Origin of the sequence: Streptomyces sp. SolWspMP-5a-2 (assembly GCF_900091845.1) — a bacterium.
In the GTDB taxonomy this organism is placed as follows: domain Bacteria; phylum Actinomycetota; class Actinomycetes; order Streptomycetales; family Streptomycetaceae; genus Streptomyces; species Streptomyces doudnae.
In genome coordinates, this window is the sequence record NZ_FMCI01000044.1 from 1 (window position 1) to 54999 (window position 54999).

Consider the following 54999-nt stretch of genomic DNA (forward strand, 5'->3'; position numbering starts at 1 on the left):
TCCGGCGCGGCGTCCCCGAGACGGAGTAGTCCGGCGCGAGATCGCCGCCCCGCCGGGTGATCGTGGGACCACCACCTTCTGAGGTGAGCCACCTTCTGACCGGCGGGCACAAGCCTTCCGGAAGGCGAAAGCAGGCACGGTTCATGGCGACTTTGTGCAGACCCTCGGTGTCCGTCCCAGAGCACGTGATCACGATGGAACAGACGCTGGAGCTGGCACGCTCCCGGCACGCCGACCATCCCCAGCTGCCGCTGGCGCTCCGGCTGATCGAGAACACCGGAGTGCGCACCCGGCACATCGTGCAGCCGATCGAGGAGACCCTGCGGCACCCGGGGTTCGAGGAGCGCAACAAGCTCTACCAGGCCGAGGCGAAGGCCAGGGTGCCGGCCGTCATCCAGCGGGCGCTCGACGACGCCGAGCTGCTCACCGGCGACATCGACGTGATCATCTACGTCTCGTGCACGGGCTTCATGATGCCCTCGCTCACGGCCTGGCTGATCAACGAGATGGACTTCGACAGCACCACCAGGCAACTGCCCATCGCCCAGCTCGGCTGCGCGGCCGGCGGCGCGGCGATCAACCGGGCGCACGACTTCTGCACGGCCTACCCGGAGGCGAACGCGCTGATCGTGGCCTGCGAGTTCTGCTCGCTCTGCTACCAGCCCACCGACCTCAGCATCGGCTCGCTGCTCTCCAACGGCCTCTTCGGCGACGGCGTCGCGGCGGCCGTGGTGCGCGGGCGCGGCGGCGAGGGCATCGACCTGGAGCGCAACGGCTCCTACCTGATCCCCAAGACCGAGGAGTGGATCGCGTACGACGTGCGGGCCACCGGCTTCCACTTCCTGCTGGACAAGCGGGTGCCCGCGACCATGGAACCGCTCGCCCCCGCCCTCCAGGACCTCGCGTCGCTGCACGGCTGGGACGCCGCCGACCTGGACTTCTACATAGTCCACGCGGGCGGGCCCCGCATCCTCGACGACCTCAGCAAGTTCCTCCAGGTCGACCCGCACGCCTTCCGCTTCAGCCGGGCCACGCTCACCGAGTACGGCAACATCGCCAGCGCCGTCGTCCTGGACGCGCTGCGCAGGCTGTTCGACGAGGGCGGCGCCCAGCACCGGGCGCGCGGGCTGCTCGCCGGGTTCGGCCCCGGAATCACCGCGGAGATGGCCCTGGGCCGCTGGCGCACGGACGAGACGGCGTGACATGAGCGAAGAGACGATCACCGACACCACCCTGCCCCCGGTCAGGCAGTGGCCCGCCCTCGACCTGACCGGCGTCGACTTCGACCCGGTCCTCACCGAGCTGATGAGCGAAGGGCCCGTCACCCGCGTCCAGTTGCCCAACGGCGAGGGCTGGGCCTGGCTGGTCACCCGCCACGACGACGTCCGGACGGTCGCCAACGACCCGCGCTTCAGCCGCGAGGCCGTCATGGACCGGCCGGTCACCCGGCTCGCCCCGCACTTCATCCCGCAGCGGGGCGCGGTCGGCTTCCTCGACCCGCCCGACCACACCCGGCTGCGCCGCACGGTCGCCGCCGCGTTCACGGCACGCGGCGTGGAGCGGATCAGGGAGCGGTCCCGCGCCCTGCTGGACGAGCTGGTCGACGAACTCCTCCAGGACGGCCCGCCCGCCGACCTGACCGCGGCCGTCCTCAGCCCGTTCCCGATCGCGGTGATCTGCGAGCTGATGGGGGTCCCGGCCGCCGACCGGCACGCGATGCACGTGTGGACCCAGCTGATCCTGTCCTCCTCGCACGGCGCCGACGTCAGCGAGCGGGCCAAGCACGAGATGGGCGCGTTCTTCGCCGACCTGATCGGTCTGCGCGAGGGCGCCACGGGCGAGGACGTGACGTCGCTGCTGGGCGCGGCCGTCGGGCGGGAGGAGGTGACGCTGGAGGAGGCCGTGGGACTCGCCGTGCTGCTCCAGATCGGCGGCGAGGCGGTCACCAACAACAGCGGCCAGATGTTCTACCTGCTGCTCACCCGGCCCGACCTGGTCGAACGGCTGCGCGCCGAACCGGGGATCAGGCCCCGGGCGATCGACGAGCTGCTGCGGTTCGTCCCGCACCGCAACGCGGTCGGGCTCTCCCGCATCGCCCTGGAGGACGTGGAGATCAGGGGCGTCACGATCCGCGAGGGCGACCCGATCTACGTGTCCTACCTGGCCGCCAACCGGGACCCGGAGGTCTTCGCCGACCCGGAGACGATCGACTTCGCGCGCGATCCCAACCCGCACGTGGCGTTCGGCTTCGGCCCGCACTACTGCCCCGGCGGCATGCTCGCCCGGCTGGAGTCGGAGCTGCTGGTCGACGTGCTCCTGGACCGCGTCCCGGGGCTGCGGCTGGCCGTGCCCGCGCACGAAGTGCCGTTCCGCAAGGGCGCGTTGATCCGCGGACCCGAGGCCCTGCCGGTGACGTGGTGAGCCGCCGGTGACCGCGACCGAGGGGCTGCTGGTGCCGCCGGGCCACGGCAGGGTGGTCCAGACCCCGGCCCAGCGGGTGACGTTCAAGGTGACCGGCGCGCACTCCAGGACGGCGTCCGCCTTCGAGGTGGAGGTCCCGCCGGGGTTCGACGTGGGCGCCCATGTGCACGCCCGCAGCGAGGAGTTGTTCTACGTGCTGGAAGGCGAGCTGGACGTGCTCGCCTTCGAGCCGCTGGTGCGCACCCCGGACAACTGGCAGCGCTGGGAGTCGGGTTCGGGCAGCCGAGTGGTGCGGGCGACGCCGGGCACGGTCATCGTCGTCCCGCCGGGCTGTCCGCACGCGTTCGCCAATCCGACGGACACCCCGGCGAAGATGTTCTTCCAGGCGTCGCCGCCGCCGGACCACGAGCGCTACTTCGAGGAGCTGCTGGAGATCCTGCGCTCCGGGGGCCCGCCGGACCACGAGGCGATCGAGGCGCTGCGGGCGCGCTACGACATCGAGCAGCTGACGCCGCTGCGGCACGCGCCCTGAAGGGGGCGCGGGCGTCCCGCGCGGGCCTGGCCCGGCGGGACGCCTCCGCGGCTACCTGATGTTCATCCCGGCCAGCGTCCGCGCGATGACCAGGCGCTGGATCTCGCTGGTGCCCTCGAAGATGGTGTAGATCGCCGCGTCCCGGTGCATCCGCTCGACCGGGTACTCGCGGGTGTAGCCGTTGCCGCCGAGGATCTGGATCGCCTGCCCGGTGACCTTCTTCGCGGTCTCGCTGGCGAACAGCTTGGACATCGATCCCTCGGCCGCCGTGAACGGCTTGCCGTTGACCGCCATCCAGGAGGCCCGCCACACCAGCAGCCGGGCCGCGTCGACGGAGGTGCGCATGTCGGCGAGCTGGAAGGCGACGCCCTGGTTGTCGATGATCGGGCGGCCGAACTGCTCGCGGGTCTTCGCGTAGTCGAGGGCGACCTCGTAGGCGGCGCGGGCGGTGCCGACGGCCATCGCGCCGACGGCCGGGCGGGACGCCTCGAAGGTGGCCATCGCCGCGTTCTTCACGCGCTCGCCGCCGGTCTTGGCGCGCTCCCTGGCGCGGGCGAGCCGCTCGTCGAGCTTCTCCTTGCCGCCGAGCAGGCAGGAGCCGGGGACGCGCACGTCCTCCAGGACGACCTCGGCGGTGTGCGAGGCCCGGATGCCGTGCTTCTTGAACTTCTGCCCCTGCGACAGGCCGGGGGTGCCGGGCGGCACGATGAAGGAGGCGTGGCCCTTGGAGCCGAGTCCGGGGTCGACGACGGCCACGACGACGTGGACGTTGGCGATGCCGCCGTTGGTGGCCCAGGTCTTGGTGCCGTTGAGCACCCACTCGTCCTTGGCCTCGTCGTAGACGGCGCGGGTGCGCAGCGAGGCGACGTCGGATCCGGCGTCGGGCTCGGAGGAGCAGAACGCGGCGACCTTCACGTCGTTCTGGTCGCCGTACATCTGCGGGATCCAGGTGCCGATCTGCTCCTCGGTGCCGTTGGCGAGGACGCCGACGGCGGCGAGGCCGGTGCCGACGATCGACAGGGCGATGCCCGCGTCGCCCCAGAACAGCTCCTCCATGGCCATGGGTATGCCGAGGCCGGTGGGGTCGAAGTACTGCTGGGCGTAGAAGTCGAGGGAGTAGATGCCGACCTTGGCGGCCTCCTGGATGACCGGCCAGGGGGTCTCCTCACGCTCGTCCCATTCGGCGGCCGCGGGGCGGATGACGTCGGCGGCGAAGCCGTGCAGCCAGTCCCTGACCTCCTTCTGTTCGTCGTTGAGCTCCATGGTGAACTCGGCCATGTCCCCTCCAGCGGCGGCGCACGTACATGTTACTAGCGGTAACCCGAGTCTGTTACCCACGGGTAGGAAAAGTCAACTCCCGATGACGCCTCGGCAGCCCGTTCGATGCGGACGGGGCGTTGAGTGCTAGTTTGCGCAAGCGTCACCGAACAAGCACGGGTGGGGAGAGATCATGGACACCACACAGCGGACCGACCAGCAGAGGTCCGCCGACCGCCGTCGGCGCGAGCTGCTGGAGGCCGCCGACAGAGTGGTGCTCCGGGACGGACCGCAGGCCTCCATGAACGCCATCGCGGCGGAGGCCGGCATCACCAAGCCGATCCTGTACCGCCACTTCGGCGACAAGAGCGGACTCTACGCCGCCCTCGCCCAGCGGCACACCGACGCCCTCCTCGCCTCGCTGCGGGCCGCCCTCGACGCCCCAGCCGACCGGCGCGAGCGGGTCGAGGCCACCCTGGACACCTACCTCGCCGCCATCGAGGCCAGGCCCCAGGTCTACCGGTTCCTCATGCACCCGGCCGAGGGCACCCAGAGCTCCGACCAGGGCTTCGACGTCGGCCAGCACAGCGTCCCGCTGCTGCGCCGGATGGGCGAGGAGCTGGCCCAGGTCATCGAGGAGCGGCTCGACCTCGGGCCCGGCAGCCAGCAGCTGGCCCGGGTGTGGGGGCACGGCATCGTCGGGATGATGCACGCGGCGGGCGACTGGTGGCTCGGCGAACGGCCCTGCTCCCGCGCCGAGTTGGTGCGCAGCCTGGCGGACCTGCTGTGGGGGCGGCTGGCCGCCGCCGGGGACCGGGTCGGCGGCCCGGGTTTCTGACCGGGGGCCTCCGGACGGGCCGGACACCGGGCGGCCGAGGGCCGCCCGCCCGCCGCGGGGCACGACGGGACCGGCCCTCAGCCGCCCGCCCTCCCCCGGTTCCACGGCGCCCGCGCCACCTGGCGGGCGTGCCGCATCCGGCGCCAGCCGGTGAGCCCGTCCGCGTACACGCCACCGGCCAGGTGGTCGCACTCGTGCTGGAGACACCGCGCGAAGAACCCCGTGCCGTGGACCACGACCGGCTCCCCCGCCGCGGTGAACCCCTCGACCACCGCGTGGTCGTGGCGCTCGGTGCCCGCCTCGAGACCCGGCAGCGACAGACACCCCTCGGGGCCGCGCACCACCACTCCGTCGGCCGTCACCAGGCGGGGATTCACCACATGACCGAGATGGCGCACGTCCTCGTCGTCCGGGCAGTCGAAGACGAAGACCCGCACGGACTCGCCGATCTGGTTCGCGGCCAGGCCCACCCCGCGGGCCGCGTACATCGTGGCGAACAAGTCCTCCACGAGCCTTCCGAGTTCGGGACCGAAGTCGGTGACCTCCGCGCAGGGGGTGCGCAGGAGGGGGTCTCCGAGCAGGGTGAGGGGCCGGACGCGCCCGTGGGCGCCCGGGATGGGACCGTGTCGCATACCGGCAAGGGTACGGTCCTCTCGACCCACACCTGCCGCGCAGCCTGGGCCGGGATTCTGGAGTATGAACAGATCTCGATAGGCTGATGTCCACACCACGTTGCCGTCAGGCAGAGGCGCGGCGCGTACGCAAGGAGGATCGAGGACTGATGTCAGGCAACTCGGACCCGCTCACGCCGCGGGCCAAGCTGGCCGTGACCGCGGGCAAGGCGGTCGCGGCGGCGTCACGCGCCGCGGGGCGCGGCAGCGGTTCGGTGATCGGTGGCAAGGTGGCCCTCCGGCTCGACCCCGATCTCCTGGCACGGCTCGCGCAGAGCCTGGACGTCGTGCTCGTCTCGGCGACCAACGGCAAGACCACCACCACCCGGCTGATCGCCGAGGCGCTGCGCGCGGCGGGCCCGGTCGTCTCCAACGCGCTCGGCGCGAACATGCCGGCCGGGATCACCTCGGCGCTCGCCGGGAACTCGGACGCCCGCTACGGCGTCATCGAGGTCGACGAGAAGTACCTCGCCGGTGTCGCCCGGGACACCGACCCCAAGTGCATCGCGCTGCTCAACCTCTCCCGCGACCAGCTCGACCGCGCCGCCGAGACCCGGATGCTCGCCGAGAACTGGCGTGAGGGGCTGGCCGGTTCGAAGGCCGTCGTCGTGGCGAACGCCGACGACCCGCTGGTGGTGTGGGCGGCGTCCTCCTCCCCCAACGTGATCTGGGTCGCGGCCGGGCAGATGTGGAAGGACGACGCCTGGTCGTGCCCGTCCTGCGGCGGTGTCATGCAGCGACCGGGCGACGACTGGTTCTGCGGCGAGTGCGGCTTCCGCAGGCCCACCCCGAGCTGGTCGCTCTCCGGCGACCACGTCCTGGACCCGCACGGCTCGGCCTGGCCGATCCACCTCCAGCTGCCCGGCCGCGCCAACAAGGCGAACGCCACCTCCTCGGCCGCCGTCGCCGCGGTGTTCGGGGTGCCGCCGCAGGTCGCCCTGGAGCGGATGTACCAGGTGCAGGCGGTGGCCGGACGCTACGACGTCGTCCAGTTCAAGGACCGCGACCTGCGGCTGCTGCTCGCGAAGAACCCGGCCGGCTGGCTGGAGACGTTCAGCCTGATCGACCCGCCGCCCACCCCGGTGATCCTCTCGGTGAACGCGCGCGGCGCCGACGGCACCGACACCTCCTGGCTCTGGGACGTCGACTACACGCGGCTGACCGGTCACCCGATCTGCGTCATCGGCGACCGCAAGCTGGACCTCGCGGTCCGGCTCGAAGTGGCCAACCAGCACTTCCAGGTCTGCGACGACGTCGACCAGGCGGTCCAGATGTGCCCGCCGGGCCGGATCGAGGTCATCGCCAACTACACCGCGTTCCAGGACCTGCGCCGCCGCGTCGGCAACTGACCACGAAGGACGTCCACCCCATGAGCGACAACAGCCTGCGGATCGTCTGGATCTACCCGGACCTGCTCAGCACCTACGGCGACCAGGGCAACGCGCTGGTCGTGGAGCGCCGGGCCAGGCAGCGCGGTCTCGACGTGGCCCGCGTCGACGTGCGCAGCGACCAGCCGATCCCCACTTCGGGCGACATCTACCTGATCGGCGGGGGCGAGGACCGGCCGCAGCGCCTCGCGGCCGAGCGGCTGCGCCGGGACGGCGGTCTGCACCGGGCCGTGGAGAACGGCGCGATCGTCTTCTCGGTCTGCGCCGGGTACCAGATCCTCGGCCACGAGTTCATCAACGACCTCGGCCAGCGCGAGCCGGGCCTCGGCCTGCTCGACGTGGTCTCGGTGCGCGGCGAGGGCGCGCGGTGCGTCGGCGACGTCCTCGGGGACATCGACCCGCGCCTCGGGCTGCCCCCGCTGACCGGCTTCGAGAACCACCAGGGCGTCACCCACCTCGGCCCCACCGCCCGCCCGCTCGCCCAGGTCCGCCTGGGCAAGGGCAACGGCACCGGGGACGGCACCGAGGGCGCGTACAACGACACCGTCTTCGGCACGTACATGCACGGTCCGGTGCTGGCGCGCAACCCGCTCATCGCGGACCTGCTGCTGAAGCTGGCGCTGGACGTCAACGCGCTGCCGCCGACCGACGACCGCTGGTACGAGGCGCTGCGCAACGAGCGCATCGCCTCCGCCCAGCAGCCCGCCTAGCACGGGGCCCGGGGGCCCGCCTGACGACGTGTCCGCTCACATGTGCGGGCTCGTCCAGCAGGCGGACGCCTGGTGGGGCGGACCCCCCTCACGCCGGTAGGGTGGCCGCGATCCAGCCGGACGACCGCGACGGAACGTCCGGTACCCCGGTCCCACGTCGGGAAGGTATTTCGGGCAATGCGCATTGGTGTCCTCACGTCCGGCGGCGACTGCCCCGGCCTGAACGCCGTCATCCGCTCCGTCGTGCACCGCGCCGTCGTGGACCACGGCGACGAGGTCATCGGGTTCAGGGACGGCTGGCGCGGTCTCCTGGAGTGCGACTACCTCAAGCTCGACCTCGACGCCGTGAGCGGCATCCTCGCCCGCGGCGGCACCATCCTCGGCTCCTCCCGGGTCCAGCCCTCGCACCTGCGGGACGGCGTGGAGCGGGCCAGGGGGCACGTCGAGGAGCTGGGTCTCGACGCGATCATCCCGATCGGCGGCGAGGGCACCCTGAAGGCGGCCCGGCTGATGTCGGACGGCGGGCTGCCGATCGTGGGCGTGCCGAAGACCATCGACAACGACATCGCTGTCACGGACGTGACCTTCGGCTTCGACACCGCGGTCGGGGTCGCGACCGAGGCGCTGGACCGGCTGAAGACCACCGCCGAGTCCCACCAGCGGGTGCTGGTCGTCGAGGTGATGGGGCGGCACACCGGCTGGATAGCGCTGCACTCCGGGATGGCGGCGGGCGCGCACGCGATCGTCGTCCCCGAGCGCCCCTTCGACATCGAGGAGCTGGCCCGCAAGGTCGGCGAGCGGTTCGAGGCGGGCAAGCGGTTCGCGATCGTCGTCGCGGCCGAGGGCGCGAAGCCGCGGGCCGGGAGCATGGACTTCGACGAGGGCGTCAAGGACGTCTACGGGCACGAGCGGTTCGCCGGGATCGCCCGGCAGCTCTCGCTGGAGCTGGAGGCGCGGCTCGGCAAGGAGGCGCGTCCGGTGATCCTCGGGCACGTGCAGCGCGGCGGTACGCCGACGGCGTACGACAGGGTGCTCGCCACCCGGTTCGGCTGGCACGCGGTGGAGGCGGTGCACCGCGGGGAGTTCGGCGCGATGACGGCGCTGCGCGGCACGGAGATCGAGATGGTGCCGCTGGCCGAGGCGGTCGAGACGCTGAAGACGGTGCCCGCGGCGCGGTACGAGGAAGCGGAGTGCGTGCTGTAGGCACGCCGGACGCCTGCGGCCGACCCCGGTCGCAGGCGTGGTCGTGGGGCGCCATACCCTAGTGCGGACAGAACGCACAAGCCCCATGAAACAGGAGCCCTCGGATGGATCACAGCGGGCACGGCATGACGATGGATCTGCCGCCGTTCACGCTGGGGCGGGGTCTGGAGTGGTCGGCCGACCCGTTCTTCCTCGTCGCCTGTCTGCTGGGGCTCGGCCTGTACGGGTGGGGCGTGGCGCGGCTGCGGCGGCGCGGGGACGCGTGGCCGGTCGGCCGGACCGTCTCGTACGTCGTCGGCGTGCTGACCGTCGTCCTGATGATGTGCACCCGGCTCAACGACTACGGCATGGTCATGTTCAGCGTGCACATGGTGCAGCACATGGTCATCAGCATGCTGTCGCCGATCCTGATCCTGCTGGGCGCCCCCGCCACCCTCGCGCTGCGGGCGCTGCCGACCGCGGGCCGGGGCCGCAAGGGGCCGCGCGAGGTGCTGCTGATGCTGCTGCACAGCCGCTACCTGCGGATCGTCACGCACCCGGCGTTCACCATCCCGCTCTTCATCGCGAGCCTCTACGGGCTCTACTTCACGCCGTTGTTCGACTTCCTGATGGGGTCGCGGACCGGGCACATCGCGATGATGGTGCACTTCCTCGCCGTCGGCGTGGTGTTCTTCTGGCCGATCATCGGTGTGGACCCCGGCCCGCACCGGCCCGGGTACCTGATGCGGATGCTGGAGCTGTTCGCGGGGATGCCGTTCCACGCGTTCTTCGGCATCGCGCTGATGATGGCGTCGACGCCGATGGTCAGCACGTTCCTGCACCCGCCCGCCTCGCTCGGGGTCGACCCGCTGGGCGACCAGACCGCGGCGGGCGGCATCGCCTGGGCCTTCAGCGAGATCCCGTCCGTGCTGGTGCTGATCGCCCTGCTGTTCCAGTGGTACCGCTCCGACCAGCGGCAGGCCAGGCGCTCCGACCGGGCCGCCGACCGCGACGGTGACCAGGAGCTTCAGGCCTACAACGCCTATCTCGCGTCGCTCAACACGCAGGGCCGCTGACGGACCGCGCCGGATCGGGGCACCATGGAGGAGGACGATTCCTTCAGGAGGGTGTCGCGATGGCCCGTTCCACGGACAGTTCCACCAAGGCCATGGGCGTCTTCACCGTCGGCGGTCTGGTCGCGGTGACGGCGTACACGGTGGCCCTCGGCAGCAACGGCTGGCTCTGGTTCGGCTGGGTCGTGCTGGGCCTGCTCACGCTCGGCATGGTCGCGCTGCGCGAGGGCTGACGCTCACTCCTTGGTCACCCGTCCCGCGGTGTGGACGCCCGGCTGGTACTTCGGCAGCCGGGCGGTGATCTTCATGCCCGCCCCGACGGCGGTCTCGATGACGAGCCCGTAGTCGTCGCCGTAGACCTGGCGCAGCCGCTCGTCCACGTTGGACAGGCCGATGCCGCCGGACGGGCCGACCTCGCCGGAGAGGATGCGGCGCAGCAGCGCCGGGTCCATGCCGACGCCGTCGTCCTCGATGACGACCAGGGCCTCCGCGCCGGCGTCCTGGGCGGTGATGCTGATGCGGCTCTTGCTCCCGGCGGAGGCGCCCCTGCCTTCGAGACCGTGCTTGACGGCGTTCTCGACCAGCGGCTGGAGGCAGAGGAAGGGCAGGGCGACCGGCAGCACCTCGGGGGCGATCTGGAGGGTGACGGAGAGCCGGTCGCCGAAGCGGGCCCGCACCAGCGCGAGGTAGTGGTCGATGGCGTGCAGTTCGTCGGCGAGGGTGGTGAAGTCGCCGTGCCTGCGGAACGAGTAGCGGGTGAAGTCGGCGAACTCCAGCAGCAGTTCGCGGGCGCGCTCGGGGTCGGTGCGGACGAACGAGGCGATCACCGCGAGCGAGTTGAAGACGAAGTGCGGGGAGATCTGGGCCCGCAGCGCCCTGATCTCGGCCTCGATCAGGCGGGTGCGGGACTGGTCGAGGTCGGCGAGTTCGAGCTGTACGGAGACCCAGCGGGCGACCTCGCCCGCCGCCCGCACCAGGACCGCGGACTCGCGCGGGGCGCAGGCCACCAGGGCGCCGTGCACCCGGTCGTCGACGGTCAGCGGGGCGAGCACCGCCCAGCGGGCCGGGCAGTCCGGGGTGTCGCAGCTCAGCGCGAAGGCGTCGCCGCGGCCGGTCTCCCGGGCCGCGGCGAGCCGCTCCAGGATCTCGGCCCGGTGGTGGGCGCCGACGCCGTCCCAGACCAGGACCGTGGAGCGGTCGGTGAGGCAGAGGGCGTCGGTGCCGAGGAGGGAGCGCAGCCGTCTGGCCGAGCGGCCCGCGGTCTCCTCGGTGAGTCCGGCGCGCAGCGGCGGCGCGGCCAGGGAGGCGGTGTGCAGGGTCTGGAAGGTGGCGTGCTCGACGGGGGTGCCGAGGCCGCCGAGGCTCTGCGGGCGGGCGGTGCGGCGGCCGAGCCAGAACCCGGCGGCGAGCAGCGGCAGCACGGCGACGCAGAGCCCGGCGAGGAAGCCGCTCATGCCTTGGTCTCCGCCCACAGCTCCTCCGGCAGGTGGAAGCGGGCCAGGATGGCCGAGGTGCCGGCCGGGACGCGGCCCGGGGTGGCCAGGGAGACCAGGATCATGGTGAGGAAGCCCAGCGGGACCGACCAGAGGGCGGGCCAGGCGAGCAGGGCGTGGAGCCGTCCGGTGCCGGGCAGGCCCGCCATGGTCGCGGTGACCGCGACGAACGCGGAGCCGCCGCCGACCAGCATCCCGGCCGCGGCGCCCGGCGGGGTCAGCCGCCGCCACCAGATGCCGAGGACCAGCAGCGGGCAGAACGAGGAGGCGGAGACGGCGAAGGCGAGGCCCACCGCGTCGGCCACCGGGAGGCCGCCCACCAGCGCGCTCGCGGCCAGCGGCACGGCCATGGCGAGCACGGTGCCGAGCCGGAAGTGGCGTACCCCGCGGGTGGGCAGGACGTCCTGGGTGAGGACCCCGGCGACGGCCATGGTGAGGCCGGAGGCGGTGGACAGGAACGCGGCGAAGGCGCCGCCCGCGACCAGCGCCCCGAGGAGGTCGCCGCCGACGCCGCCGATCATCCGGCCGGGCAGCAGCAGGACGGCCGCGTCCGCGGAGCCGCTGAGGGTCAGTTCGGGGGCGTAGACCCGGCCGAGCGCCCCGTAGACGGGCGGCAGCAGGTAGAAGAGGCCGACGAGGCCGAGGACGGCCACGGTGGTGCGGCGGGCGGCCACGCCGTGCGGGCTGGTGTAGAAGCGCACGACGACGTGGGGCAGGCCCATGGTGCCGAGGAAGGTGGCGAGGATGAGGCCGTAGGTGGCGTACAGGGGGCGTTCCTCGCGGCTCGCGGTGAGGGAGGTGGACATGCCGCCTTCGCTGCCCCGGTCGGCGTGCGGGACGGGGTCGCCCGCGGCGAAGGTGAGCCGGGTGCCGCCGCCGATCCGGTGGGTGCCGGCCGGGAGGGAGAGGTTCTCGTCCCGGTGGGCGCGGCCGTCGACGGTGCCGGTGACGGTGACCGTGAGCGGGCGGTCGAGCCGCAGGTCGAGGGCGTTGCCGACGGTGACCGCCCGCTGTTCGCGGAAGGCGGCCGGTTCCGCGAAGACCCGGTGCGGGGCGCCGTCGCTCTGCCAGGCGAGGACCAGGAAGAGGGCGGGGACGAGGAGCGCGGTGAGCTTCAGCCAGTACTGGAAGGCCTGCACGAAGGTGATGCTGCGCATGCCGCCGGCCGCGACGGTGGCCACCACGACGCAGGCGACGATGACCCCGCCGAGCCAGTCGGGCGCGTCCGTGAGGACGCTCAGCGTCAGTCCGGCGCCCTGGAGCTGGGGCAGCAGGTAGAGCCAGCCGACGCCGACGACGAAGGCTCCCGCCAGCCGCCGGACCGCGGGGGAGGCGAGCCGCGCCTCGGCGAAGTCGGGGAGGGTGTAGGCGCCGGAGCGGCGCAGCGGGGCGGCGACGAACAGCAGCAGCACCAGGTATCCGGCGGTGTAGCCGACGGGGTACCAGAGCATGTCGGGGCCCTGGACGAGGACCAGTCCCGCGATGCCGAGGAAGGAGGCGGCGGAGAGGTACTCGCCGCTGATGGCGGCGGCGTTGAGGCGGGGGCCGACGGTGCGGGAGGCGACGTAGAAGTCGGAGGTGGTGCGGGAGATGCGCAGCCCGAAGGCGCCGACCAGGACGGTGGCGACGACCACCAGGGCGACGGCGGGCACCGCGAAGCCGGAGTTCATCGGTCCTCGACGAGGCGTACGAAGTCCCGTTCGTTGCGTTCCGCGCGCCGCACGTACCACAGGGCGAGCAGGACCAGGGGGGCGTAGAGGCAGAAGCCGAGGACGCCCCATTCGAGGCGGTGCGCGTCGGGCATGGCGGCGAACAGCAGGGGCAGCGGGCCGACCAGCAGCACGAGGACGGCGAACCCCACGAGTCCTGCCCGGAGTTGACTGCGCATCAGGGAGCGGACGTAGGTGTGGCCGAGAGCGGTCTGCTCGTCGATCTCGGTGCGCGGCCGGTAGTAGGCGGAGGCCCTGCGGGTCTGGCGGGGCACCCCGGTGACGACGACCCGGCGTTCGGCGGGGTCCGGCACTAGGGCCTCCTCATCAGCAGGTCCCGCAGTTCGCGCGTGTGGCGCCGGCTGACCTGGAGTTCCTCGCCGCCGACCAGCACGCTCACCGTGCCCGCGTCCAGGCGGAGTTCGCCGATGTGGCGCAGGGCGACGAGATGGCGCCGGTGGATGCGCACGAAGCCGCGCGAGCGCCAGCGGTCCTCCAGGGTGGAGAGCGGGATGCGGACCAGGTGGCTGCCCTTCTCGGTGTGCAGGCGCGCGTAGTCGCCGCGCGCCTCCACGTGGGTGATGTCGTCGACGGCCACGAACCGTGTCACGCCGCCGAGTTCGACCGGAAGGTGGTCGGGGTCGGGTTCGTGCACGGGGATGCGCGGGGTGGCGCCCGCGCGTTCGGCCGCGCGTCTGACCGCCTCCGCGAGCCGTTCCTTGCGGACCGGTTTGAGGACGTAGTCGACGGCCTTGAGGTCGAACGCCTGGACGGCGAAGTCCTCGTGGGCGGTGACGAAGACGATCAGCGGCGGCTGGGCGAACCCGGTCAGCAGGCGTGCCAGGTCGAGGCCGTCGAGGCCGGGCATCTGGATGTCGAGGAAGACGACGTCGATGGCCTCGGACCCGCCGGGGCCCGACTCCAGGGCGCGGTTGATGCGGCGCAGCGCCTCGGTGGCGTCGCCCGCGCCCTCGGCGCTGCCGATCCGCGGGTCCGCGCGCAGCAGGTAGAGCAGCTCCTCCAGCGAGGGGCGTTCGTCGTCGACGGCGAGGGCGCGCAGCATGAACCCGGAGTCTAGGTGGAATCCGGACGTCTGGACACGTGCCCGGCGTGGCCGTCCGCGGCCGGTCCCGTGGCGCATACAGTGCCCCCATGAACAGCAGGCCCGCCCCGTTCGACGACCTCGACCGGAAGATCGTCACCGCGCTGATGGCGAACGCGCGGACCAGTTTCGCCGAGATCGGCCTGGCGATCGGGTTGTCGTCGACGGCGGTGAAGCGCCGGGTGGACCGGCTGCGGGAGACCGGGGTGATCACCGGGTTCACGGCGACGGTGACCCCGGAGGCGCTCGGCTGGCGCACCGAGGCGTACGTGGAGGTGTACTGCGAGGGCGCGGCACCGCCCCGGCGGCTGGCGGAGGTGGTGCGCAACCATCCGGAGATCACCGCGGCGATGACGGTGACGGGCGGCGCGGACGCGCTGCTGCACGTGCGGGCGCGGGACGTGGACCACTTCGAGGCGGTGCTGGAGCGGATCCGCACCGAGCCGTTCATCCGCAAGACGATCAGTGTGATGGTGCTGTCCCACCTGCTGCCGGAGAGCCCCGAGGCCGGGGCCAGCCAGCCCGCACCAGACGTGCGCTGAAGCGGGCAAAGACGCAGCGTTACTGCGGGGACACGCAACTCTTGTCGCTTGTCCGGCGTCTCGGTCATTTCTTACCGTGGTGTCAACCCCACGTCGACACCGGTCGACCTTCGTAGGACAGCGGAGGGACCCTTCTGTGACCGACACCCGTGTGCCGCGCCGGCGGCGCTTCCTGGTCTGCGAGCCCAGACACTTCGCCGTGCAGTACGCGATCAACCCCTGGATGCATCCCGACACCCCGGTCGACGTCGACCTCGCGCGGGAGCAGTGGCAGTCGCTGATCCACGCCTACCGCACGCACGGCCACGACGTGGACAGCCTGGAGCCCGCCCCCGGCCTGCCCGACATGGTCTTCGCGGCGAACTCCGCGGTCGTCCTCGACGGCAGGGTCTTCGGCTCCCTCTTCCACGCGCCCGAGCGGCGCCCCGAGTCGACCCACTACGACCTGTGGTTCAAGACGGCGGGCTTCGACGTCCACCGCCCGGAGTACGTGTGCGAGGGCGAGGGCGACCTGGTGTGGACCGGCCGGTACATGCTGGCCGGCACCGGTTTCCGCACCACCCGCGAGGCGCACCGCGAGGTGCAGGAGTTCTTCGGTCACCCGGTGATCAGCCTGACGCTGGTGGATCCGCACTTCTACCACCTCGACACCGCGCTGTTCGTGCTGGACGACGGGCCCGCCAACAACATCGCGTACTTCCCCGAGGCGTTCTCGGCGGGCAGCCGCGAGGTGCTGGCGCGGCTGTACCCGGACGCGGTGCTCGCCACCCGCGAGGACGCGGCGGCGTTCGGTCTGAACTCCGTCTCCGACGGCCGGAACGTCTTCATCGCGCCGCAGGCCGAGGCGCTCGCCACCCGGCTGTCCGAGCACGGCTACGTCCCCGTCCCCGTCGACCTGTCCGAGTTCCGCAAGGCAGGCGGGGGCATCAAGTGCTGCACCCAGGAGATCCGCTCATGACCGCTCCCGTCCGCACCCGCTCCTCCGAGGACCTGATCCGCGCGGAGGGGCCGGTGCTCGCGCACAACTACCACCCGCTGCCCGTGGTGGTCGCCCGCGCGGAGGGCGCCTGGGTGGAGGACGTCGAGGGCCGCCGCTACCTGGACATGCTGGCGGGGTACTCGGCGCTGAACTTCGGCCACCGCAACCCGGCGCTGATCGCGGCGGCGCACGAGCAGCTCGACCGGCTGACGCTCACCTCGCGCGCCTTCCACAACGACCGGCTCGCCGGGTTCGCGGAGCGCCTCGCGGCGCTGACCGGCCTGGACATGGTGCTGCCCATGAACACCGGCGCGGAGGCCGTGGAGAGCGGCATCAAGGTGGCCCGCAAGTGGGCGTACGAGGTGAAGGGCGTCCCGGCGGACCGGGCGACGATCGTGGTCGCGGCCGAGAACTTCCACGGCCGGACGACGACGATCGTCGGGTTCTCCACCGACGAGACGGCGCGGGCCGGGTTCGGGCCGTTCGCGCCGGGGTTCCGGATCGTGCCGTACAACGACCTCGCGGCGCTGGAGGCGGCCGTCGACGAGACGACGGCGGCGGTGCTGATCGAGCCGATCCAGGGCGAGGCCGGGGTGATCATCCCGGACGACGGCTACCTCACCGGGGTGCGGGAGCTGACCCGGCGTATGAACTGCCTCTTCGTCGCGGACGAGATCCAGTCGGGCCTCGGCCGCACCGGGCGCACCCTCGCCGTGGAGCACGAGCGGGTCGTGCCGGACGTGGTGCTGCTCGGCAAGGCGCTGGGCGGCGGGATCGTGCCGGTCTCCGCGGTGGTGGCCGACCGGGAGGTGCTCGGGGTGCTGCGGCCCGGCGAGCACGGCTCCACGTTCGGCGGCAACCCGCTGGCCGCGGCGGTCGGCACGGCGGTGGTGGAGCTGCTGGAGACGGGCGCGTTCCAGCGCCGGGCCGCGGAGCTCGGCACGGTCCTGCGGGACGGCCTCACGGGGCTGGTCGGCAAGGGCGTCGTCGGCTTCCGCGCCCGCGGCCTCTGGGCGGGCGTCGACATCGACCCGGCCCTGGGCACCGGCCGCGAGATCAGCGCCCGCCTGATGAACGAGGGCGTTCTCGTCAAGGACACCCACGGCTCGACGATCCGGCTGGCTCCCCCGCTGACCATCACGGAGGAGGAGCTGCTCGACGCCCTGAGCACCCTGGAGCGGGTGCTGGTCGGGGCCGCCTGAGCGGCAGCGGGCAGGGTTCCCGCGCCGGTCCCGGCCCGGTGAGGCGGCGTCGTCCGTCCCGTCCGGGCCGGGACCGGCGCGCTGCCGCGGCACCCGGTCGCCGTCCCTCCGTCACTCCCCCGCTCCGGGCCACGCGCACCGGCGGGCGGGGCGAGTGAAGATGGAGAAGAGGTGGAAGACCACGCTCCGCGACAGAGAGGTCGGCCGTGGGTGCTCAGGAGGAGCGGAGCGGGGACCGGCAGCGGTTCGACGTCGCCGATGCCGCGCCCCTGCTGCTCGACGCGCGGGGCGTCGTCACGAGCTGGACGCGGGGCGCCGAGCGCCTCCTGGGCCGTCCCGCCTCCGAGGTCGTCGGCACCGGGGTGGCCGGTCTGCTGGTGCCCACCGACGCGGCCCGGGTGCCCGAGCTGGCCCAGCGGTGCCTGCACGACGACGGCTGGGCCGGGCTGCTGACCGCCCGGCGCGGGGACGGGGGCCAGGTGCCGGTGATGGCCCGGGTGACGCCCGCCGTGGAGCCGGGCGGCGCCGACCGCTGGCTGGTCCTCCTGTCCGACCTGCGGGGCGCTCCGGGCTGGGACATGAGCCGCACCGTCCTGGAGACGATGCTCACCCGGTCGCCGGTCGGGATAGCCGTCGTCGACACCGAGCTGCGGTTCGTCTGGTCGAACCCGGCCCTGACCCGGTTCGGCGGCGGGCCGCCGGGGCAGCGCCTGGGCCGCAGGCTCGCGGAGGTCCAGCCGGGCGTCGACGTGGACGCCATCGAGGCGCAGATGCGGCGGGTGCTGGCGACCGGCGAGCCGGTGATCGGCTACGAGCACGTCGGCCGGCTGCGCTCGGCCCCGCACCGGGAGACCGCGCACGTGCTGTCGTTCACCCGGCTGGAGGACGAGCGCGGCTGTCCGACGGGCGTCTACTACACGGTCGTCGACGTCACCGAGCGGCACCGGGCCAGGCAGCGGCTGGCGCTCCTGGACCGGGCGGGCGAGCGCATCGGCCGCACCCTGGACATCGAGGGGACCGCCCAGGAGCTGTCCGACGTGGCCGTCCCCGACTTCGCCGACCTGGTCACCGTCGACCTGCTGGAGTGGGTGCTGCGCGGGGCGGAACCCGTGCCGGTGCCGCCCGGGGAACCTGCCGCGCCGGTGCTGCGCCGGGCCGGTCAGCGCTCGGTCGACCCGGACGGCGCACCCGGCGGCGCGGCCCCGGGCTCCGGCGACGACGGCGACGGCGTCAGCGGCGATGGGTGCGACGACGGGTGCGGGGACGTCGTCGAGGCCGCGTCCGTGGAGGTCGGGACCGAGGTCGGGTACCTGGACGGGTCGCCTCCGCTGCACACGCTGGCCTCGGGGCGGGCCTGGCGGCGGGAGCGGCTCGACCCCGCGGCCTCCGAGTGGGCGAGCCGGGCGCCGGGCGGGCGGGCCGCGACCTTCCGCGAACTCGGCCTGCACAGCGCGATGGTGGTGCCGATCAGGGCGCGGGGCGTGACCCTCGGGGTGACGACGTTCTTCCGGCGCGGGCGCCAGGACCCCTTCGACGCGGGCGATCTGCACCTGGCCGGGGACCTGGTGTCGCGGGCCGCCGTCTGCGTGGACAACGCCCGCCGCTACACCCGGGAGCGGAACGCGGCGCTGGCGCTCCAGCGCAGTCTGCTGCCGCGGCGGCTGCCCGAGCAGGACGCGGTGGAGGTGACGGCCTGCTACCGCCCCGCCGACGAACTGACCGGCCTGGGCGGCGACTGGTACGACCTGATCCCGCTCTCCGGGGCCCGGGTGGCGCTGGTGGTGGGCGAGGTGCCGGGCCACGGCATCGACGCGTCCGCCGCGATGGGCAGGCTGCGCACGGCGGTGCGCACCCTCGCCGCGCTCGACCTGCCGCCGGACGAGGTGCTCGCCCACCTCGACGACCTGGTCGGTACGGCCGCGCAGCAGGAGGGCGTGCGTCCCGACCCGGCCGGTGACTCCTACGGCGACAGCATGCGCGCGGTCGGCTCGGGCTGCGTCTACGTGGTGTACGACCCCGTCGACGGCCGGTGCGCCATGGCCGCCGCCGGACACCCCGCGCCCGCCGTGGTGCGGCCCGACGGGGGCGTCGGCTTCGTCGAACTGCCGCAGGGGCCGCCGCTGGGGGCCGGTGGGCCGCCCTTCGAGTCGGTGGAGCTGACGCTCGCCGCCGGGAGCACCCTCGTCCTGCACACCGACGGGCTGCTCGCCGACGGCGAAGGCGAGGACGGCGGCGCCGGGCGGGAGCGGCTGCGGGCGGCGCTGGAGCGGACCACCGGGTCCTTCGACAGCCGGTGCGGGGCGGTGATCGACGCGCTGATCCCGGCCCATCCGCACGACGACGTGGCCCTGTTGATGGCCCGCACCCGGCTGCTGGGCGCGGACCAGGTGGCCGACTGGGAGCTGGCGTCCGACCCGGCGATCGTCGCGGTGGCCCGCAAGGCGGCGGCCAGGCAACTGACCGCGTGGGACCTGGAGGAGCTGGCGTTCACCACCGAGCTGGTCGTCAGCGAGCTGGTCACCAACGCGATGCGGCACGCGGCCGGGCCGATCCGGCTGCGGCTGATCCGGGACCGCGCGCTGATCTGCGAGGTCAGCGACGGCGGTGCGACCGCGCCCCATCTGCGGCATCCGCGGACCACCGACGAGGGCGGCCGGGGGCTGCTGCTGGTCTCGCAGTTCACCCAGCGCTGGGGCACCCGGTTCTCGCCCGAGGGCAAGGTCATCTGGGCGGAGCAGTCACTGTCCGGGCCGCCGGACTGACTCCGGCCGGGTCCCGGTTACCGGACGAGCGGGGCGGTACCCGGCGAAACGCCGTGCCGGAACGGGCCCGGCCCGCATGAGACCCGGTCGAGCCGGTTACACGTACCGGGAGCCGCCCGTAAACTGATCTCCTCCAACATCACCCCTGACCTGTGTGAACGCGGCCCTCGGGCCGAATCGGTACCGTTGGGAGCGACCCCGTGTTCTACTACGTCCTCAAGTACGTGCTGTTGGGGCCCCTGTTGAGAGTGCTCTTCAAGCCTCGCATCGAGGGCCTCGACCACGTCCCGGCCACCGGCGCCGCCATCATCGCCGGCAACCACCTCTCCTTCTCGGACCACTTCCTGATGCCCGCCATCCTCAAGCGGCGCATCACGTTCCTGGCGAAGAAGGAGTACTTCACCGGCCCCGGCATCAAGGGCCGCCTCACCGCGGCGTTCTTCCGCAGCGCGGGCCAGATCCCGGTCGACCGCACGGGCAAGGAGGCGGGGCAGGCCGCCATCCGCGAGGGCCTCGGGGTGCTCTCCAAGGACGAACTGCTCGGCATCTATCCGGAGGGCACCCGCTCGCACGACGGGCGGCTCTACAAGGGCAAGGTGGGGGTCGCGGTGATGGCCCTCAAGTCCGGCGCCCCGGTGATCCCGTGCGCGATGATCGGCACCTTCGAGGCGCAGCCGCCGGGGAAGGTCATCCCCAACGTCCACCCGGTGGCGATCCGGTTCGGCGAGCCCCTGGAGTTCTCCCGCTACGCCGGGATGGAGGACGAGAAGGCGATCCTGCGCGCCGTCACCGACGAGATCATGTACGCCATCCTGTCGCTGTCCGAGCAGGAGTACGTCGACGAGTACGCGGCGGTGGCGAAGGCGCAGCAGGCGCAGGAGCCGGAACGGCGTTTCCCGCGGCTGCCGTTGGGCTGAGCGGGCGCGAACGGCGAAGGGGGCGACCGGAGTTCCGGTCGCCCCCTCCTCATGTGCCGTCGCCGGGTTACGGCTTGGGCGTGGCGTGCGGGGCGCAGGTGACGTCGGCCGCGTCGAGCCCGCCGGTGAGCAGGTAGGTGTCCACCCGCTGGTTGATGCAGGTGTTGACCAGTCCGGTCACGCCGTGGGAGCCCGCGTCCTTCTCGGTGATCAGGCGGGAGCCCTTGAAGCGCTGGTGCAGGCTGACGGCGCCCGCGTACGGGGTGGCGGCGTCGTTGGTGGACTGCACGATGAGGACCGGCGGCAGGTCCTTGTGGCTGGTGACCTCGACCGGGGTGCGCTGCTTGACCGGCCAGGTCGCGCAGGGCAGGTTCATCCAGGCGTTGGCCCAGGTCATGAACGGGTAGTTCTTGTGCAGCGCGGTGTTGTCGCGGTCCCACTTCTGCCAGCTGGTGGGCCACTTGGCGTCGGTGCACTCGACGGCCGTGTAGACGGCGTTGCCGTTCTCCGCGGAGATGTTGCCCGCGGTGTCCGACATGTCGGGGGCGGCGGCGTCGATCAGCGCCTGGGTGTCACCGGCGACGTACTTGCTGAAGACGGTGGCGATCGGCACCCAGGACGAGTCGTAGTACGGCGCGCTCTGGAAGAAGCTGATCAGTTCGGCCGGTCCGACGACCCCGCCGAGCGGGGCCTTCTTGGCCTTGGCGCGCAGGTCGAGCCACTTGGCCTGGACGGCGGCGCGGGTGGTGCCGAGGTGGAAGGCGGCGTCGTTGGCGGCGACCCAGTCCTGCCACTCCTTCCAGCGGCCCTCGAAGGCGACGTCCTGGTCCAGGTTGGCCTGGTACCAGACCTTCTCGCGCGACGGGTTGACGACGCTGTCGACGACCATGCGGCGCAGGTGGCCCGGGAACATCGTGCCGTAGACGGCGCCGATGTAGGTGCCGTAGGAGACGCCCAGGTAGTTGAGCTTCTTCTCGCCGAGGGCGGCGCGGATCACGTCGAGGTCGCGCACGGTGTTCGGCGTGGTCATCTGGGCCAGCGTCTGCCTGCCGGTGCGCTCGGCGCAGCCCTTGGCGTAGGCGGCGGCCAGCTTCCGCTGGACGCGCTTGTCGGCCTCGGAGTCCGGCACCGGGTCGAGCTTGGGCGCCTTGACGAACTCCTGCGGGTCCTGGCAGGAGATGGGCGCGGAGTGGCCGACGCCGCGCGGGTCGAAGCCGACGAAGTCGTACGCCTTGGCGACGTTCGCCCAGACCGGGTTCTTGTTGGTGACCCGGGTCGGGAAGCGCAGGCCCGAACCGCCGGGGCCGCCGGGGTTGTAGACGATCGCGCCCTGGCGCTCGGCCTTGGTGCCGGTGTTGCCGATGTGGTCGACGGCGAGCTTGATCTGCTTGCCGTAGGGCTTGGCGTAGTCGAGCGGGACGCTGACCCAGCCGCACTGGATGGGGGCCGCCAGGCCCCAGTCGGCGGGGCAGTCCTGCCAGTCGACACCGGCCTTGGCGGCCCGGTCCGCCGCGATGGCAGCGCCGCGCGCCTCACGGTCCTGGCCGTGCCGGGTCCCGGCGCTGGCCGACGGTGCGGCGACGGCGCCGGCTATCAGCGCGGCCGTGACGAACACGCCGGCGGAACCGAGCGCAGCCGCCCGCCTGTTCGTTCCGATACCCCTCAAGTGGGACCTCCCCGTACATCGTTTCGAATCGGTACGGGGGATCCTCGCTGCTGTGAGCGCGCTGAGAACAGGGGGCGTTGACCTTCTTTGCCAATCCGATAGCCGGAATGTGATGTCCCGCTGAGCGGTCAGCCGATCGCGGTGAGCGCCTCGTCCAGCACCCGGCGCAGCAGCCGCGCGTCGGCCGCGACGGCGGTCACCAGCACGGCGGGCCCGGCCAGCGGCACCAGGGTGGCACCGCCCCCGAGCAGCCGCGCCCGCGGCGCCGCCGACTCGAACTCGGGCCGCACCACGAGCAGTTGTCCGACCGCCCGGCGGCCGCCGAGCACGGCGGGGCCGTCCCAGCCGCCGGGGGCGCCGGGGCCGCAGGCCAGCTCCTGGTCGAGGACCAGCCGTCCGCCGCTGCGCAGCACCAGACGGCTGGTGAGCCGCCCCGGCTCCTCGCCGTACCGGCCGAGCACCTGCTCCTCGCGCAGGGTCACCCGGGCCCCGGGGGCCGCCTCCACCCGCGTCGTGACCCGCAGATCGCTGCCCGCCGCCGAGATCAACTGCTCCGGGAGCCAGACCAGTTCGCCGTCGTCCTCGATGTCGAGGCGGACGTCGTAGTGGGCCTCGCCCTTGGCCTGGCCGGGCAGCGCGATGGTGGCCGCGGCGGAGGAGACCCGCAGCCGGGCGCCGGGTTCGACGGTGGCCCGCACCGCGAACCGGTCGCCGCCGAGCGGGCCGCTCATCGCGCCGACGAGCACCACCCGCGCCTCGGCCGCGCCGCCCCGGGTGCGCCGGGGTGCCAGCGGCCCCTCGCCCTCCAGGACCGGCAGGCTCGTGCCGCCCCGGCCGTCGCGCCGGGCGACGATCCGGGCGGTGGCGCGGACGCCGTGCGTCCTCACGCGGTCCACTCGGCGAGCCGCCCGCGCACCCAGGCCGCGACGTCGGCGACGCCGTCCCCGGCACGCAACGACTGGAGGACGACGGGGAGTTCACCGCGCTGCGCCTTGGCGTCGGCGGCCATCCGCGCGAGGTCGGAGCCGACGTACGGGGCGAGGTCGGTCTTGTTGACGACGAGGAGGTCGGCGGTGGTGACGCCGGGGCCGCCCTTGCGCGGGATGTCGTCGCCGCCCGCCACGTCGATCACGAAGACCTGGGCGTCGACGAGGCCCTTGGAGAAGGTGGCGGTGAGGTTGTCGCCGCCGGACTCGACGAGGATCAGGTCCAGCGGGCCGACCTCGTCCTCCAGGTCCTCGACGGCTTCGAGGTTGGCGGAGATGTCGTCCCGGATCGCGGTGTGCGGGCAGGCCCCGGTCTCCACCGCGCTGATCCGCTCGGGCGGCAGCACGGCCTCGCGGAGCAGGAACTCGGCGTCCTCGCGGGTGTAGATGTCGTTGGTGACGACGGCCAGGGAGAGTTCGTCGCGCAGCGCCCGGCAGAGCGCGGCGACGGTCGCCGTCTTCCCCGATCCGACCGGTCCGCCGAGTCCGACGCGCAGGGCGCGCCTGGTCCCGTCGGGGCGCCGGGCGTCGGCGCCGACGGCCGGGGCGCCGTGGTGGGTGTGGTCGAGATGCATGTACGGCTCCTTGAGTGCTCCGTGCCCGGGGGCGGCAGCCCCCTGGCTCACGACGCGAACAGGCGCACCGCCCAGTCGGCGTGCGCCTCCGCGCCGATCTCCGACAGCGGGGCGGACGCGGCGGGCAGGACGTCCACGCCCTGCCCGACGGCCCGCCCGGCCGCCTCGGCGGCGAGGTCCGCGACCCGGTCGACGTCCGGCGCGAGCCGGGCCAGGACCCCCGTCGCGTCGAACGGGTCGAGGCTCAGCAGCCGCACCGTCGCCGACGCGGGCCCGCTCACGCTCTCGTAGGCCGCGCAGTAGGCGGCGTCGAGGGCGCCGAGCCCGGTGGCCCGCGCGGTGAGCCCCAGCACCACCGGCTGATGCGCTCCCTTGGGGAACTTCCGTGCCAGCGCGTCGAGTTCGGTGCTCGGCCAGGTGGCGCGCGCGGCCCGGGTCAGCTGCCGGCCCAGTTTGCGGGCGGCCGTCCGCAGCGCGGGCGACGGGGTGCGCGCGTCCGCCGCCGCGTCCAACTCCACGACGTCCAGGCCGAGACAGGCCGCCGCGGCGAGGGAGGCGGCGACCAGTCCTGTGGTGTGCAGCCGTCCCCGGCAGAACTCCGCCAGGGTCGCGGCGCCGGTGATCCGGCCGTCCCCCACGGCGGCCTCGGCGCCGCCGGAGTGCGCGTGCCCTCCGGCGGGGAACCGGCCGTCGGCCAGGAGCAGCAGTGCCGACCTGGACATCAGAAGAGGAAGTAACGCTGGGCCATGGGCAGTTCGGCGGCGGGTGCCGCCTCGACCAGTTCGCCGTCGATGTGCACGGCGAAGCTGTCCGGGTCGATCCGCACCTCGGGCCGGGCGTCGTTCTCCCGCATGTCGGCCTTGGTCACCGCCCGGGTGGACTCGATGGCGACGAACCGCTTGCCGAGCCGCAGCCGCTCCGGCAGACCGTCCTCGACGGCGAGCGGCGCGACGAAGTTGACCGAGTTGGCGGCGGGCGCCCGCCCGGTCGCGCCGAACATCGGGCGCGGCAGGATCGGCTGCGGGGTCGGGATGGAGGCGTTGGCGTCGCCCATCTGCGCGTAGGCGATCTGGCCGCCCTTGAGCACCAGCAGGGGCTTGACGCCGAAGAACGCGGGCTCCCAGAGCACCAGGTCGGCGAGTTTCCCGGTCTCCACCGAGCCGATCTCCCGGGCGAGGCCCTGCGCGAGGGCCGGGTTGATCGTGTACTTGGCGACGTAGCGGCGCACCCGGTGGTTGTCGGCGCGGCCGTCGCCCGGCAGGGCGCCCCGGCGGCGCTTCATCACGTGGGCGGTCTGCCAGGTGCGCAGGATCACCTCTCCGACCCGACCCATGGCCTGCGAGTCGGAGGAGATGATCGAGATGGCGCCCAGGTCGTGCAGGACGTCCTCGGCACCGATGGTCGAGGGCCGGATGCGGGACTCCGCGAACGCGAGGTCCTCGGGGACGGCCGGGTTCAGGTGGTGGCAGACCATCAGCATGTCGAGGTGTTCCTCGGCGGTGTTGACGGTGTACGGCCGGGTCGGGTTGGTGGAGCTGGGCAGGACGTGCGGCTCGGAGACGACGGTCATGATGTCCGGCGCGTGCCCGCCGCCCGCGCCCTCGGTGTGGTACGCGTGGATGCCCCGGCCGCCGATCGCGGCGAGGGTGTCCCCGACGAAACCGGCCTCGTTCAGGGTGTCGGTGTGGATCGCGACCTGGACGCCGGTCAGGTCGGCGGCGGTGAGGGCCGCGTCGATGACGGCGGGGGTGGAGCCCCAGTCCTCGTGCAGCTTGAGACCGAGGGCGCCGCCGCGGATCTGGGAGAGCATCGCCTGCTGGGAGACGGTGTTGCCCTTGCCGAGGAGGCCGATGTTGAGGGGGTGGCCGTCCATCGCCTCCAGCATCCGGGCCAGGTGCCAAGGGCCGGGCGTCACGGTGGTCGCCTTGGAGCCCTCGGCGGGCCCGGTGCCGCCGCCGACGAGGGTGGTGACCCCGGAGGCGAGCGCCTCGTCGGCGACCTGCGGGCAGATGAAGTGCACGTGCGCGTCGACGGCCCCGGCCGTGAGGATGCGGCCGTTGCCCGCGATGATCTCGGTCTCCGGACCGATCACCAGCTCCGGGTGGACGCCGTCCATGGTGTCGGGGTTGCCCGCCTTGCCGATGCCGGTGATCCGGCCGTCGCGGATGCCGACGTCGGCCTTGACGACGCCCCAGTGGTCGATGACCACGGCGCCGGTGACGACGGTGTCCGGGGCGCCGTCCGCGCGGGTGGCGAGCGACTGGCCCATGGACTCGCGGACGACCTTGCCGCCACCGAAGACGGCCTCGTCACCGGCGCGGCCGGGGCCGCCGGAGCGGTCCTCCTCGATCTCGACGAGCAGATCGGTGTCGGCGAGCCGGATCCGGTCGCCGGTGGTGGGGCCGAAGAGGTCGGCGTAGGCGGCGCGGGAGATCTCAGGCATCGAGGGCACCTCCGGTCTCCCCGCGCAGTCCGGGCACGATCCGGGCCCCGGCGAGGGGGACGAGTTCGACGTCGACGGGGATGCCGGGCTCGAAGCGGACCGAGGTGCCCGCGCTGACGTTCAGGCGCTTGCCGCGGGCCGCCGCGCGGTCGAAGTCCAGACCGGGGTTGGCCTCGGCGAAGTGGTAGTGAGAGCCGACCTGGACGGGCCGGTCGGCGGCGTTCAGGACGGTGAGCGCGGTGACCTCGCGGCCCTCGTTGTAGACGACCGGGTCGTCCTCGAACAGGATCTCTCCGGGAATCACGGGCGCCCCCTCAGACGATCGGGTCGTGGACGGTGACGAGCTTGGTGCCGTCCGGGAAGGTCGCCTCGACCTGGACGTCGTGGATCATCTCGGGGACGCCGTCCATGACGTCCTCCCGGGTGAGCAGGGTGCGGCCGGAGGCCATCAGCTCCGCGACGGTCCGGCCGTCGCGGGCGCCCTCCAGGATGTGGGAGGTGAGGAGCGCGACCGTCTCCGGGTGGTTGAGCCGCAGCCCGCGGTCCCTGCGCTTCTGTGCCACGTCGGCCGCCACGTGGATCAGCAGCCTCTCCTGCTCGTGCGGGGTCAGTTGCACGTCACACCTCACAGTCCTCGTTCCGGACCGGCGGGGCCCGGAGTGCCGCGGCCACGGGGCGACGTCCCTGGTGGCGTGGGTCGGCAGGCTAGTCGGGCGGGGTTTCGAACACGTTAACCCCGCGGTGATCCCACGACCCGGCCCGGGGCGGCTTCCCGCGGCCCGCGGGCGACCGTATACGGCCGGGTGGGACGGGAACCGCGCGGCGGGTTCAGGGGCCGCGGTGCTCGGCCGCGACGCCGTGGCGCCGGTGCTCGCGCGGGGCGGCCTCGCGGACCCCGGCGACCGCGCCGACCGCGCCCACGACGGGGCCCTCCGCGGCGGCGTCCAGCGCGGCGAGCCGCTCCAGGTCGGCGGCGGAGACCAAGGCGACCAGGGGCTTCCCGTGCCGCGTCACGACCACGCGCTCGCCGCCGTACACCACCCGATTGATCAGGTCGGCCAGCTCGGCCCTGGCTTGGGTCACGGGAATCTCGTAGGCCATGTCCCCACCTTACGGCCGTCTCCGGAGCCCGTCCGGGGTGACATCGGCGTTCCCCGGCACGGGAGTTGACGGGTGGTGATGTCCCCGGAACCCCGTCCCCGCGACTGTACGTCCTGTACGTTTTCAAGGAGAGCGCCGCTCCCGGAAGCCGGCTCCCACCCTGGAGGGGTCCGCCATGGCCCGACCGCCCGAACTCCCGCCGCTGCCCGCGCTGACCCGCGCCGAGGGCGAGCTGATCGACCGCTACCTCGACGCCGTCGACCTGCTCGGCCGGATCAACCCCGGCCGGGACGGTTCCACCTACGCCGGACTCAGGGCGGCCCAGGCCCTGGTGGCGCGGGCCACCGAACTGCGCGACGCGCTCGCGACGATGCACGGGCGGGGCGAGAGCGAACTGCACGCGCCGACCCTCGCGCGCGCCCTGCGGGCGCTCGACGGTGAACGGCGCACCGCGCGCGTCACCCTGCCTCCCGCCGACGGGAATTGACGTACACCCATGCGGTGTCCAGGGCGCGCTCGAAACGGACCGAACGACTTACCCCCATTCGAAGGACTCATGACTGCTCATCAGGGACCTCGCGGTTGCGCATGGCGCCTACCGCACGGCGGGGAAAGCGCGTTCCGTCGCTGGTCCGGGCCTCCCCCGCACCCTCGGAAGCGGTGCGCGGCGCCGGGTGTCCACCCGATCGGGCGAGTGGTGAGGAACAACACAAATACCCGGTTCCATTGGGATTTTCAGACATCCGTGCGCCAAGATCCCTGACTGACGACAAGCCCCCGCCGCAGCGGCGGGGCGATCCGGGCGGACGCCGAGTCCTGCCGCCGCCCGGATGACCGGTCGACAGGAGTGGATCGGCAGGAGTGGAGGACCCGAGCACGACGGGTCGCCGGGACGGTCACGCCATGACCGGGTCCGAGCAGCCCTTGGGGTGAAGCCGCGACCACGCGGCCGGGCAACTTCGCCAGCCCGAATCCGACAGGTCATCCTTCACAGGCGGCTGACGAAGGGTTGCGCATGACTGCGCTCAATCGTGTCCCGTCGCTCATGGTCAGGGCCGGTACGGCCTCGGCCCTCACGATCGCCGCCGTCGGCGGGTCGGTCGTGGTCCCCGGTGTGGCCTCGTCCGCGGCGGCCGCCACGCCGGCGACGAAGGCACTCCAGGTGGCGGCCTCCAAGAAGGGCTCCCCCTACCGGTACGGCGCCATCGGACCCGGCCGTTTCGACTGCTCCGGGCTCACGTTGTACTCGTTCAAGAAGGCGGGCAAGAGCCTGCCGAGGACGGCCGCCCAGCAGTACAACAAGACCCACCACGTCTCGTCCAAGAGCCGCAAGGCCGGGGATCTCGTGTTCTTCCACTCCGGTTCCAGCGTCTACCACGTCGGCATCTACGCGGGCAAGGGAAAGATCTGGCACGCCCCGAAGACCGGGGACGTGGTGCGGCTGCAGAAGATCTGGACCAAGAGCGTCTGGTACGGCCGGGTCAGCTGACCCGCGCGCGAGGGCACTGGTGGCCCGCCGTCGCCGTCTGGGGCCCGTCCCGGCCCCGCGGCGGCGGCACGGCCCTCCTGGGGCCCGCCGTCACCGTCCACGGGCGGCTACGGCTCCCGCAGGCCCGCCCGGGAGACCGGGCGGGCCTCGACGGTCCACGGCAGCTCGATCGAGACGGTCTTGCCGCCCTCCCTGGTGGGCCGCACCCGCACCCGGCCGCCGCACTCGGCGGTCAGCCAGCGGATGATCACCATGCCCCGCCCGTTGTCCTGCTGCACGGCGGCGGGCAGCCGCTTCGGAAACCGCGGATGGCTGTCGGTGACCCCGATGCGCAGGTGCTCGTGACGCTCCAGCTCCATCCCCACGGTGAAGGTCGGCGACTGGCCGAAGGTGTGCTGGACGGCGTTGGTCGCCAGTTCGGAGACGATCAGACGGATGGTGTCGACGGCGTCGCTGTCGACCGCGAGCCCCCACTCGACGAGGGTCGACACCACGTAGCCGCGGGCCGCGGAGACCGAGCCGGGCTCGCTCGGCAGAGTGACGGATGCTTCCAGGTGGTCTGCCATGGCGACGTCGTCCCTTTCCCTCGGGACCGAGAGTCCGACATGGAACGGATGGTTCGAGTACGGTCCCGGACTGGTGGTTCGCCGCCAGACTGCCACTGCCGCACCCGTCCCGGCTGGCGATCCACCAAGATATGCATATATCTGTCGCTCAAAGCGGTGAACTCTACGACGCGAGACCGTATTTGGGCGGCCCGGAGGGAGTAGGGAGTACCCCATGCAACATGGTCCCGCGGTGCGCCGCCGGAAACTCGGCGCGGAACTGCGCACCCTGCGCACGGTCGCGGGGTTCACGAGCGGCGAGGCCGCCCGCATCGTGGGATGGCACCAGTCGAAAGTCAGCCGGATCGAGACCGGCGCCAGTGGGGTGAAACAGGCCGATGTGCGGTTACTGCTGGACGCGTACCGGGTCGCCGATCCCCAACAGCGCGAACTGCTCCTGGTGCTGGCGGGCGGCGACGAGGGCGGCGGGGGCGGACACCACTGGTGGCACGCGTACCGCGGGGTGCTTCCGCCGACGTACCGCGACTTCATCAGCCTGGAGTCGCAGGCGAGTGCCATGGCCACGCTGGAGACCTCCGTGGTGCCGGGGCTGCTCCAGACCCCGGAGTACGCACGGGCGGTGACCAGCGCCGCCGTCGGCGGACTCGACGACGAACGGCTCGACGCGCTGGTCGCGGTGCGGGTGGCGCGGCAGGAAGTGCTGCGCGCGCAGGAGCCGTTGCGGCTCAGCGCCGTGCTGGACGAGGCGGTGCTGCGCCGGGAGATCGGCGGCCCCGGCGTGATGGTCCGCCAGCTCCAGAGGCTCATCGAGGCGGCGCGCCTTCCCCAAGTGCGGCTCCAGGTACTGCCGTTCACTGCCGGGGCGCATGTGGGCGTGACCGGCCCTTTCGTTATCTTCTCATTTTCGAGCACTTCTGATCTGGACGTGGTGGTGCTCGACCACTTGACGAGTAGCCTCTATCTCGAACGGAAAGAAGACCTCCGGGCCTACACCGAGGCCTTCACCACCCTTCAGATCCGCGCCCTCTCGCCCGAGGACTCGTTGGATTACATCGCCGGGATGGCTGACGGCGCGTAAGGAGGCACCATGTCAGTACTGCCTCGGAACGTACCGCGCACCACCGAACTGCACGGTGTGCGCTGGCTGCGCAGCAGCTACAGCACGGGAGCGAACAACTGCGTCGAGACGGCCCTGCCGCGCTCCGGCCGCTGCGCCGGACTGCTCGCCGTCCGCGACTCCAAGGAACCGGCCGGGCCCGCGCTCCTGTTCTCCCCCGGGAGCTGGGCGCGGTTCACGGCCGCGTTCCGGGTCTGAGCGGAGGCACCACGCCCGAGCCGACCCGTACGTCCTGAGCAGTTTTGATTGGTTCAGCTAGGACTCCACCCGATCTGTTCGCACCTGCGCGAGTCTGATCAATTCCATCGCGGACGGAGCACGGCCGTGTCACGCCGACTCATGGTCGTGTACCGCCGATCACCCGTACAGCGCGTTCGATCTGTTCCCCGGAGAGGTCCGCACGGGCCGTCAGCCTGAGCCGGGAGACGCCGTCGGGCACGGAAGGAGGACGGAAGCACCCCACGGCCACTCCCGCGCCGCGGCACCCGGCCGTCCAGCGCACGGCCGCCTCCGGGGACGGAGCGCGTACGGAGACCACCGCGGCGTCCGGGCGCACCGCCTCGTGCCCCGCGGCGGTCAGCCGTGCGTACAGCTCCGCCGCGACCCGCCGGGCCCGCTCGGCGCGCCCCGGTTCCCGGCCGAGCAGCCGCAGCGCCGCCAGGGCCCCGCCGACGGCGGCGGGCGCGAGACCGGTGTCGAAGATGAACGTCCGTGCCGCGTTGACCAGATGGTCGATCACCCGGGCCGGTCCGAGCACCACCCCGCCCTGGCTGCCGAGCGCCTTGGAGAGCGTCGCCGTCACCACGACGTCGTCGGCGCCCGCGAGCCCCGCCGCCCACCCGGCGCCCCGGCCGCCGTCCCCGAGGACGCCGAGCCCGTGCGCGTCGTCGGCCAGCAGCCCCGCCCCCGACTCCCGGCAGACCTCGGCGAGCCGGGCCAGCGGGGCGGCGTCGCCGTCGACCGAGAAGACCGTGTCGGAGACCACCAGCGCGGGCCCCCGGTGGCCGCGCAGCGCCTTGCGCACCGCCTCCGGGTCGCGGTGCGCGACGATCTGCCGCTCGGCGCGGGCCAGTCGGCAGCCGTCGATCAGCGAGGCGTGGTTGCCCGCGTCGGAGACCAGCAGGGAGCCGTGCGGGGCCAGCGCGGTGACCGCGGCGAGGTTGGCCGTGTAGCCGGAGGAGAGGACGAGCGCCGCCTCGAACCCGCAGAAGGCGGCGAGTTCGCGCTCCAGCTCCGCGTGCAGCTCGGTGTCCCCGGTGACCAGCCGGGACCCGGTCGAACCCGCGCCCCAGACACGGGCCGCGCGGGCGGCGCCCTCGACGACCTCGGGGTGGTGGGCCAGGCCCAGGTAGTCGTTGCCCGCCAGGTCCAGCAGCGGGGAGTCCGCGGGACGCGGACGCAGCGTCCGGACGAGCCCGGCGCGGCGACGCAGCTCCGCCTGCTCGTCGATCCAGCCGAACGCCGCCATGGCTCCTCCGGGACTTTTTGTAGGCAGTGGACAGACACTAGCCGTCGGGTCGACGGCGCAGGATGTGGCCATACCCACACGTCGAAGGGGCTCTGTTGTATGAAGCCTCCTTTGCCTGGGTGGGTCGGGTAGGCAAGGATCGGCTCCCATGGACCTGCTGAACACGCTGGTGGACAAGGGGCTTCGGCGCGAGCTGCCGACCCGCGAGGAAGCGCTGGCCGTCCTCGCCACTTCCGACGACGACGTGCTGGACGTGGTGGCCGCGGCCGGCCGGGTGCGGCGGCAGTGGTTCGGCCGACGGGTGAAACTCAACTACCTCGTCAACCTGAAGTCCGGGCTCTGCCCCGAGGACTGCTCCTACTGCTCCCAGCGGCTCGGCTCCCGGGCCGACATCCTCAAGTACACCTGGCTCAAGCCCGACGAGGCGTCCCGGGCGGCCGCGGCGGGGCTCGCGGGCGGCGCCAAGCGGGTCTGCCTGGTGGCGAGCGGGCGCGGTCCGACCGACCGCGACGTGGACCGGGTCTCCCGGACCATCAAGGCGATCAAGGACGAGAACGAGGGCGTCGAGGTGTGCGCCTGCCTCGGCCTGCTCTCCGACGGCCAGGCCGAGCGGCTGCGCGACGCGGGCGCCGACGCCTACAACCACAACCTCAACACGTCCGAGGCGACGTACGGGGAGATCACCACCACGCACACCTACGCCGACCGCGTCGACACCGTCCGCAAGGCGCACGCGGCCGGTCTCTCGCCGTGCTCCGGTCTGATCGCGGGCATGGGCGAGACGGACGAGGACCTGGTCGACGTCGTCCTCGCGCTGCGCGCCCTCGACCCGGACTCGGTCCCGGTCAACTTCCTCATCCCGATGGAGGGCACCCCGCTCGCCCAGGAGTGGCACCTCACCCCGCAGCGCTGCCTGCGCGTGCTGGCGATGGTGCGGTTCGTCTGCCCGGACGTCGAGGTGCGGATCGCGGGCGGCCGTGAGGTGCACCTGCGCACGCTCCAGCCGCTGGCGCTGCACCTGGCCAACTCGATCTTCCTCGGCGACTACCTGACCAGCGAGGGCCAGGCGGGACAGGCCGACCTCGACATGATCGCGGACGCCGGGTTCGAGGTGGAGGGCTCCGACGAGGTGACGCTCCCCGGCCACCGGTCGCGCGCGTCCGTGACCGGCTGCGGCCCGGCCGCCGGGTCCGCGGAGGATGCCGGGTGCGGGTCGCACGCGGGGTCCGCGGGGGACGCGGGGTGCGGGTCGCACACGGGCGGTGGGTGCGGGTCGCACGCCGGTGCCGGCTGCGGGTCGCCGGGGGACGGTGGCGCGGACGCGGTCTGCGGGACGGTGCCGGTGACGGCGTCCGGGGAGGCCGGGACGGGGGCGGCGGTGCCCGCGTCCGGGAAGGTTCCCGGTGAGGCGCGGACCGACCTGGTGGCCGTCCGGCGACGCGGCGCGGGGACGGACATCGCGCCCAATGCCTGAACGGACGGTGTCTGGACAGGAGTTGCCCGACGGGGGCTCGTCCGGAGGGGACGTGCTCGACGGGAGCGCGCCTGGAACCGGGATCGGCGTCACCGGCGCCGGAGTTGCGGTGGCCGGGTCCCAAGCCCGGCTCTCCGTGCCCGAGTTGCTGGAGCTGGACCGGCGGCACGTGTGGCACCCGTACGGGCCGATGCCCGGCCGGAACGAACCGCTCGTCGTGGAGTCGGCGAGCGGGGTGCGGCTGCGGCTGGCCGACGGCGCGGGCGAACTGGTCGACGGGATGGCGTCCTGGTGGTCGGCGATCCACGGCTACAACCACCCGGTGCTGAACGAGGCGGCCCGCGCGCAGCTCGGCCGGATGAGCCACGTCATGTTCGGCGGGCTCACCCACGAGCCCGCCGTACGGCTGGCGAAGCTCCTGGTCGAGCTGTCGCCCGAAGGTCTCGAGCACGTCTTCCTGGCCGACTCCGGTTCGGTCTCGGTCGAGGTCGCCGTCAAGATGTGCCTCCAGTACTGGCGTTCGCTGGGCCGTCCGGGCAAGCACCGGCTGCTGACCTGGCGCGGCGGCTACCACGGGGACACCTGGCAGCCGATGTCGGTGTGCGACCCCGAGGGCGGGATGCACGACCTGTGGAACGCGGCGCCCGGGGTGCTGCCCCGGCAGGTCTTCGTGCGGGAGCCGCCCACCGCGTACGACGAGGGGTACGCCGAGCTGCTGCGGACGGAGATCGCGCGGCACGCCGACGAGCTGGCCGCGGTGATCGTGGAGCCGGTGGTGCAGGGCGCGGGCGGGATGCGGTTCCACTCCCCCGCCTATCTGCGGGTGCTGCGCGAGGCGTGCGACGCGCACGACGTGCTGCTGGTGTTCGACGAGATCGCCACCGGGTTCGGTCGCACGGGCGCGCTGTTCGCGGCCGACCACGCGGCGGTGACACCGGACGTGATGTGCGTCGGCAAGGCGCTGACCGGCGGCTGTCTGACGATGGCGGCGACCCTGTGCACCCCGCGGGTGGCCGACGGCATCTCGCGCGGTGAGGTGCCGGTCCTCGCCCACGGGCCGACGTTCATGGGCAACCCGCTGGCCGCGGCCGTCGCCTGCGCCTCGATCGAGCTGCTGGTCGGCCAGGACTGGCGGGCCGAGGTGACGCGGATCGGGACGGGACTGCGGGACGGGCTCGCCCCCGCGCGGGAACTGCCCGGGGTGCGGGACGTGCGGGTCCTCGGCGCGATCGGGGTGGTGCAGCTGGACCACCCCGTGGACATGGCGGCCGCGACCCGGGCCGCCGTCCGGGAGGGCGTGTGGCTGCGGCCGTTCCGCGACCTCGTCTACACGATGCCGCCGTACGTCACCGACGACGCGGACGTGGCACGGATCGCCCGCGCGGTGTGCGCGGCGGCGCGGGAGGGATGACATGACGGTCCTGGTGATCACGGGGACGGGCACGGAGGTCGGCAAGACGGTCGCGACCGCCGCCGTGGCGGCCGCGGCCCTGGCGACCGGCCGCACGGTGGCCGTCCTGAAGGCGGCGCAGACCGGTGTCCTGCCGCACGAGCCGGGGGACGCGGCGGAGGTGGCGCGGCTCGCGGGCGGCCTCACGACCGCCGAACTCGCCCGCTACCCCGACCCGTTGGCACCGGCCACGGCGGCGCGGCTGGCCGGTCGGGCGCCGGTGCGCCCGGGGGAGGTCGCGGAGGCCGCCGCGAAGCTCGCCACCGAGCACGACCTGGTGCTGGTGGAGGGGGCGGGCGGCCTGCTGGTCCGGTTGGACGTGGACGGCGGCACGCTGGCCGACGCGGCGGGCCTGCTGGCCGCGCCGGTGCTCGTGGTGGCGACGGCGGGCCTCGGCACGCTCAACACCACGGAGCTGACGGCCCGTGAACTCCGTTCGCGCGGGCTGGAGTCGGCGGGAGTGCTGATCGGGAGCTGGCCCGGCTCCCCCGATCTGGCGACGCGCTGCAACGTGCGGGACCTGCCGGAGGTGTCGGGCGCCCCGCTGCTCGGCGCGCTCCCGGCCGGCGCGGGATCCCTGCCCCCCGCCGACTTCCGCGCCGGGGCACCGACATGGCTGGCCCCGCGCCTGCACGGCACCTGGGACGCGGCGGCCTTCACCGCCCGCGAGTCCCGCTGACGCAGGGGACGTGACGAGGAGGACGTGACGGTGGGGCGCGTGGCACCGTCGCGGGTCTCCCGTCCCGGCCAACGGGGCGCTACGGCCCGGGAGTTCAGACCGTCCAGCCGCGCAGTTCCTCGGCGATGTCATGGACGGACGCCTCGCCGCTCTTGACCAGCCGGGCCAGTTCGCGGACCTGGACGGGCGAGGTCGCCACCTTCAGGCCGCTGGCGACCAGGTAGGCGTAGGCGACGGCGGACGCGAACAGCGCGTTGGAGCGCTCCAGCGCCGGTACGTGGACCAGGAGTTGGAGCAGGGCGGCGGCGCGGGCGTGCGGGGTGTCGTAGACGGGGACGTCGAATATCTCGGCCTCGTGCCGCGCGACGGCCGCGACGAGGGCGCCCCAGTCGGAGACCTGGGGGTCGCCCGGCGTCTTCTGTTCGGCGAGCATGAGGAGCCAGGCGAGGTCGATGCTGAGGCGGCTCAAGGGATCAGCGGCGACCTTCGCGAGGGCCCCGCGCGCCGGAACCCCTGCCCTCGGCCTCGGCGCCGAACTCCTCGGCGAGGACGGACTCGTACTGCTTCATGAAGTCGGCCGCGGCCTGCACGAAGGTGTGGCCGACCTCGCCGGTGTCCTGTCTGACCAGTTCCTCGATGTACCGGTTGACGCTGATGCCGCGGGAGAGCGCGCGCTCACGGGCGGCACGGGCCGTGCCCTCGTCCACCCGGACGTTCAGCTGGGTCTTCGCCATGCCTCGAAGCTAGCGCGGAAACGCTAGCGGCGGCAAGACGCGGACCGGGACGCCGGTGGGGAGACGCGATCGGGAGCGGCCGGCGCGGCCAGGCTGTCCGGATGGTGGAATTCCGGGTGCGGGGGCGGCGGGCGGTGCTGGGATCACCGTATGAGCGCATCGCACATCCGGGCCGCCGGGTCCGCCGATCTGGACACCGTGCTGGCCTTCTGGCGGACCGCCGCCGAGGGGACGAGCATCAGCGACGACCGGGCGGGGGTCGAGCGGCTGGTGGAGCGCGACCCCGGGGCACTGCTCCTGGCGGAGCGGGACGGCGCACTGCTCGGCACGGTGATCGCCGGGTTCGACGGCTGGCGCTGCCACCTGTACCGGCTCGCGGTGCATCCGCGGCATCGCCGTCAGGGCATCGGGACGGCGCTGCTCGCGGCGGCGGAGGAACGGTTCGTCGCACTCGGGGGCCGCCGGGCCGACGCCATGGTCCTGACCGGCAACGAGCGCGGCAGGCTCACCTGGGACGCCGCCGGGTACGGGCCCGAGGAGCAGTGGCGGCGCTGGGTGAAGCCGCTCACCGGCTGAACCGCCGCCCGTCCGCTCACCGGCCGCCCGGGAATACTTTGCGGGTCCTTTACGATTGCAGGATCATCACACCCCTCTCGGGGGTGATCCGATCCTCCATGAAAGGTGTGAGCGTCCGCCCATGGGCGAACCTCCCAGTAGCAAGCGTGGCGTACGACACCGCGCGCTCCTCCCCCTCCTGCCCGATCCTGGGACGGAGGTGACCCGATGACCGAAGTGCTCCTCCTGCTGGTGGCGATCCTGCTGTCGCTCGCCTGCGGTGCCTTCGTCGCCGCCGAGTTCTCGCTGACCACGGTCCAGCGCGGCGACCTCGAACAGGCGGTCGAACGCGGTGAACGGGGTGCCGAGGGCGCCCTCAGAGCCGTGAAGAACCTGACCTTCCAGCTCTCCGGCGCCCAGCTCGGCATCACCGTCACCAACCTCGTCGTCGGCATGCTCGCCGAGCCGTCGATCGCCAAGCTGATCGCCGGACCGCTGGAGTCGGCCGGCGTCCCCGGATCGACGGCCTCGACCCTGGCGCTGGTCCTCGGCACCGCGCTCTCCACGGTCTTCCTGATGGTCGTCGGCGAGCTGGTGCCGAAGAACTGGGCGATCTCCTCGCCGCTGGCCGTCGCCAAGCGGGTCGGGAACGCGCAGCGCTGGTTCAGCGCGGCCTTCCGGCCCTTCATCTCCCACCTCAACAACACCGCCAACCACGTGGTGCGCCGCTTCGGGGTGGAGCCCACCGAGGAGCTGGCGGCCGCCCGCGGCCCCCAGGAGCTGGCCGCGCTCGCCCGCCACTCCGCGAAGGAGGGCGCCCTGGAGGCGGACACCGCCGAGCTGTTCGTGCGCACCCTGAACCTCGCCGATCTGACCGCGGAGAACGTGATGACCCCGCGCGTCCAGGTGATGGCCCTGGACTCCCGCGCGACCTGCGAGGACGTGGCGAACGCGACCCGGGCGACCGGTCTGTCCCGGTTCCCCGTCTACCGGGGCAACCTCGACTCGGTGGTGGGCGTCGCGCACATCAAGGACGTGCTGGCCGTGCCCGGCGAGCGCCGCGCGCGCGTGCCCGTCGCCGAGATCATGCGCGAGCCGCTGTTCGTCCCGGAGACCCTCACCGTCGACCGGCTGCTCGACCGGCTCTCCGGCCGCCGCACCATGGCCGTGGTCATCGACGAGTACGGCGGCACCGCCGGGGTCGCCACCCTGGAGGACATCGTCGAGGAGGTCGTCGGCGAGGTGCGGGACGAGCACGACCCGCACGAGACACCGGGGCTCGCCCCGGCGGGCAGCGACGAGGACGGCCACGCGCTGTACTCGGCGGACGGCGCGACCCGCGTCGACCAGCTCGCCCGCGTCGGCCTGCGCGCCCCCGAGGGCCCCTACGAGACGCTGGCCGGACTGGTCGCGACCGAACTCGGCCGCATCCCCGCCGTCGACGACAGCGTGACCGTCGCCGGGTGGCGGCTCGACGTGGTCGACGCCTCCGGGCACCGGGCCGCCCGCGTGCTGATGCGGGCTCCCGCCGAGGACGACGCCGATTCCGAGACGGCCGGCGCGGCCGGCGGGAGGAACGCCCGATGACCGCCGTCCAACTGCTGATCGGCCTCGCGACGCTGGTCGTGAACGCGTTCTTCGTCGGCGCCGAGTTCGCGCTGATCTCGGTCCGCCGCAGCCAGATCGAACCGCACGCGGAGGAGGGCGACCGGCGCGCGAAGAGCGTGCTGTGGGGGCTCCAGCACGTCTCCGCGCTGCTGGCGGCCGCCCAGCTCGGCATCACCCTGTGCACGCTGGTGCTCGGCGTGGTCGCGGAACCGGCCATCGCGCACCTCCTGGAACCGGTGTTCCACGCGGTGGGCGTGCCGTCCGGCGCGGGACACGCGGTCTCCTTCGTGATCGCGCTGACCCTGGCGACCTATCTGCACATGCTGCTGGGCGAGATGGTCCCGAAGAACATCGCGCTGGCCGAGCCGGTGCGCAGCGCGCTGCTGCTCGGGCCGCCGCTCGTGGCCCTGTCGCGGGCGCTGCGGCCGGTGATCTTCGCGGTCAACGCCTTCGCGAACGCCCTGCTGAGGCTGTTGCGGGTGGAGGCGAAGGACGAGGTCACGGCGACCTTCTCGGACGCCGAGCTGGCCCGTCTCGTCCAGGACTCAGGGGAGGCCGGTCTCATCGACGACCGGGCTCTGGAGCGCCTGCACGACGCGCTGGAGCTGGGCCGCAGGCCGGTGCGGGACGTCGTGCTGCCGCTGGAACGGGTCGTCCACGCGCGCGTGGGCGTCACCCCCGAGCAACTGGAGCAGCTCTCCGCGGAGTCCGGGTTCTCCCGATTCCCCGTGGTGGACGCCAACCGGCGGATCGTCGGCTACCTGCACGTCAAGGACGCGCTCGACGCCTCCCCGCGCGACCTGCCGTTCCGGGTGCCCGACATGCGGCCCATCGCGCGCGTGCGGGCCGTCACGCCGCTGGACGACGTCCTGACCGCGATGCGCGGCAGCCGCACCCATCTGGCCGCCGTGCTCGGTGACGACGGGCGGCTGGCGGGCCTGGTGACCATGGAGGACGTCCTGCGGGAGCTGTTCGGCCAGCGCGCCTGAGCCGGTCGCCCCGGTGCCCGCGGACGGCTTCCGCGGGCACCGGGGCGCTTCCCCGCCGGGGCGTCCCGGTGCCCGCGGGGGCCCGACCTACCGACCGGTACGCCGGCGCGTTACCCTTTTCGTCGCCATGCAGACGAACCCCACCCACACCAGCCTGGTCGCCGTCGGCGACTCGTTCACCGAGGGCATGTCGGACCTCCTCCCGGACGGCACGTACCGGGGCTGGGCCGATGTCCTCGCCGGCCGGATGGCCGCCCGCTCCCCCGGCTTCCGCTACGCCAACCTGGCGGTCCGCGGCAAGCTGATCCAGCAGATCGTCGACGAGCAGGTGGACGTCGCCGCGGCCATGCGCCCGGACGTGATCACCCTGGTCGGCGGCCTCAACGACACCCTGCGCCCGAAGTGCGACATGGTCCGGGTCCGCGACCTGCTCACCGAGGCCGTGGAACGGCTGGCGCCCGCCTGCGAGCGGCTCGTGCTGATGCGCAGCCCCGGTCGGCAGGGCCCGGTCCTCGACCGGTTCAGGCCGCGCATGGAGGAGCTGTTCGACTGCGTCGTGGAGCTGGCCGCGAAGCACGACGCGGTCGTCGTCGACCTGTACGGGGCGCCCTCGCTCGGCGACCCGCGGCTGTGGGACGTGGACCGGCTGCACCTGACGGCCGAGGGGCACCGCAGGGTCGCGGCGGCGGTCTGGGAGACGCTCGGCTACCCGCCCGAGGGCGCGGGGGACGCCGAGTGGCGGACGCCGATGCCGGTGACGCCGCCGCCCGGCTGGGGCGCGCGGCGGGTGGCGGACGTCCGGTTCGCCCGGCAGCACCTCTTCCCGTGGATAGGCCGGCGGCTGACCGGCCGCTCCTCGGGCGACGGCCGGGCGCCGAAGCACACCGAGCTGCTGCCGTACCCCGGCGCCCAGGGGTGACGTGACGGCCGTCTCGTAGCTTCGCACGACCGGCCCCCCGGCTCCGACCTGCACGAATCGCCAGTACAATCCGTCCACTGTTCTACGCCGTGCGGCGTTTTTGCAGGTCAAATGGCTCACCGGAGGCTCTTTCGGCGAGCATCTCTCACAGGATCTCACTGGCCGCCGTGCAGCCCCCTCCAGGTCTCTGCCGCTTCGCGCATGTCCTCTACCTCGACATGGACGTACTTCCGCTTGGTGAAGTCCGCGTTCGCATGCCCGGCCCAGCGCGCGAGGATATGGTCCGGCACGCCGTTGTTGGCCAGGTAGCTGAGGCAGGAGTGCCGCGCGTCGTACAGCCGGACTCTGCGCAGCTCGAACTCGCGCATCAGTCGGTACGCGTGCTCCCGCAGGTGCCTCGTATTCCTGGCGACACCGAACTCATTGACGACGACCCAGCCGCTGTCAACGTATGCCTCCCCCGCTGCCAGCTTCTCCTGGGCCTGGCGCGCCTTGAACTTCTTCAGGGCTTCCAGGACAGGCAGCGGGAGCGGCAGGAGTCGCTCACCGGCCTCGGTCTTGGCGTCCTTCTCGAGGACAATGACGTTCCCGATCATGGTGCGCGTGACAGCGATCTCGAGGGTCGCGTTCTTTAGGTCCAGGTACTCCCACCGGAGGCCCACCACTTCGGCAGGCCGCAGCCCCATCAGGGAGAACAGCAAGGGAGCGTGGAGCCGGTCCCGCGGGATCTTCGCGACGAACTTCTGGACCTCCTGAACCGACCAGGGCTTGACCCTGGGCCTCTCCCGCCTGTCCAGCTTCTTGTCCGCGAGGCTGACGCGAACGCCCTCCGCCGGGTTGGTGACGCGGAGCCGTTGGACAACGGCAGCGGCCAAACACTCGCGGAACTTACCGAGGATGCCTTCGACAGTGGACACGGCAAGGCGGCTGCCTTTGCTTCCCCCCGCCCTCCTGCCGGATGCAACGATCATGTCGATGCAGTCGCGGACTTGCTCCTGCGTGAGTTCCTGGAGCTTGATCGGGCCCAGAATGTCGACCATGTGGATGAGGGCATGGCCGTAGGTACGGATGGTCGTCGTCTCGACGTCTCGTTCCTTCTGCTTCAGCCACTCCTCGATCCACTGCGCCACCGTGATCCTGGTGGGCAGCACCAGGGTGCCGGCCGCTTTCTGCGAGAGGATCCTGCCGTAGGCAACACGGGCTTCGTCCTCGTCTTTTTTCGTGACGGTTAGCTGACGCCGCTTGCCGTTCGGATGCACTCCCACGTCGATCACGAACCTGTAGCGCACCTGCCCACTCGGCAGAGTGATCACCTTGATCGGGTCAGCCACGGCGCATCCTCTCGAGCCAGAGCCGCACGAGGTCAGGCGTGATGGCGACGAGGCGGGCGGCCCCCAGATCTCGGCCGGGCAGTTCACCCCAGGAAAGCGCAGGGACATAGGGGTCCCTATAGAAGTGGCGGACGCGCCGCCGCGAAGAACGGGCCATGGGTTCCCTTTCGGGCACGGCCTGCGGGCCGCATCGGCTTTCACAGGCCTGGGGACTGATGCGGTCCACACTGCGGGCCGCGGGCGAGTTGCACGCATGCGAGTTAGTTGCGTGCGCTAGATAGTGTGCCGTACTGTCCACGGACGTTCAGTTAGGTTGCGAAACTTCACCGGGAGGCACCCATGACCACCGCAGCCCTGGAGGAGGTCCGGTCGTGGCCTGGCACCGTGAGCATCCAGAAGGCGGCGTCCGCGCTCGGCATCTCGAGGAACCAGCTCTCCCGGCTGATCAGGTCCGGCCAGTCGCCCGTCAGGACCATCGAGATGGGTTCCCACTGTCGCATCGTGACAGCCTCGCTGGCCCGAGTGCTGGACGGCGGCGAGGCCTGAAAACTAGTCCGGGCCCGGCGGCAGGCCGGGCCCGGACGGACCCCCTCGATCCCGACTTTGCGGAGTATGGACGAGGGGGCACCTGCCGCCTGGGACACGAAGGTCCAGGGCGCCAAGTTTTGGGCCATTCAAGGGACTTGGCCTGAATGCATCATTCAAGCACTTTGCGCATCTGCTGAAAAGTGCCTGGCTGGGCACAGACACAAGATCCTTTGCCCGCCACGGTGGGTGCGTGCCACAGGAGGAGCCCGACTGGTCGGTCCTGCGCCGCCGCGCGATCGGCGAGCGCATCCGCACCGTGCGCAGGCACCGCAAAATGACGCAGGAGCAGGTGGCCCACGCCATCGGCGCCGACCGCCGCAGTGTGGTCCGGTGGGAGCGTGGCCAGCGGGACCCGGCCCTGTCCATGCTCGTGCAGATCGCGGACGTCCTGGACGTGCCTCTCGCGCTCCTGGTCGACGACACCCTGGAGATCGACCTCACCGTCGCCACCCGGGACAGCCGCCCCGCCTCCTAACGATCCCGAGGCCGCCCGGCCGTCGCCGCCGCCCGCCCCGCGCGCTGGAGCCGATCCCCGACGCTGCACCCCCAGCCCGTGCGGCAGTCGGGGCAGTTGCGGCGGTGCCCCTGCCACGCGGACTGCAGAGCCGAGCGGTCGGTCAGGGCCATCGGACCGACGGCTCGGCCGCTTCGCGGGCCCGCACCGCGCACGCTCCTGTGATGAGCATCTGCTCGATGGCGCTGCTGTCGCAGAGGTCGTCCTCGTACCGGGGCGGGGTCGCCCAGTGCGTGCTGGGTGGCTCCGTGCGGTGCGGCGCCGGGACAGGCAGGTAGACGTCGCGATCGAGGTACTTGGCCAGGTGGTCGAGGTGCCAGTCGAGGCCGGAGGGGACGAGGGCGTAGTAGGAGGGCCCGGCTGGTTTCCTGTGGTCGCAGATGATCGCGCCGTTGAGACGGCTCATCGCGGACTTCGCTTCGGCCGGCGTGCTGATCTGCAGTCCGGCACTGACGAGCTGCCAGGGCATCCGCACGGCGGAGAAGTTCGAGCCGAGGGCGACGAGTGTCACGCCCTCTCTTCTCAGCTCGTGCTCGCCATGAGCGGGCTTGAAAGCTGACCTGGCGAGCCAGGCGATCACTCTCTCGGGGTCCATGGGTTCTCCTTGAGTGCCGTACGTGCAGGTGGCGCCCCGGCGGGAACGGCCTCACCGCCGCCGGGGCGCCGCACCCGCCCGGCCCGGGAGCGATTCGGGGCCGGGCGGGGGGTCATCGGCTGGGCGCGGGACCCGGGGCGAAGAGCGTCTCCCAGTGCGTCGAGAGGGCGAGCGTCACGCGGGCCAGGCGGCGGGCGTGGGCGGCCTCTCTGCCCTCCTCCGGCTGCTGGCCGAGCTTGCGCCGGGCCTCGGCCAGACCGGCGAGCGCGCAGACCTGATCGGCTGTCGAAGGGCGGCTGCCCGTCAGCTCCTCGACGGCGGGTACCAGCTCGTGCAGGTGGCCGGTGAGGGCCTCGGTCAACGCGGCGATCTCGTCGCGCGAGGCGGCGAGCGCAGCCGGGTCGAGCACGATGGCGGCGGTCTCCCGCATGATCGCCAGGTCCGGGTGCACCTGCCGTGCGGCGGTCACCGCGACCTCCTCGGCGGACACGCCCGGTGCGTGTAGAGGGTGGCGCCGCCCGTGCCGGACGGGGCCTGGGTCAGGTGCCGTTCGAACTCCTCGCCGGGCCCGATCTGCCGCGCGCAGGAGGCGCAGTACCGCACCGGGGTGTAGACGAGGACCAGGCGGTGCAGCTCGGCACCGAGCGCGCAGTCGGTCCGGCCCTCGTCGCGGCACTTCGGGCACAGCGGCGCGTGCGCGACGAGGGCCCGGTGCGCCCGCTCGGCGACGGCCCGGCGCGAGGCGCGAGGGAACCACGTGCCGACTGGGCCCACCTGCTCACCGAGGTCAACGGCGGTCTCGATCCGTAGCGGCTCGCCGCCCCACACACAGGCGCGGCCGGCTGCCCTCGCCTCGTCCAGGCCAGCGAACTTCGGGAGAGCGAGTGCTTCCAACACCTCGCGGCTCACGTCTGTTTCGGCGGGCATACCTGCCTCCCCGGGTCCGGTGGTTTGTCTCACACCGGGACCGTAGGCAGCACCTGGCCAGGCCACCCGAACTGTCAGCTCGGGTGGCCTGGCAGCTCGCCTAGACCAAGCCGATCCGCTTCGCCAAGGCTTCGGCCTGCCGAGCCTGCATGGCCCGCGCCCTGCGAATCACGGTCAGGACCAGATGCCGCGCCAGAGGAGTGCGGGCCAGGTCTTCTGGCGCGACCGCCTCCAGCCCCAGCAGGGTGAGTAGGACTGAGGCGTCGTCTCGCCGCTGGCTGTGGCAGGCGGCCACCTCAAGCCCGAACGTGAACGCGCGCTCCAGCGAGGGCACACCGCTCGTGTCGATTGCGTCGGCCGTATGCAGCGCTTCCCCTGTCTCACCCGCCTCCATATCGATCGACAGGGCGTGCAAGGCGATGTTCGTCGGGCCGAAGACCGTCCAGCCGATGTTGCTGGCATCCCCGACCCGGCGGGCGGCCGGCGCCGCTTTCTCCGTCAGCCGTTCCCGAGCCTCCCACCACTGGCGCCGCCGGGCCGCGCCGACCACAGCGACGAGCTGGAGCGCGCCACCCATCGCCGCCTTCTGAACCTCCGGCAGCCGCGCTGTGGCCACCTGCTCGGCAGCCCGTAGCGCCAGCTCCTCGGCTTCACCAGGCTGACCGGCTGCCAGGAGCACGTGCCCGAGGTTCCACTGGGCGGCGGCAATCCGCAGCGGGTCGTCCGCGTCCTCGGCCGCGCGCATCGCCCGGTCTGCGGCGAGCGTGGCGAGGTCTACGCGGCCGGTGCGCCGGAGATAGGAACGGAGAAGGCAGTACAGGTCAGCCGCTGCGCGAAGGACAGCCCGGCGCTCGTCCGCGTCCGTCCCAGCACGCGCTGCGCGCACGGCGTGTTCGACGTCGGCCACCAGGCTGGGCAACGTGCTGGCGGCCTGAGTGAAGCGGTCAGCCGCTGTCTGCCAGCTATGCCACGCCGCTTCCACATGCTCCCTCAGCTCTGCTGCTGCCACCGGCGCAGCACTGCGCGCGGGCCCGTACCCGAGCAGGGCCCGGCCCACTGAGGTTTCTGCGGTGTCGTCTGCGGACTCGTCCGCGGGCGCCTGCTCGGAGAGCAGGGCAGCAGCGGGCACGCCCAGCTCCTGGGCGAGGAGGTAGAGGATCGGCAACGACGGGATCTTGAGGCCGCGCTCGATCTGGGACAGGTAGTCCGGTGAGATCCCGACCAGCCCGGCGACCGCGTCCTGGCGCCGGCCGCCGCGGTAGTGCCTGATCCGGTCCCCGATGGGAAGGTCTGTTGCAACCATGTGCGCCCTCTCCTTGCTCGCTGGTCTGAGCGTAGGGTGCGCCTGTCGCGGAGGCGTGAGTTCGGGGAGAGGAGCATTCGGTGCCGGAGCTGGTGCTGTGGGACATCGATCACACGCTCATGGTCACGGGCGGGCTCGGGCGTGAGCTGTGGGCGCAGGCGTTTGCCGAGGTGACCGGTGTGGAGATGCGTGAGCAGGCGGCCGTCACGGGATCAACGGAACGCGTGATCCTCCGAGAAACCGCCAGACTGCACGATGTCCCCTATACGGATGGCCTCTTCGAGGACTTCGCCCAGGTCCTTGGACTGGTACACATTCGCCGGGCAGCCGAGCTACGTGAGCGAGGGCACGCCCTTCCCGGGGCCGCCGTAGTTCTCGCGGCGCTCACCGAGCAGGGCGTGCCTCAGTCCGTCGTGACCGGCAACGTTCGTGCGGCTGCCGAGGTGAAGCTGAGCGTGTTCGGGCTGGACAGCTACCTGCGCCTCGAGAACGGCGCGTACGCAGAGGACGGTGAGGACCGCGCTGATTTGCTGCGCACGGCTCTCGGGCGTGCGGGCACCAGCCCGGGAGAGGCCGTGTTCCTCGGCGACACCCCCGCTGACGTTGCGGGCGCCCGGACCGCGGGCATCCGGGTCGTCGCCGTCGCCACGGGACGTACTTCTGCTGACGACCTGGCGGCCGACGTGGTGCTCGACAACCTCTCGGACACCGATAGGGCACTTGCCGCCATCTGGGCATGACGAAGAGCCCCCTCCCGCCCGTAGGCGGAAGGGGGCAGAGGAACGGTTCAGCGGGAGTCGCGGGCAGCGACCAGCTCGGGGTCCATCGGTATCAGCGGCAGGCCCGCCGCCCGGAGCTGCTCGTCCTGCGCGCTGATGTGGTCCAGCGCCAGACCGAGCAGCCGGTCCGTCCGGTCCGCGCGCGACCGCGATTCGCGTTCCGCGTCCTCGAGGACGCGCATCCTCGTGTGAAGGGCGGACATCTGGTCCTGGAACCACCTGTACATCTCCGGGCTCACGCTCCAGGTCCCGGCAGGCTGCCCCGGCGCCGCGGGCAGTTCCTCGTCATCGTCGTCCGCGCGGTTGCGGGCGACGAGGGCAACGAGGATGGACGCGGTGGCCGGGACGAGGATGGCGAAGGCGGAGAGCCACGGGTTAGTGTCCACGGCTCACCGTCCGGGTCGCGCGCATCAGGATCAGGACCAGGCCGGCCCGGGACAACCACATGCCGACGCTGCCCCAGGCGTTCGACGAGGCTCCGGCGATGGTGGCGATCAGGTAGGCGGTCGCCCACATCAGCGGGGGCGCGATCGAGGCGACGATTCCCGGGACGTCCCAGACCGGCCGCAGCAGGCCGTAGGCGACCGCGATCAGGCCGCACCCGATCCACACCCACCCCCAGCCCTCCATGCACATCCGCTGGAGCAGGATCTGGATGCCTCGGACGGTTCCGTAGCGGGGGTCGATCGCGATGCTGGCGCCGTAGTAGATCGACGAGGCTCCGGCGACGATGAATCCGAGGCCGCGCAGGTGGATGTGCTGCTGAAGCTTCGAGGCGCCCTCGGCGAGCCTGCCGGTCACGGGGTGCCGGGGGCGGCCGGCGTGCCGGTCTGGGTGGAGGTGGCGGCTTCGATGCGGGGCGCGATCCCCGAGGGGCGCCACAGGGTGTGGTAGGCGAGGCCGATCGCGACGGCGGCCGTGAGGATCCCGGTCGTGATGGGCTTCCCGGCGAAGTCGTCGTTGAAGTAGGCGGTGCCAGCGCCGTCGGCGACGGCGACGAGGAGCATGAAGATGCCCTTGACGGGGCCCGACCAGCGCGGCTGGACAACGATGGCGATGACGGGCGGCAGAGCGTAGCCGAGGGCCGCGGCCCAGAGCTCGGCGTTGGTGAGGTGCATCGAGATCCCTCTCCTGGTGCTCGGCGCCGGACGGGTGTCCGGCGCCTTCGGGACTGTCAGCGGGCGCGGGCGGTCAACTTGTCTTCCACAGCAGCGCGGTGAGCACGGCGGACTTCACCGTGACCGGGTCCGCGCCGTTGTTGAGCAGCCGGATCCGCATGGTTCGGCCGGCCGCCAGGTGCTTCGTGAGCGGGGTGACGTGGAAGGAGTCACCCTTGGTCCCGATGGCCTCGTCGATCGGGTGGTCCTTGGCCAGGGTCCCGCCCGTCGTGTACTCCGACATCCTGACCTGCACGGTCTCGCCTACGGGCAGGTCGCCGATGCGGAGGCTGACGCTGCCGGTGAACCGGCAGGCGCCGCGGGCGAACACGCTGCTGGCGGCGGGGTGCTGGTCCGCGGTGTCGGTCCACTCGGTGGTGAAGGCGATCTCCGTCCACCGTCCGGGCGCCAGGCTCAGGGGCTTGGCAAGGCCGAGGTTCACTTCGTCCGGCACGGGGTCCTCCTCGATGGTCGTGGTCTGCCCCGCCGCCCAGGCGCGCAGCTCTGACTCGGGCAGATAGGCGATGGAGCGGTCGAGCGGGCTGCTGGTGAACTGCCAGATGAGGGGGCGCCAGCCGGACACAGTGGGCTGCGGGGCCGCCTCGGCGCGCGCGTAGTCGGCGGTCTTCCAGGGGTAGGCCGGGTACCAGAGCGGCAGGCCGTCGGGGACGTGTCCGGCAGCCAGGTCGCTGCCGGAGGTGTAGATCCCGACGCGCTGCGCGGGGAACGCGGACTGCACGGTGGCGATCCACTGCCGTACCCAGGCGAGGATCTGCCCGTTGCTGCGCCCGCGGTAGTTGCGGCTGTCGGGGTACGCCTCGAGGTCGAGCCAGTGCGTGAAGTCGTGCTGGAGACTGGCGACCGGCGCGACGGCGCCGATGTAGTTCGCGGCTTCGACGAGCGGGTCCTGGTTGGGCCAGGCGAAGTGGTAGCCGCCGACCAGGATGCCTGCGGCGAGCGCGCCCTGGACGTGGCGGCTGAAGGCCGCGTCGTGGGCGCGCTGCCCCTCGGTGGCCTTGACGAGGGCGAAGGCCACCCCGGCTCGTCGGTGGGCGGTCCAGTCCTGGTTGCCCTGGTGGGCGGAAACGTCAAGACCGCGACAGGTCGAGGTGCTCATCAGGAGCCTCCGCCGACGTCGTTGTGGTCCTGGTCCTTGAGGAGGGCGTTCGCCGCCGCGTGCCAGGCCGTCTGGATCCGCGCGGGCAGCGCCTCCCAGTCGGGCAGTGCGTCGCCGTTGAACGCTCGGCCGCCGACGGACTCCACGTACGCCTCGTACGCAGTCTGGGCGGGCTGGTGGGGTTCGGGTGCCATGAGTGCCTCCTGATGGCCGGAGAAGGCCCCGCCGGCGCGGCTGGGACCAGGTTGTCGGTGAGCGGGGGTCAGGGCCGCTGTAGGGCGGCAGCCCCTCAGCCCTGGCGGGCTTCCGGGCCCCGCCGGGGCAGCGCACCAGCGTCGGCGGCGAACGGTCTGCCCGGGGTTCAACGACAGGAGTGGTGCGACCGGATAGGGCTGCGCTGGCACACGCGCACCTGGTCGGTCTGCTGTGCGCTTCGTCGTGGCGGGCGTTCTGTGGCCGAGGTCGTCGACGCCGAGGTGTGTGAGCACGAGAAGGGGGGAGGGAGGAGTGGTGCGGCCGGTGGGTGCCCACGGACCCGTGCGGTGGCGGTCACCCCGAGGGGTGGTTGATCAGCCAGGTACTAGTGCGCGCGCGGTGGTGACCCCGGCGGGAACGGTTTCCGGTCTCAGGTGGTGACCCCGGCGGGAACGGTTTCCGGAACCCGGTACGCACCGGGTTCCGGGTCCAGGGCGCCAGGCGCTCGGAACCCGGTGCGCACCGGGTTCCGGGTCCAGGGCGCCAGGCGCTCGGAACCCGGTGCGCACCGGGTTCCGGGCTCGGCTGCTTCTGATCATCATCCGGAGAACCAGAAGCAGCCGAGCGATGAGCAGACGTCGCTTCCGGCGTTCGTGTTGAGAGCGCCACCGGAGTTCTGGTTGCCCTGCACCTCGATGTAGTCGTTCACCGCGCACACGACCTGGCAGACCGTCACCAGGCCGCAGCTCCCCGCGGCCGTCGCCGAGCTCGTCTTCACGAAACTGCCGGTGACCGCGGCCCCGTTGACCGTGATGCGGACCGCTCGGTTCGCGGTGCCGTTCGCTGCGAACCCCACGCTGCCCGTGACATCCCACGTGCCGGCCACCGGCACCACAAACCTGGACGTGTTCGTCGTCGTCGAGTGTCCGTTGTCCGAATCGAAGAACTCGCTGTCCAGCGTCAGCGGCGTCCAGGTGTCGTTCGACAGCGCCTGCGCCACCGTGGCGTAGCCCCGGAAGCGCGGGGCCCCGTTGGTGCCGCTGCCCAGACACCAGTCGCCCATGGCCTTCACGCTGGCGTTCCACAGCGCGCCCGTCAGGTAGTTGCCGGGCTGCTGGCTGGCGATGACCGGCGGTGTGCGGGGCATGGGGGCCTCCTAGTAGGCGAAGCAGATGGCGTCGAACCCGGCGACGCTGTCCCAGGTAGTGGAGTCGGTGGTGCCTGCCGGGAGCGGTTCGCAGACGACATCGCCGCTCGCGTGGGACTTGGTGGTGGCGGCGGTCAGAGTGAGCGTGCCGGTGGTCCATCCGGAGGCGGTATTGCCGACCGCGGAGACGGTGACGGTCTCCTGGTTGGCGGTGCCCTGGCCGAGGACGAGCTGCTGGCCGGGCGCGATCTGCGCGGCGAGCACGTTGGTGTTGTCCTGGCCGGCGCGGACGGTGACCGTGGTGACGCCGGCGGCCGGGGACGTCGCGAGGGTGGTGTGCCAGGCGGCGATGATGCCGTACGGGCTCAGGTCGGCCGGGGATCCCTGGAGGGTGAGCTTCGCTTCGAGGTCATCCCCCCAGGCCCACTCCAGGTTCTCGACGAACATCTCTACCGTCACCGGCGGGACCCCGGGCGGCCGCCGTACGGCCCGGGCGCGGGTGCCCAGCTCGAGGCCGAGGCAGACCGGCCAGAGGGCGGGGTTGGCGGACGGGTGCAGGACCAGGGAGCTGACGCGGGTGGCGGGGCGCCGGTAGCGGGAGATGAGGTAGCTGGCGGCGTCCTGGCACTCGTCGGCATTCGTCGAGTTGATGGTGCGGGTGATCGGCCGCTTGAAGAAGGCCTTCGTGCTGGGGGCATCGGTGTCGTAGAAGAGCTGCCCGGTGGACTCCTGGGTGACCTCTGCAGCATTGGCCAGGTGGGTCGGGTCGAAGTCGGTCTCGCAGCTCTCGTACGGCAGCTCCCCGAGATCCTCTCGCTCCCCGAACACGTACAGGGGGGCGAAAGCGTTGTAGCGGTCGCTGCGCGACTTGAAGGTGATGGTGCCGTCCCGGGCGATGTAGTGGGCTCCGCCCTCCGTTGCCACGACGGCCTCGAGGGCACTCACAGCGTCCTGGCCGTCCGTCGCGGCGGGGCCCATGGACGTGGTCAGGCCGGTCTGGAGACTGGTGGGTCCCGTGTATCCGGCGTAGCGGAGGATCCGCCGGTAGCGCGCGGTCGTCGACTCTCCGCTGGCTGCAGCCTTCCACGCGCTGTACATCCCGGTGATCTGCGCAGAGGAAATGGGAATGGTGGGGAACTCGACGATGAAACTGATGTCACCCTTATAGTTGTTTGCAGTTCCGTTTCCAACGGTGACGTCGACGAATCCGCCGACATTGTCGGAAATCAACCCCGTAGGCGTTCTATTAACTGCAATTCCGCCGAAGTAGGAAGCAGTGGCGCCGTCCAGAGAAGCGAACATCTGCTGGGTGTTCTGGTTGTAGCCGAACCACAGCAAATGCCAGTTTCCATCGACACAGTTGGCTGAGCCGCCGAACGGGACGACGTTCGAGGCACCGGATGGGCCTTGGATCCACAGTCTCGGCACACCGTTGGAGTCCAGGTAGAGGTAGATGTGCGCACCCGACGGGTTCCCGCCCGAGCGCTGGCCATCCATGCTGCTCCACAGGAAGGCACCGCTCGTAGGTGTGGGGCCGGTGTACCTGAACGCCATCAGCCGGGACCACTGGGACGGGTCTGCGGGACCCATAATTCCAGCGGACGACAATTTGACGAATGACGCGGGCGCAGTGAGAGCGACGCCCGGGCTGCCGTTGTTGAAATTTGCCACCGTCCCCGTACTGCCGGTGTAGATTCCATTCACGGTGTCAGTGGCCGTGATTTCCGCGCCCAGGGTGACGACGCCCGGCCCGTATTTGCCAGCGGCGATTGACGCTGCCGGGTAATTCCCAGTCCAGTCCGCCACGCTGGATGAGCCGCTCGGGTCGTCGAATTTGTAGACGAACCGCGGTGAGAGGGAATTGATTTCCTGCGTGAGCGGGTCCGCCAGCGTTTGCTGGCTGAGGAGCGCCAGCGAGTCGACTGCGGACGGAGAGACGCGCCCGTACGTGCCGTCCTGCCCCCACTGCGCCGGCCAACGCTCGGTCCACCCGGCGTAGACCGGGTACCAGATGCCGGGTACCTGCCAGGTGGTGGCCTGCGCGCCGGCCTCAAGCTGCCAGCCGTCGACCTGGACGGCGCAGGCAGCGGCAGCGGTCGCTGCGGTCGCCACGCCGGAGAAGAATCCGGCGGCGCCTGCGGGCGCGGTGGCGGTGACGACGAGCGTCGTCCACCCAGCGCTCGCCGAGCCCGCCAGGACCGCGGTGGTGCCGTAGCTGGTGGTGGACGGGGTGAGGCCGCCCGCCGTCGTGTACCAGCCCAGCGCCGCTGCGACGGAGAGGCTGCTGGACTGGGTGATGTTCCGGACGCGGAGGCTGACGGTGTACGTGCGGCCCGGTACGACAGGAGGCCGAGGGGCGTAGCAGATCCTCGACTGCGCGGGGGCCGAGGCGGGGACCGCGAACTGCATCACGGTGGATCCCTGCCAGGCGCTCGCGGTGGTGACGAAGGTGGCCGCGGTGTCCGTGCTGGAGAAGATGCCGGTGGCCGCTGTCACGATGACTCCCGAGAAGCCGCCGAGATCCCCGCCGGTCGCCATCACCTGATCGAGGAGATTCCGGCTGGGCGGCCACTGCGCCCGCCGCCGGTAGGGCTGGTAGGGGTTGATGGATCCGTACCAGGGCCCGGCCGTGTTGGTCGGCTCGAGGCGCCCGTCGTCGTTCGCCAGCTCGAGCTGCACCTCGGCCGCGCGCACCTGGTCGGTTTCGTACTGGCGGCCGCGGCCGACGGTGACGCCGTTCCGTACGCGCTCGGAGATGTCGACGTAGCGGTCGAGGGGGACGGTGCCTCCGTTGCTGTCCCACAGCGGCCCCCAGCCGTCCTCGATCCGGGGGAAGTTGAGGTTGATCTCGGCAGGGGCGGTGACGGTGGTGCCGACCTGATCCACGTAGGCGTACATGCCCGCGGCCTCGGTCCCGGAGTAGCCGCACAGCCACACAGCCTGCACCGCGCCCGCCGGCCAGGAGTGCGGGATGGTCGCGCCGGGCGTCCAGGACCAGCCGTCCGGCGACGTGTCGAAGAGGAAGTTGCCGGCCTGCTCCCGGATACGCCACCAGGCGTGCAGGAACGGGTTGTAGGTGCCGACGGACACGGTCGTGGTGACACCGGCGTTCAGGACGGCGGCCGACAGGCTCCCGCCGCTGTAGATGAGCGTGGCCCGGTTGCTCGCGTCGAGGCTGAGCCGCATCAGGAGCTGCGTGCCGCCGTTCCCGACCGGCGGCGGGACGACCCGGGCGTAGACCGCGCTGCTCGTAGCGTCCCAGGGACCCGCGGCACCGAGCTGCGGGTACGACGTCGTGCACGCGATCTGGACCCGGTCGAGGACCTGGTCCAGGCTCACGTCCGGGGCACTGGTCGAGGCGCTCCAGGTCGGTCCGAGGGCCGGTGCCCCGAAGAAGTCCTGAAGGGCAGCCAGTTTCGGCACCGCGGTCTCCTCTGCTCAGCGCTTGTAGGCGGGGTAGGTGCTGGAGTTGCGCATCCCCTTCTTGAGGAAGCCCTCCTCGACGACCTTCACCAGCTCCCGCTCCGTCATGACGTGCCCCCGCACTTCGACCTTCACGGTGCGCCGGTCGACGTAGGTGTACGAGCCGCTGCGCTGGGCGGGGATGCGGTAGCTGGACGCGTTCGCGGAGAACGCGGCCTGGCTGATGCTGCTCGCGCTGGTGACCTGGGTGGACAGCCGCTTGGCCGCGGTCACGGCGTGCCGTGCTGCGCCGGTGATACCGACGGCGAGCCCCTGGGGGATGTAGCCGCCGATGTCTGCGAACACCTGCGACGGCGACTTGATGCGCAGGGCGTGCCGGATCGCTGCGGCCATCTTCTTGGCGATCCGGACCATCTGCTTCTCGATGGCCTTCTCTTGCCGCTGGAGGCCCTTGACCAGGCCCTGCGCGGCTTTGATCCCGGCACCGTACATCGCGTCCGCGACGACCGCGCCGGTCTCCTTGGCCTTGGCCTTCATGCTGGTCTGGAGGGAGTTGACCTCCTTGACCTGTCCCTTCGAGGCAGCGGCCAGGGCGCGGGCGGTGTCGCCGCCGCCCTCTACCCCGGCCGACGCGATCTGGTCGATCAGGTCGGCGCGCAGGCCCTTCTTGCGGAGCATCGCGAGGTTGGCGGTGAACTCGGCAACCTTCCGCGCCTGCTCGCGCATGCTGGCGACGACGTCGAACGAGTTCACGCTGCGGCCCTCGTCGGGGGACGCGGTGACCACCGACATGCCCTGCATCACGCTCGAGGCGATCTCGTCGCGCTTCGACGTCCACGACTTCTGGAGGTCGGCCAGCTTCTTCTGGGCGTCCTTCAGCTTCTTGGCGGTCGCGTCGCGTTTCGCCGCGAGGGACCGCATCACCCGGTCCTCGCGCTTCACGTACCGCTCGACGCCGGCGAGCGCCTTCAGCTTCTGGGCGACCCACGCGTTGGTGCGCCGGCCTGCCCTGGTCCTGCTGCTGGTGCGCTGGTCGGTGAGGTGATTGCGGGTCTGCAGGATCAGGGTCTCGATCCGCTTGGTCGCGGTCTTGACCTTGGCGGTGCTGCCGGTGAGGCCTTCGACCAGGCCCTGGTTGATGTAGATGCCCAGCGAGCGGAAGACCTTCGACGGCGAGTGGATGCCGAGGGCGGACTTGAAGGCGTTCTTCGCGCTGTTGGCGATGCCGGACATCACCGAGCTGACGCCGATGGACTTCAGGCCGTTGATGAGGCCGCGGATCATGTCCCGGCCAGCGGAGGTGAGGAGGGAGCCGAGGGGGCCGAG

Annotated in this window: 59 protein-coding genes and 1 riboswitch (1 of these 60 only partly in view); of the genes, 28 read left to right on the top strand and 31 right to left on the bottom strand. The window is 72.2% G+C overall.

What is annotated here, in order from left to right; translation table 11 throughout:
- Nucleotides 1-95: 95 nt before the first annotated feature.
- The 3 genes from GA0115242_RS03085 to GA0115242_RS03095 are packed head-to-tail and all read left to right on the top strand — an operon-like array spanning nt 96 to nt 2953.
- On the top strand, nt 96-1202 hold the full coding sequence (locus GA0115242_RS03085; RefSeq protein WP_256089364.1) for a type III polyketide synthase: 1107 nt from the start codon (nt 96-98) through the stop codon (nt 1200-1202).
- A gap of 1 nt (nt 1203) precedes the next feature.
- Complete coding sequence (locus GA0115242_RS03090) at nt 1204-2421, top strand: cytochrome P450 (RefSeq protein WP_093824215.1); 1218 nt, start codon at nt 1204-1206, stop codon at nt 2419-2421.
- A gap of 7 nt (nt 2422-2428) precedes the next feature.
- Complete coding sequence (locus GA0115242_RS03095; protein ID WP_093824217.1) at nt 2429-2953, top strand: cupin domain-containing protein; 525 nt, start codon at nt 2429-2431, stop codon at nt 2951-2953.
- 51 nt (nt 2954-3004) lie between these two features.
- Here the strand turns inward: GA0115242_RS03095 and GA0115242_RS03100 are convergent, their stop codons facing one another.
- Nucleotides 3005-4231, bottom strand: a complete 1227-nt coding sequence (locus GA0115242_RS03100; protein WP_093824219.1) for an acyl-CoA dehydrogenase family protein — start codon at nt 4229-4231, stop codon at nt 3005-3007.
- Nucleotides 4232-4403: 172 nt separating this feature from the next.
- Here GA0115242_RS03100 and GA0115242_RS03105 point away from each other — a divergent pair, with 172 nt between their 5' ends.
- Nucleotides 4404-5048, top strand: coding sequence for a TetR family transcriptional regulator (locus GA0115242_RS03105; protein ID WP_093824221.1), 645 nt, complete (start codon nt 4404-4406; stop codon nt 5046-5048).
- Between the two features lie 77 nt (nt 5049-5125).
- Here GA0115242_RS03105 and def read toward each other — a convergent pair whose 3' ends face one another.
- Nucleotides 5126-5680: a peptide deformylase gene (def, locus tag GA0115242_RS03110; protein WP_176729730.1), complete on the bottom strand. Its 555-nt coding sequence runs from the start codon at nt 5678-5680 to the stop codon at nt 5126-5128.
- A 149-nt stretch (nt 5681-5829) separates the two neighbouring features.
- Between def and GA0115242_RS03115 the strand changes: the two genes are divergently transcribed.
- From GA0115242_RS03115 to GA0115242_RS39745, 5 genes are all read left to right on the top strand, one after another.
- Nucleotides 5830-7068, top strand: a complete 1239-nt coding sequence (locus tag GA0115242_RS03115; protein WP_093824223.1) for a MurT ligase domain-containing protein — start codon at nt 5830-5832, stop codon at nt 7066-7068.
- A 20-nt stretch (nt 7069-7088) separates the two neighbouring features.
- Nucleotides 7089-7817, top strand: coding sequence for a type 1 glutamine amidotransferase (locus GA0115242_RS03120; RefSeq protein ID WP_093824225.1), 729 nt, complete (start codon nt 7089-7091; stop codon nt 7815-7817).
- 177 nt (nt 7818-7994) lie between these two features.
- Nucleotides 7995-9020: a 6-phosphofructokinase gene (locus tag GA0115242_RS03125; RefSeq protein ID WP_093824227.1), complete on the top strand. Its 1026-nt coding sequence runs from the start codon at nt 7995-7997 to the stop codon at nt 9018-9020.
- A gap of 104 nt (nt 9021-9124) precedes the next feature.
- The gene (locus GA0115242_RS03130) at nt 9125-10075 is read left to right on the top strand and encodes a cytochrome c oxidase assembly protein (protein WP_093824229.1); all 951 of its coding nucleotides are present in this window, start codon (nt 9125-9127) and stop codon (nt 10073-10075) included.
- 59 nt (nt 10076-10134) lie between these two features.
- Nucleotides 10135-10305: a hypothetical protein gene (locus GA0115242_RS39745; protein ID WP_107461335.1), complete on the top strand. Its 171-nt coding sequence runs from the start codon at nt 10135-10137 to the stop codon at nt 10303-10305.
- A 3-nt stretch (nt 10306-10308) separates the two neighbouring features.
- On the opposite strand, the gene GA0115242_RS03135 is transcribed toward GA0115242_RS39745, so the two are convergent.
- The 4 genes from GA0115242_RS03135 to GA0115242_RS03150 are packed head-to-tail and all read right to left on the bottom strand — an operon-like array spanning nt 10309 to nt 14337.
- Nucleotides 10309-11526: a sensor histidine kinase gene (locus GA0115242_RS03135; protein WP_093824231.1), complete on the bottom strand. Its 1218-nt coding sequence runs from the start codon at nt 11524-11526 to the stop codon at nt 10309-10311.
- Entirely contained in the window at nt 11523-13235 is a 1713-nt protein-coding gene (locus GA0115242_RS03140; protein ID WP_093824233.1) for a sodium/solute symporter, read from the bottom strand. The genes GA0115242_RS03135 and GA0115242_RS03140 overlap by 4 nt, the downstream gene beginning before the upstream one ends.
- Nucleotides 13232-13588, bottom strand: coding sequence for a hypothetical protein (locus tag GA0115242_RS03145; protein ID WP_093824236.1), 357 nt, complete (start codon nt 13586-13588; stop codon nt 13232-13234). Before GA0115242_RS03145 ends, GA0115242_RS03140 begins: the two co-directional genes overlap by 4 nt.
- A complete protein-coding gene (locus GA0115242_RS03150; protein WP_093824238.1) occupies nt 13588-14337 on the bottom strand; it encodes a LytR/AlgR family response regulator transcription factor in 750 nt (249 codons plus the stop codon). Before GA0115242_RS03150 ends, GA0115242_RS03145 begins: the two co-directional genes overlap by 1 nt.
- Nucleotides 14338-14426: 89 nt before the next feature.
- Between GA0115242_RS03150 and GA0115242_RS03155 the strand changes: the two genes are divergently transcribed.
- The 5 genes from GA0115242_RS03155 to GA0115242_RS03175 all read left to right on the top strand — a co-directional run bounded on the left by GA0115242_RS03155 (nt 14427) and on the right by GA0115242_RS03175 (nt 20778).
- Nucleotides 14427-14918: an Lrp/AsnC family transcriptional regulator gene (locus GA0115242_RS03155; protein WP_093824240.1), complete on the top strand. Its 492-nt coding sequence runs from the start codon at nt 14427-14429 to the stop codon at nt 14916-14918.
- A gap of 136 nt (nt 14919-15054) precedes the next feature.
- The gene (ddaH, locus tag GA0115242_RS03160; protein WP_093824242.1) at nt 15055-15876 is read left to right on the top strand and encodes a dimethylargininase; all 822 of its coding nucleotides are present in this window, start codon (nt 15055-15057) and stop codon (nt 15874-15876) included.
- Nucleotides 15873-17099: an ornithine--oxo-acid transaminase gene (gene rocD / locus GA0115242_RS03165; RefSeq protein WP_093824244.1), complete on the top strand. Its 1227-nt coding sequence runs from the start codon at nt 15873-15875 to the stop codon at nt 17097-17099. Before ddaH ends, rocD begins: the two co-directional genes overlap by 4 nt.
- A 206-nt stretch (nt 17100-17305) precedes the next feature.
- Nucleotides 17306-19861 carry a SpoIIE family protein phosphatase gene (locus GA0115242_RS03170; protein WP_093824246.1) on the top strand — a complete coding sequence of 852 codons (2556 nt, stop codon included), beginning with the start codon at nt 17306-17308 and terminating at the stop codon, nt 19859-19861.
- 200 nt (nt 19862-20061) lie between these two features.
- Complete coding sequence (locus GA0115242_RS03175; RefSeq protein WP_093824248.1) at nt 20062-20778, top strand: lysophospholipid acyltransferase family protein; 717 nt, start codon at nt 20062-20064, stop codon at nt 20776-20778.
- A gap of 67 nt (nt 20779-20845) precedes the next feature.
- Here GA0115242_RS03175 and GA0115242_RS03180 read toward each other — a convergent pair whose 3' ends face one another.
- From GA0115242_RS03180 to GA0115242_RS03215, 8 genes are all read right to left on the bottom strand, one after another.
- Entirely contained in the window at nt 20846-22444 is a 1599-nt protein-coding gene (locus GA0115242_RS03180; protein WP_093824250.1) for an alpha/beta hydrolase, read from the bottom strand.
- Nucleotides 22445-22572: 128 nt separating this feature from the next.
- Complete coding sequence (locus GA0115242_RS03185; RefSeq protein WP_093824531.1) at nt 22573-23331, bottom strand: urease accessory protein UreD; 759 nt, start codon at nt 23329-23331, stop codon at nt 22573-22575.
- On the bottom strand, nt 23328-24005 hold the full coding sequence (gene ureG, locus GA0115242_RS03190; RefSeq protein WP_093824252.1) for an urease accessory protein UreG: 678 nt from the start codon (nt 24003-24005) through the stop codon (nt 23328-23330). The genes GA0115242_RS03185 and ureG overlap by 4 nt, the downstream gene beginning before the upstream one ends.
- A 47-nt stretch (nt 24006-24052) precedes the next feature.
- Entirely contained in the window at nt 24053-24727 is a 675-nt protein-coding gene (locus tag GA0115242_RS03195; RefSeq protein WP_093824254.1) for an urease accessory protein UreF, read from the bottom strand.
- Nucleotides 24727-26448, bottom strand: a complete 1722-nt coding sequence (locus tag GA0115242_RS03200) for an urease subunit alpha (protein ID WP_093824256.1) — start codon at nt 26446-26448, stop codon at nt 24727-24729. The genes GA0115242_RS03195 and GA0115242_RS03200 overlap by 1 nt, the downstream gene beginning before the upstream one ends.
- On the bottom strand, nt 26441-26752 hold the full coding sequence (locus GA0115242_RS03205) for an urease subunit beta (protein WP_093824258.1): 312 nt from the start codon (nt 26750-26752) through the stop codon (nt 26441-26443). Before GA0115242_RS03205 ends, GA0115242_RS03200 begins: the two co-directional genes overlap by 8 nt.
- Before the next feature lie 10 nt (nt 26753-26762).
- Nucleotides 26763-27065 (bottom strand): urease subunit gamma, encoded by a 303-nt coding sequence (locus GA0115242_RS03210; RefSeq protein WP_093824260.1) that lies wholly within the window; start codon nt 27063-27065, stop codon nt 26763-26765.
- 211 nt (nt 27066-27276) lie between these two features.
- Nucleotides 27277-27549 carry a type II toxin-antitoxin system Phd/YefM family antitoxin gene (locus GA0115242_RS03215; RefSeq protein WP_093824262.1) on the bottom strand — a complete coding sequence of 91 codons (273 nt, stop codon included), beginning with the start codon at nt 27547-27549 and terminating at the stop codon, nt 27277-27279.
- A gap of 175 nt (nt 27550-27724) precedes the next feature.
- Between GA0115242_RS03215 and GA0115242_RS03220 the strand changes: the two genes are divergently transcribed.
- Together GA0115242_RS03220 and GA0115242_RS03225 are read left to right on the top strand one after the other, a co-directional pair.
- Entirely contained in the window at nt 27725-28036 is a 312-nt protein-coding gene (locus tag GA0115242_RS03220) for a hypothetical protein (RefSeq protein ID WP_093824264.1), read from the top strand.
- A 310-nt stretch (nt 28037-28346) separates the two neighbouring features.
- Nucleotides 28347-28561, top strand: a riboswitch (cyclic di-AMP (ydaO/yuaA leader).
- A 3-nt stretch (nt 28562-28564) separates the two neighbouring features.
- Nucleotides 28565-29038, top strand: a complete 474-nt coding sequence (locus tag GA0115242_RS03225; protein WP_093824266.1) for a C40 family peptidase — start codon at nt 28565-28567, stop codon at nt 29036-29038.
- Nucleotides 29039-29145: 107 nt separating this feature from the next.
- On the opposite strand, the gene GA0115242_RS03230 is transcribed toward GA0115242_RS03225, so the two are convergent.
- Nucleotides 29146-29604, bottom strand: coding sequence for an ATP-binding protein (locus GA0115242_RS03230; protein WP_093824268.1), 459 nt, complete (start codon nt 29602-29604; stop codon nt 29146-29148).
- Between the two features lie 214 nt (nt 29605-29818).
- Between GA0115242_RS03230 and GA0115242_RS03235 the strand changes: the two genes are divergently transcribed.
- Both GA0115242_RS03235 and GA0115242_RS03240 read left to right on the top strand, forming a co-directional pair.
- The gene (locus GA0115242_RS03235) at nt 29819-30682 is read left to right on the top strand and encodes a helix-turn-helix domain-containing protein (RefSeq protein ID WP_093824270.1); all 864 of its coding nucleotides are present in this window, start codon (nt 29819-29821) and stop codon (nt 30680-30682) included.
- A 9-nt stretch (nt 30683-30691) separates the two neighbouring features.
- Nucleotides 30692-30919, top strand: a complete 228-nt coding sequence (locus GA0115242_RS03240) for a DUF397 domain-containing protein (protein ID WP_093824272.1) — start codon at nt 30692-30694, stop codon at nt 30917-30919.
- Nucleotides 30920-31058: 139 nt separating this feature from the next.
- Here GA0115242_RS03240 and GA0115242_RS03245 read toward each other — a convergent pair whose 3' ends face one another.
- Complete coding sequence (locus GA0115242_RS03245; protein ID WP_093824274.1) at nt 31059-32189, bottom strand: 8-amino-7-oxononanoate synthase; 1131 nt, start codon at nt 32187-32189, stop codon at nt 31059-31061.
- A 148-nt stretch (nt 32190-32337) separates the two neighbouring features.
- Here GA0115242_RS03245 and bioB point away from each other — a divergent pair, with 148 nt between their 5' ends.
- From bioB to bioD, 3 genes are all read left to right on the top strand, one after another.
- Entirely contained in the window at nt 32338-33663 is a 1326-nt protein-coding gene (gene bioB / locus GA0115242_RS03250) for a biotin synthase BioB (RefSeq protein ID WP_093824276.1), read from the top strand.
- 136 nt (nt 33664-33799) lie between these two features.
- Entirely contained in the window at nt 33800-35074 is a 1275-nt protein-coding gene (locus GA0115242_RS03255) for an adenosylmethionine--8-amino-7-oxononanoate transaminase (protein WP_093824533.1), read from the top strand.
- A 1-nt stretch (nt 35075) separates the two neighbouring features.
- On the top strand, nt 35076-35792 hold the full coding sequence (gene bioD / locus GA0115242_RS03260) for a dethiobiotin synthase (RefSeq protein WP_093824278.1): 717 nt from the start codon (nt 35076-35078) through the stop codon (nt 35790-35792).
- 94 nt (nt 35793-35886) lie between these two features.
- Here the strand turns inward: bioD and GA0115242_RS03265 are convergent, their stop codons facing one another.
- Complete coding sequence (locus GA0115242_RS03265) at nt 35887-36261, bottom strand: fic family toxin-antitoxin system, toxin component (protein WP_093824280.1); 375 nt, start codon at nt 36259-36261, stop codon at nt 35887-35889.
- 4 nt (nt 36262-36265) lie between these two features.
- A complete protein-coding gene (locus tag GA0115242_RS03270) occupies nt 36266-36526 on the bottom strand; it encodes a toxin-antitoxin system HicB family antitoxin (RefSeq protein ID WP_093824282.1) in 261 nt (86 codons plus the stop codon).
- A gap of 150 nt (nt 36527-36676) precedes the next feature.
- Here GA0115242_RS03270 and GA0115242_RS03275 point away from each other — a divergent pair, with 150 nt between their 5' ends.
- From GA0115242_RS03275 to GA0115242_RS03290, 4 genes are all read left to right on the top strand, one after another.
- The gene (locus GA0115242_RS03275) at nt 36677-37102 is read left to right on the top strand and encodes a GNAT family N-acetyltransferase (protein ID WP_093824284.1); all 426 of its coding nucleotides are present in this window, start codon (nt 36677-36679) and stop codon (nt 37100-37102) included.
- A gap of 207 nt (nt 37103-37309) precedes the next feature.
- Nucleotides 37310-38668, top strand: coding sequence for a hemolysin family protein (locus GA0115242_RS03280; RefSeq protein WP_093824286.1), 1359 nt, complete (start codon nt 37310-37312; stop codon nt 38666-38668).
- Nucleotides 38665-39678: a hemolysin family protein gene (locus GA0115242_RS03285; protein WP_093824288.1), complete on the top strand. Its 1014-nt coding sequence runs from the start codon at nt 38665-38667 to the stop codon at nt 39676-39678. Before GA0115242_RS03280 ends, GA0115242_RS03285 begins: the two co-directional genes overlap by 4 nt.
- A 127-nt stretch (nt 39679-39805) precedes the next feature.
- Entirely contained in the window at nt 39806-40597 is a 792-nt protein-coding gene (locus tag GA0115242_RS03290; RefSeq protein ID WP_093824290.1) for an SGNH/GDSL hydrolase family protein, read from the top strand.
- A gap of 155 nt (nt 40598-40752) precedes the next feature.
- Here GA0115242_RS03290 and xerC read toward each other — a convergent pair whose 3' ends face one another.
- Nucleotides 40753-41928 (bottom strand): site-specific integrase, encoded by a 1176-nt coding sequence (gene xerC, locus GA0115242_RS03295; protein ID WP_093824292.1) that lies wholly within the window; start codon nt 41926-41928, stop codon nt 40753-40755.
- Nucleotides 41929-42267: 339 nt separating this feature from the next.
- Here xerC and GA0115242_RS03300 point away from each other — a divergent pair, with 339 nt between their 5' ends.
- On the top strand, nt 42268-42474 hold the full coding sequence (locus GA0115242_RS03300; protein WP_093824294.1) for a helix-turn-helix domain-containing protein: 207 nt from the start codon (nt 42268-42270) through the stop codon (nt 42472-42474).
- Between the two features lie 232 nt (nt 42475-42706).
- Nucleotides 42707-42991 carry a helix-turn-helix domain-containing protein gene (locus GA0115242_RS03305; protein ID WP_107461337.1) on the top strand — a complete coding sequence of 95 codons (285 nt, stop codon included), beginning with the start codon at nt 42707-42709 and terminating at the stop codon, nt 42989-42991.
- A gap of 142 nt (nt 42992-43133) precedes the next feature.
- Here the strand turns inward: GA0115242_RS03305 and GA0115242_RS03310 are convergent, their stop codons facing one another.
- From GA0115242_RS03310 to GA0115242_RS03325, 4 genes are all read right to left on the bottom strand, one after another.
- Nucleotides 43134-43625, bottom strand: coding sequence for a hypothetical protein (locus GA0115242_RS03310; RefSeq protein WP_141721471.1), 492 nt, complete (start codon nt 43623-43625; stop codon nt 43134-43136).
- A 112-nt stretch (nt 43626-43737) separates the two neighbouring features.
- Nucleotides 43738-44094, bottom strand: coding sequence for a DUF6415 family natural product biosynthesis protein (locus GA0115242_RS03315; protein WP_093824298.1), 357 nt, complete (start codon nt 44092-44094; stop codon nt 43738-43740).
- Nucleotides 44091-44552, bottom strand: a complete 462-nt coding sequence (locus tag GA0115242_RS40540; RefSeq protein ID WP_176729731.1) for a hypothetical protein — start codon at nt 44550-44552, stop codon at nt 44091-44093. Before GA0115242_RS40540 ends, GA0115242_RS03315 begins: the two co-directional genes overlap by 4 nt.
- A 100-nt stretch (nt 44553-44652) precedes the next feature.
- On the bottom strand, nt 44653-45855 hold the full coding sequence (locus GA0115242_RS03325; RefSeq protein ID WP_093824300.1) for a helix-turn-helix domain-containing protein: 1203 nt from the start codon (nt 45853-45855) through the stop codon (nt 44653-44655).
- A gap of 80 nt (nt 45856-45935) precedes the next feature.
- On the opposite strand from GA0115242_RS03325, the gene GA0115242_RS03330 reads away from it, so the two are divergent.
- Complete coding sequence (locus tag GA0115242_RS03330) at nt 45936-46595, top strand: HAD family hydrolase (protein ID WP_093824302.1); 660 nt, start codon at nt 45936-45938, stop codon at nt 46593-46595.
- Nucleotides 46596-46642: 47 nt separating this feature from the next.
- Here the strand turns inward: GA0115242_RS03330 and GA0115242_RS03335 are convergent, their stop codons facing one another.
- The 8 genes from GA0115242_RS03335 to GA0115242_RS03370 all read right to left on the bottom strand — a co-directional run.
- A complete protein-coding gene (locus tag GA0115242_RS03335) occupies nt 46643-47020 on the bottom strand; it encodes a hypothetical protein (RefSeq protein ID WP_093824304.1) in 378 nt (125 codons plus the stop codon).
- Complete coding sequence (locus tag GA0115242_RS03340; RefSeq protein WP_093824306.1) at nt 47010-47435, bottom strand: hypothetical protein; 426 nt, start codon at nt 47433-47435, stop codon at nt 47010-47012. Before GA0115242_RS03340 ends, GA0115242_RS03335 begins: the two co-directional genes overlap by 11 nt.
- Nucleotides 47432-47752, bottom strand: a complete 321-nt coding sequence (locus tag GA0115242_RS03345; protein ID WP_093824309.1) for a hypothetical protein — start codon at nt 47750-47752, stop codon at nt 47432-47434. The genes GA0115242_RS03340 and GA0115242_RS03345 overlap by 4 nt, the downstream gene beginning before the upstream one ends.
- 73 nt (nt 47753-47825) lie before the next feature.
- Nucleotides 47826-48908 (bottom strand): glycoside hydrolase family 25 protein, encoded by a 1083-nt coding sequence (locus tag GA0115242_RS41445; RefSeq protein ID WP_093824311.1) that lies wholly within the window; start codon nt 48906-48908, stop codon nt 47826-47828.
- A complete protein-coding gene (locus tag GA0115242_RS03355; protein ID WP_093824313.1) occupies nt 48908-49102 on the bottom strand; it encodes a hypothetical protein in 195 nt (64 codons plus the stop codon). Before GA0115242_RS03355 ends, GA0115242_RS41445 begins: the two co-directional genes overlap by 1 nt.
- Nucleotides 49103-49701: 599 nt before the next feature.
- Entirely contained in the window at nt 49702-50250 is a 549-nt protein-coding gene (locus GA0115242_RS03360; RefSeq protein WP_093824315.1) for a hypothetical protein, read from the bottom strand.
- A gap of 9 nt (nt 50251-50259) precedes the next feature.
- Nucleotides 50260-53673, bottom strand: coding sequence for a hypothetical protein (locus tag GA0115242_RS03365; protein ID WP_093824317.1), 3414 nt, complete (start codon nt 53671-53673; stop codon nt 50260-50262).
- Nucleotides 53674-53688: 15 nt separating this feature from the next.
- Nucleotides 53689-54999, bottom strand: the 3' portion of a protein-coding gene (locus GA0115242_RS03370; protein WP_161352983.1) for a phage tail tape measure protein. It continues 2535 nt past the right edge of the window; 1311 of the gene's 3846 nt are visible here — the last part of the coding sequence; its start codon lies beyond the right edge, outside the window — the gene reads right to left on this strand; the stop codon is at nt 53689-53691.

Excerpts from the sequence above, each read along its gene's own strand:
- GA0115242_RS03090 (WP_093824215.1), top strand. The coding sequence starts at position 1,204 with ATGAGCGAAGAGACGATCACCGACACCACCCTGCCCCCGGTCAGGCAG.
- GA0115242_RS03100 (WP_093824219.1), bottom strand. The coding sequence starts at position 4,231 with ATGGCCGAGTTCACCATGGAGCTCAACGACGAACAGAAGGAGGTCAGG.
- GA0115242_RS03105 (WP_093824221.1), top strand. The coding sequence starts at position 4,404 with ATGGACACCACACAGCGGACCGACCAGCAGAGGTCCGCCGACCGCCGT.
- def (WP_176729730.1), bottom strand. The coding sequence starts at position 5,680 with ATGCGACACGGTCCCATCCCGGGCGCCCACGGGCGCGTCCGGCCCCTC.
- GA0115242_RS03115 (WP_093824223.1), top strand. The coding sequence starts at position 5,830 with ATGTCAGGCAACTCGGACCCGCTCACGCCGCGGGCCAAGCTGGCCGTG.
- GA0115242_RS03120 (WP_093824225.1), top strand. The coding sequence starts at position 7,089 with ATGAGCGACAACAGCCTGCGGATCGTCTGGATCTACCCGGACCTGCTC.
- GA0115242_RS03125 (WP_093824227.1), top strand. The coding sequence starts at position 7,995 with ATGCGCATTGGTGTCCTCACGTCCGGCGGCGACTGCCCCGGCCTGAAC.
- GA0115242_RS03130 (WP_093824229.1), top strand. The coding sequence starts at position 9,125 with ATGGATCACAGCGGGCACGGCATGACGATGGATCTGCCGCCGTTCACG.
- GA0115242_RS39745 (WP_107461335.1), top strand. The coding sequence starts at position 10,135 with ATGGCCCGTTCCACGGACAGTTCCACCAAGGCCATGGGCGTCTTCACC.
- GA0115242_RS03135 (WP_093824231.1), bottom strand. The coding sequence starts at position 11,526 with ATGAGCGGCTTCCTCGCCGGGCTCTGCGTCGCCGTGCTGCCGCTGCTC.
- GA0115242_RS03140 (WP_093824233.1), bottom strand. The coding sequence starts at position 13,235 with ATGAACTCCGGCTTCGCGGTGCCCGCCGTCGCCCTGGTGGTCGTCGCC.
- GA0115242_RS03150 (WP_093824238.1), bottom strand. The coding sequence starts at position 14,337 with ATGCTGCGCGCCCTCGCCGTCGACGACGAACGCCCCTCGCTGGAGGAG.
- GA0115242_RS03155 (WP_093824240.1), top strand. The coding sequence starts at position 14,427 with ATGAACAGCAGGCCCGCCCCGTTCGACGACCTCGACCGGAAGATCGTC.
- rocD (WP_093824244.1), top strand. The coding sequence starts at position 15,873 with ATGACCGCTCCCGTCCGCACCCGCTCCTCCGAGGACCTGATCCGCGCG.
- ureG (WP_093824252.1), bottom strand. The coding sequence starts at position 24,005 with ATGCATCTCGACCACACCCACCACGGCGCCCCGGCCGTCGGCGCCGAC.
- GA0115242_RS03195 (WP_093824254.1), bottom strand. The coding sequence starts at position 24,727 with ATGTCCAGGTCGGCACTGCTGCTCCTGGCCGACGGCCGGTTCCCCGCC.
- GA0115242_RS03200 (WP_093824256.1), bottom strand. The coding sequence starts at position 26,448 with ATGCCTGAGATCTCCCGCGCCGCCTACGCCGACCTCTTCGGCCCCACC.
- GA0115242_RS03215 (WP_093824262.1), bottom strand. The coding sequence starts at position 27,549 with ATGGCCTACGAGATTCCCGTGACCCAAGCCAGGGCCGAGCTGGCCGAC.
- GA0115242_RS03220 (WP_093824264.1), top strand. The coding sequence starts at position 27,725 with ATGGCCCGACCGCCCGAACTCCCGCCGCTGCCCGCGCTGACCCGCGCC.
- GA0115242_RS03225 (WP_093824266.1), top strand. The coding sequence starts at position 28,565 with ATGACTGCGCTCAATCGTGTCCCGTCGCTCATGGTCAGGGCCGGTACG.
- GA0115242_RS03230 (WP_093824268.1), bottom strand. The coding sequence starts at position 29,604 with ATGGCAGACCACCTGGAAGCATCCGTCACTCTGCCGAGCGAGCCCGGC.
- GA0115242_RS03235 (WP_093824270.1), top strand. The coding sequence starts at position 29,819 with ATGCAACATGGTCCCGCGGTGCGCCGCCGGAAACTCGGCGCGGAACTG.
- GA0115242_RS03240 (WP_093824272.1), top strand. The coding sequence starts at position 30,692 with ATGTCAGTACTGCCTCGGAACGTACCGCGCACCACCGAACTGCACGGT.
- GA0115242_RS03245 (WP_093824274.1), bottom strand. The coding sequence starts at position 32,189 with ATGGCGGCGTTCGGCTGGATCGACGAGCAGGCGGAGCTGCGTCGCCGC.
- bioB (WP_093824276.1), top strand. The coding sequence starts at position 32,338 with ATGGACCTGCTGAACACGCTGGTGGACAAGGGGCTTCGGCGCGAGCTG.
- bioD (WP_093824278.1), top strand. The coding sequence starts at position 35,076 with ATGACGGTCCTGGTGATCACGGGGACGGGCACGGAGGTCGGCAAGACG.
- GA0115242_RS03270 (WP_093824282.1), bottom strand. The coding sequence starts at position 36,526 with ATGGCGAAGACCCAGCTGAACGTCCGGGTGGACGAGGGCACGGCCCGT.
- GA0115242_RS03275 (WP_093824284.1), top strand. The coding sequence starts at position 36,677 with ATGAGCGCATCGCACATCCGGGCCGCCGGGTCCGCCGATCTGGACACC.
- GA0115242_RS03280 (WP_093824286.1), top strand. The coding sequence starts at position 37,310 with ATGACCGAAGTGCTCCTCCTGCTGGTGGCGATCCTGCTGTCGCTCGCC.
- GA0115242_RS03285 (WP_093824288.1), top strand. The coding sequence starts at position 38,665 with ATGACCGCCGTCCAACTGCTGATCGGCCTCGCGACGCTGGTCGTGAAC.
- GA0115242_RS03290 (WP_093824290.1), top strand. The coding sequence starts at position 39,806 with ATGCAGACGAACCCCACCCACACCAGCCTGGTCGCCGTCGGCGACTCG.
- GA0115242_RS03300 (WP_093824294.1), top strand. The coding sequence starts at position 42,268 with ATGACCACCGCAGCCCTGGAGGAGGTCCGGTCGTGGCCTGGCACCGTG.
- GA0115242_RS03310 (WP_141721471.1), bottom strand. The coding sequence starts at position 43,625 with ATGGACCCCGAGAGAGTGATCGCCTGGCTCGCCAGGTCAGCTTTCAAG.
- GA0115242_RS40540 (WP_176729731.1), bottom strand. The coding sequence starts at position 44,552 with ATGCCCGCCGAAACAGACGTGAGCCGCGAGGTGTTGGAAGCACTCGCT.
- GA0115242_RS03325 (WP_093824300.1), bottom strand. The coding sequence starts at position 45,855 with ATGGTTGCAACAGACCTTCCCATCGGGGACCGGATCAGGCACTACCGC.
- GA0115242_RS03345 (WP_093824309.1), bottom strand. The coding sequence starts at position 47,752 with ATGCACCTCACCAACGCCGAGCTCTGGGCCGCGGCCCTCGGCTACGCT.
- GA0115242_RS41445 (WP_093824311.1), bottom strand. The coding sequence starts at position 48,908 with ATGAGCACCTCGACCTGTCGCGGTCTTGACGTTTCCGCCCACCAGGGC.
- GA0115242_RS03355 (WP_093824313.1), bottom strand. The coding sequence starts at position 49,102 with ATGGCACCCGAACCCCACCAGCCCGCCCAGACTGCGTACGAGGCGTAC.
- GA0115242_RS03360 (WP_093824315.1), bottom strand. The coding sequence starts at position 50,250 with ATGCCCCGCACACCGCCGGTCATCGCCAGCCAGCAGCCCGGCAACTAC.